At 39.5% G+C, this 55,904-nt stretch carries 70 protein-coding genes and 1 tRNA gene (1 of these 71 only partly in view); 45 read left to right on the top strand and 26 right to left on the bottom strand.

The window, feature by feature from the left end; genetic code table 11:
• Positions 1 to 47 precede the first annotated feature (47 nt).
• Genes rseP through V4519_02230 form a run of 5 tightly spaced genes read right to left on the bottom strand, consistent with a single transcriptional unit; the run spans position 48 to position 3,794 of the window.
• Complete coding sequence (gene rseP / locus V4519_02250) at positions 48 to 1,145, bottom strand: RIP metalloprotease RseP (protein ID MES2436807.1); 1,098 nt, start codon at positions 1,143 to 1,145, stop codon at positions 48 to 50.
• A 23-nt stretch (positions 1,146 to 1,168) separates the two neighbouring features.
• Positions 1,169 to 1,720: a ribosome recycling factor gene (frr, locus tag V4519_02245; protein MES2436806.1), complete on the bottom strand. Its 552-nt coding sequence runs from the start codon at positions 1,718 to 1,720 to the stop codon at positions 1,169 to 1,171.
• A gap of 41 nt (positions 1,721 to 1,761) precedes the next feature.
• Positions 1,762 to 2,394, bottom strand: a complete 633-nt coding sequence (locus V4519_02240; protein MES2436805.1) for a hypothetical protein — start codon at positions 2,392 to 2,394, stop codon at positions 1,762 to 1,764.
• Positions 2,395 to 3,402, bottom strand: coding sequence for a rod shape-determining protein (locus V4519_02235; GenBank protein MES2436804.1), 1,008 nt, complete (start codon positions 3,400 to 3,402; stop codon positions 2,395 to 2,397).
• 47 nt (positions 3,403 to 3,449) lie between these two features.
• Entirely contained in the window at positions 3,450 to 3,794 is a 345-nt protein-coding gene (locus V4519_02230) for a hypothetical protein (protein ID MES2436803.1), read from the bottom strand.
• 94 nt (positions 3,795 to 3,888) lie between these two features.
• Here V4519_02230 and V4519_02225 point away from each other — a divergent pair, with 94 nt between their 5' ends.
• From V4519_02225 to fmt, 4 genes are all read left to right on the top strand, one after another.
• A complete protein-coding gene (locus tag V4519_02225; protein ID MES2436802.1) occupies positions 3,889 to 5,448 on the top strand; it encodes a UDP-N-acetylglucosamine 1-carboxyvinyltransferase in 1,560 nt (519 codons plus the stop codon).
• A 69-nt stretch (positions 5,449 to 5,517) separates the two neighbouring features.
• Positions 5,518 to 7,413 (top strand): primosomal protein N', encoded by a 1,896-nt coding sequence (priA, locus tag V4519_02220; protein MES2436801.1) that lies wholly within the window; start codon positions 5,518 to 5,520, stop codon positions 7,411 to 7,413.
• A 7-nt stretch (positions 7,414 to 7,420) separates the two neighbouring features.
• A complete protein-coding gene (def, locus tag V4519_02215) occupies positions 7,421 to 7,963 on the top strand; it encodes a peptide deformylase (GenBank protein MES2436800.1) in 543 nt (180 codons plus the stop codon).
• Complete coding sequence (fmt, locus tag V4519_02210; protein ID MES2436799.1) at positions 7,953 to 8,816, top strand: methionyl-tRNA formyltransferase; 864 nt, start codon at positions 7,953 to 7,955, stop codon at positions 8,814 to 8,816. Before def ends, fmt begins: the two co-directional genes overlap by 11 nt.
• A gap of 13 nt (positions 8,817 to 8,829) precedes the next feature.
• Here the strand turns inward: fmt and V4519_02205 are convergent, their stop codons facing one another.
• Positions 8,830 to 9,240, bottom strand: coding sequence for an HPF/RaiA family ribosome-associated protein (locus V4519_02205; protein ID MES2436798.1), 411 nt, complete (start codon positions 9,238 to 9,240; stop codon positions 8,830 to 8,832).
• A 178-nt stretch (positions 9,241 to 9,418) separates the two neighbouring features.
• On the opposite strand from V4519_02205, the gene V4519_02200 reads away from it, so the two are divergent.
• The 6 genes from V4519_02200 (at position 9,419) to V4519_02175 (ending at position 11,991) form a co-directional block, all read left to right on the top strand.
• Positions 9,419 to 9,490 (top strand) — tRNA-Asn (locus V4519_02200).
• A gap of 79 nt (positions 9,491 to 9,569) precedes the next feature.
• Positions 9,570 to 10,115, top strand: a complete 546-nt coding sequence (locus V4519_02195; GenBank protein ID MES2436797.1) for a hypothetical protein — start codon at positions 9,570 to 9,572, stop codon at positions 10,113 to 10,115.
• 129 nt (positions 10,116 to 10,244) lie between these two features.
• A complete protein-coding gene (mscL, locus tag V4519_02190; GenBank protein ID MES2436796.1) occupies positions 10,245 to 10,646 on the top strand; it encodes a large conductance mechanosensitive channel protein MscL in 402 nt (133 codons plus the stop codon).
• 76 nt (positions 10,647 to 10,722) lie between these two features.
• The gene (locus V4519_02185) at positions 10,723 to 11,151 is read left to right on the top strand and encodes a VOC family protein (protein MES2436795.1); all 429 of its coding nucleotides are present in this window, start codon (positions 10,723 to 10,725) and stop codon (positions 11,149 to 11,151) included.
• 5 nt (positions 11,152 to 11,156) lie between these two features.
• Complete coding sequence (locus V4519_02180) at positions 11,157 to 11,339, top strand: hypothetical protein (GenBank protein ID MES2436794.1); 183 nt, start codon at positions 11,157 to 11,159, stop codon at positions 11,337 to 11,339.
• A 172-nt stretch (positions 11,340 to 11,511) separates the two neighbouring features.
• The gene (locus tag V4519_02175; protein MES2436793.1) at positions 11,512 to 11,991 is read left to right on the top strand and encodes a hypothetical protein; all 480 of its coding nucleotides are present in this window, start codon (positions 11,512 to 11,514) and stop codon (positions 11,989 to 11,991) included.
• Between the two features lie 48 nt (positions 11,992 to 12,039).
• On the opposite strand, the gene V4519_02170 is transcribed toward V4519_02175, so the two are convergent.
• Entirely contained in the window at positions 12,040 to 12,606 is a 567-nt protein-coding gene (locus V4519_02170) for a dihydrofolate reductase family protein (GenBank protein ID MES2436792.1), read from the bottom strand.
• Between the two features lie 76 nt (positions 12,607 to 12,682).
• Here V4519_02170 and V4519_02165 point away from each other — a divergent pair, with 76 nt between their 5' ends.
• Positions 12,683 to 13,111 (top strand): hypothetical protein, encoded by a 429-nt coding sequence (locus tag V4519_02165; GenBank protein ID MES2436791.1) that lies wholly within the window; start codon positions 12,683 to 12,685, stop codon positions 13,109 to 13,111.
• On the opposite strand, the gene V4519_02160 is transcribed toward V4519_02165, so the two are convergent.
• Complete coding sequence (locus V4519_02160; protein ID MES2436790.1) at positions 13,108 to 13,479, bottom strand: DUF2200 domain-containing protein; 372 nt, start codon at positions 13,477 to 13,479, stop codon at positions 13,108 to 13,110. The genes V4519_02165 and V4519_02160 overlap by 4 nt on opposite strands.
• A gap of 7 nt (positions 13,480 to 13,486) precedes the next feature.
• On the bottom strand, positions 13,487 to 13,798 hold the full coding sequence (locus tag V4519_02155) for a YdeI/OmpD-associated family protein (protein MES2436789.1): 312 nt from the start codon (positions 13,796 to 13,798) through the stop codon (positions 13,487 to 13,489).
• Between the two features lie 111 nt (positions 13,799 to 13,909).
• Here V4519_02155 and V4519_02150 point away from each other — a divergent pair, with 111 nt between their 5' ends.
• The 17 genes from V4519_02150 (at position 13,910) to V4519_02070 (ending at position 25,574) form a co-directional block, all read left to right on the top strand.
• Positions 13,910 to 14,176, top strand: a complete 267-nt coding sequence (locus V4519_02150) for a hypothetical protein (GenBank protein ID MES2436788.1) — start codon at positions 13,910 to 13,912, stop codon at positions 14,174 to 14,176.
• A gap of 67 nt (positions 14,177 to 14,243) precedes the next feature.
• A complete protein-coding gene (locus V4519_02145; GenBank protein ID MES2436787.1) occupies positions 14,244 to 14,726 on the top strand; it encodes a DinB family protein in 483 nt (160 codons plus the stop codon).
• A gap of 23 nt (positions 14,727 to 14,749) precedes the next feature.
• Positions 14,750 to 15,166: a VOC family protein gene (locus V4519_02140; protein ID MES2436786.1), complete on the top strand. Its 417-nt coding sequence runs from the start codon at positions 14,750 to 14,752 to the stop codon at positions 15,164 to 15,166.
• Between the two features lie 8 nt (positions 15,167 to 15,174).
• Positions 15,175 to 15,597 carry a DUF1801 domain-containing protein gene (locus tag V4519_02135; protein ID MES2436785.1) on the top strand — a complete coding sequence of 141 codons (423 nt, stop codon included), beginning with the start codon at positions 15,175 to 15,177 and terminating at the stop codon, positions 15,595 to 15,597.
• Between the two features lie 69 nt (positions 15,598 to 15,666).
• Positions 15,667 to 17,091 carry a glycosyltransferase family 2 protein gene (locus V4519_02130; GenBank protein ID MES2436784.1) on the top strand — a complete coding sequence of 475 codons (1,425 nt, stop codon included), beginning with the start codon at positions 15,667 to 15,669 and terminating at the stop codon, positions 17,089 to 17,091.
• Between the two features lie 4 nt (positions 17,092 to 17,095).
• The gene (locus V4519_02125; protein ID MES2436783.1) at positions 17,096 to 18,235 is read left to right on the top strand and encodes a cellulase family glycosylhydrolase; all 1,140 of its coding nucleotides are present in this window, start codon (positions 17,096 to 17,098) and stop codon (positions 18,233 to 18,235) included.
• Between the two features lie 65 nt (positions 18,236 to 18,300).
• Positions 18,301 to 19,482 (top strand): ATP-binding protein, encoded by a 1,182-nt coding sequence (locus V4519_02120; GenBank protein MES2436782.1) that lies wholly within the window; start codon positions 18,301 to 18,303, stop codon positions 19,480 to 19,482.
• A 4-nt stretch (positions 19,483 to 19,486) separates the two neighbouring features.
• On the top strand, positions 19,487 to 20,098 hold the full coding sequence (locus V4519_02115) for a hypothetical protein (protein MES2436781.1): 612 nt from the start codon (positions 19,487 to 19,489) through the stop codon (positions 20,096 to 20,098).
• 20 nt (positions 20,099 to 20,118) lie between these two features.
• Entirely contained in the window at positions 20,119 to 20,601 is a 483-nt protein-coding gene (locus V4519_02110) for a VIT1/CCC1 transporter family protein (GenBank protein MES2436780.1), read from the top strand.
• Between the two features lie 110 nt (positions 20,602 to 20,711).
• Positions 20,712 to 21,353: a PEP-CTERM sorting domain-containing protein gene (locus V4519_02105; protein MES2436779.1), complete on the top strand. Its 642-nt coding sequence runs from the start codon at positions 20,712 to 20,714 to the stop codon at positions 21,351 to 21,353.
• 412 nt (positions 21,354 to 21,765) lie between these two features.
• On the top strand, positions 21,766 to 22,149 hold the full coding sequence (locus tag V4519_02100; GenBank protein ID MES2436778.1) for a DUF1761 domain-containing protein: 384 nt from the start codon (positions 21,766 to 21,768) through the stop codon (positions 22,147 to 22,149).
• Positions 22,150 to 22,156: 7 nt separating this feature from the next.
• Entirely contained in the window at positions 22,157 to 22,345 is a 189-nt protein-coding gene (locus V4519_02095) for a DNA-directed RNA polymerase subunit alpha C-terminal domain-containing protein (GenBank protein ID MES2436777.1), read from the top strand.
• A 131-nt stretch (positions 22,346 to 22,476) separates the two neighbouring features.
• Positions 22,477 to 22,926, top strand: coding sequence for a hypothetical protein (locus V4519_02090; GenBank protein ID MES2436776.1), 450 nt, complete (start codon positions 22,477 to 22,479; stop codon positions 22,924 to 22,926).
• A 137-nt stretch (positions 22,927 to 23,063) separates the two neighbouring features.
• Positions 23,064 to 23,867 (top strand): MBL fold metallo-hydrolase, encoded by an 804-nt coding sequence (locus V4519_02085; protein MES2436775.1) that lies wholly within the window; start codon positions 23,064 to 23,066, stop codon positions 23,865 to 23,867.
• A gap of 65 nt (positions 23,868 to 23,932) precedes the next feature.
• Positions 23,933 to 24,697: a hypothetical protein gene (locus tag V4519_02080; GenBank protein MES2436774.1), complete on the top strand. Its 765-nt coding sequence runs from the start codon at positions 23,933 to 23,935 to the stop codon at positions 24,695 to 24,697.
• Between the two features lie 54 nt (positions 24,698 to 24,751).
• Positions 24,752 to 25,093: a metalloregulator ArsR/SmtB family transcription factor gene (locus V4519_02075; protein MES2436773.1), complete on the top strand. Its 342-nt coding sequence runs from the start codon at positions 24,752 to 24,754 to the stop codon at positions 25,091 to 25,093.
• Positions 25,086 to 25,574: an SRPBCC family protein gene (locus V4519_02070; protein ID MES2436772.1), complete on the top strand. Its 489-nt coding sequence runs from the start codon at positions 25,086 to 25,088 to the stop codon at positions 25,572 to 25,574. The genes V4519_02075 and V4519_02070 overlap by 8 nt, the downstream gene beginning before the upstream one ends.
• Here V4519_02070 and V4519_02065 read toward each other — a convergent pair.
• Positions 25,564 to 25,809, bottom strand: a complete 246-nt coding sequence (locus tag V4519_02065; protein MES2436771.1) for a DUF202 domain-containing protein — start codon at positions 25,807 to 25,809, stop codon at positions 25,564 to 25,566. The genes V4519_02070 and V4519_02065 overlap by 11 nt on opposite strands.
• An 81-nt stretch (positions 25,810 to 25,890) precedes the next feature.
• Between V4519_02065 and V4519_02060 the strand changes: the two genes are divergently transcribed.
• Positions 25,891 to 26,379, top strand: a complete 489-nt coding sequence (locus tag V4519_02060; protein ID MES2436770.1) for a hypothetical protein — start codon at positions 25,891 to 25,893, stop codon at positions 26,377 to 26,379.
• A gap of 62 nt (positions 26,380 to 26,441) precedes the next feature.
• Here V4519_02060 and V4519_02055 read toward each other — a convergent pair whose 3' ends face one another.
• Positions 26,442 to 26,912: a DUF305 domain-containing protein gene (locus V4519_02055; GenBank protein ID MES2436769.1), complete on the bottom strand. Its 471-nt coding sequence runs from the start codon at positions 26,910 to 26,912 to the stop codon at positions 26,442 to 26,444.
• Positions 26,913 to 27,011: 99 nt separating this feature from the next.
• On the opposite strand from V4519_02055, the gene V4519_02050 reads away from it, so the two are divergent.
• Positions 27,012 to 27,491: a hypothetical protein gene (locus tag V4519_02050; GenBank protein ID MES2436768.1), complete on the top strand. Its 480-nt coding sequence runs from the start codon at positions 27,012 to 27,014 to the stop codon at positions 27,489 to 27,491.
• Positions 27,492 to 27,499: 8 nt separating this feature from the next.
• Here V4519_02050 and V4519_02045 read toward each other — a convergent pair whose 3' ends face one another.
• Together V4519_02045 and V4519_02040 are read right to left on the bottom strand one after the other, a co-directional pair.
• Positions 27,500 to 30,145: a hypothetical protein gene (locus V4519_02045; protein MES2436767.1), complete on the bottom strand. Its 2,646-nt coding sequence runs from the start codon at positions 30,143 to 30,145 to the stop codon at positions 27,500 to 27,502.
• 91 nt (positions 30,146 to 30,236) lie between these two features.
• On the bottom strand, positions 30,237 to 30,818 hold the full coding sequence (locus V4519_02040) for an NAD(P)H-dependent oxidoreductase (GenBank protein ID MES2436766.1): 582 nt from the start codon (positions 30,816 to 30,818) through the stop codon (positions 30,237 to 30,239).
• 97 nt (positions 30,819 to 30,915) lie between these two features.
• Here V4519_02040 and V4519_02035 point away from each other — a divergent pair, with 97 nt between their 5' ends.
• From V4519_02035 to V4519_02020, 4 genes are all read left to right on the top strand, one after another.
• Positions 30,916 to 31,248: a helix-turn-helix domain-containing protein gene (locus tag V4519_02035; GenBank protein MES2436765.1), complete on the top strand. Its 333-nt coding sequence runs from the start codon at positions 30,916 to 30,918 to the stop codon at positions 31,246 to 31,248.
• Position 31,249: 1 nt separating this feature from the next.
• A complete protein-coding gene (locus V4519_02030) occupies positions 31,250 to 31,654 on the top strand; it encodes a hypothetical protein (GenBank protein ID MES2436764.1) in 405 nt (134 codons plus the stop codon).
• Positions 31,655 to 31,785: 131 nt separating this feature from the next.
• Positions 31,786 to 33,558 carry a UvrD-helicase domain-containing protein gene (locus tag V4519_02025; protein MES2436763.1) on the top strand — a complete coding sequence of 591 codons (1,773 nt, stop codon included), beginning with the start codon at positions 31,786 to 31,788 and terminating at the stop codon, positions 33,556 to 33,558.
• A gap of 81 nt (positions 33,559 to 33,639) precedes the next feature.
• Positions 33,640 to 34,017: a hypothetical protein gene (locus V4519_02020; GenBank protein MES2436762.1), complete on the top strand. Its 378-nt coding sequence runs from the start codon at positions 33,640 to 33,642 to the stop codon at positions 34,015 to 34,017.
• Positions 34,018 to 34,032: 15 nt separating this feature from the next.
• Here the strand turns inward: V4519_02020 and V4519_02015 are convergent, their stop codons facing one another.
• Entirely contained in the window at positions 34,033 to 34,449 is a 417-nt protein-coding gene (locus tag V4519_02015; protein MES2436761.1) for a transcriptional repressor, read from the bottom strand.
• A gap of 140 nt (positions 34,450 to 34,589) precedes the next feature.
• On the opposite strand from V4519_02015, the gene V4519_02010 reads away from it, so the two are divergent.
• The 3 genes from V4519_02010 to V4519_02000 are packed head-to-tail and all read left to right on the top strand — an operon-like array spanning position 34,590 to position 37,976.
• A complete protein-coding gene (locus tag V4519_02010) occupies positions 34,590 to 36,257 on the top strand; it encodes a PAS domain S-box protein (GenBank protein MES2436760.1) in 1,668 nt (555 codons plus the stop codon).
• 47 nt (positions 36,258 to 36,304) lie between these two features.
• On the top strand, positions 36,305 to 37,117 hold the full coding sequence (locus tag V4519_02005) for a neutral zinc metallopeptidase (GenBank protein MES2436759.1): 813 nt from the start codon (positions 36,305 to 36,307) through the stop codon (positions 37,115 to 37,117).
• Between the two features lie 49 nt (positions 37,118 to 37,166).
• Positions 37,167 to 37,976 carry a ZIP family metal transporter gene (locus tag V4519_02000; protein ID MES2436758.1) on the top strand — a complete coding sequence of 270 codons (810 nt, stop codon included), beginning with the start codon at positions 37,167 to 37,169 and terminating at the stop codon, positions 37,974 to 37,976.
• Here V4519_02000 and V4519_01995 read toward each other — a convergent pair.
• The 5 genes from V4519_01995 to V4519_01975 form a co-directional block, all read right to left on the bottom strand.
• Positions 37,957 to 38,481, bottom strand: coding sequence for a thermonuclease family protein (locus tag V4519_01995; GenBank protein ID MES2436757.1), 525 nt, complete (start codon positions 38,479 to 38,481; stop codon positions 37,957 to 37,959). The genes V4519_02000 and V4519_01995 overlap by 20 nt on opposite strands.
• A gap of 103 nt (positions 38,482 to 38,584) precedes the next feature.
• Positions 38,585 to 39,457 carry a CHRD domain-containing protein gene (locus V4519_01990; protein MES2436756.1) on the bottom strand — a complete coding sequence of 291 codons (873 nt, stop codon included), beginning with the start codon at positions 39,455 to 39,457 and terminating at the stop codon, positions 38,585 to 38,587.
• 182 nt (positions 39,458 to 39,639) lie between these two features.
• Entirely contained in the window at positions 39,640 to 39,792 is a 153-nt protein-coding gene (locus V4519_01985) for a DUF5679 domain-containing protein (GenBank protein MES2436755.1), read from the bottom strand.
• Between the two features lie 34 nt (positions 39,793 to 39,826).
• Positions 39,827 to 40,972 (bottom strand): YibE/F family protein, encoded by a 1,146-nt coding sequence (locus tag V4519_01980; protein ID MES2436754.1) that lies wholly within the window; start codon positions 40,970 to 40,972, stop codon positions 39,827 to 39,829.
• 18 nt (positions 40,973 to 40,990) lie between these two features.
• Positions 40,991 to 41,179 carry a DUF2905 family protein gene (locus tag V4519_01975; GenBank protein MES2436753.1) on the bottom strand — a complete coding sequence of 63 codons (189 nt, stop codon included), beginning with the start codon at positions 41,177 to 41,179 and terminating at the stop codon, positions 40,991 to 40,993.
• A 172-nt stretch (positions 41,180 to 41,351) separates the two neighbouring features.
• On the opposite strand from V4519_01975, the gene V4519_01970 reads away from it, so the two are divergent.
• The 6 genes from V4519_01970 (at position 41,352) to V4519_01945 (ending at position 44,430) form a co-directional block, all read left to right on the top strand.
• Positions 41,352 to 41,477, top strand: coding sequence for a hypothetical protein (locus V4519_01970; protein ID MES2436752.1), 126 nt, complete (start codon positions 41,352 to 41,354; stop codon positions 41,475 to 41,477).
• A gap of 84 nt (positions 41,478 to 41,561) precedes the next feature.
• Positions 41,562 to 43,196: an ATP-binding protein gene (locus V4519_01965; GenBank protein MES2436751.1), complete on the top strand. Its 1,635-nt coding sequence runs from the start codon at positions 41,562 to 41,564 to the stop codon at positions 43,194 to 43,196.
• Positions 43,189 to 43,551: a response regulator gene (locus tag V4519_01960; protein MES2436750.1), complete on the top strand. Its 363-nt coding sequence runs from the start codon at positions 43,189 to 43,191 to the stop codon at positions 43,549 to 43,551. The genes V4519_01965 and V4519_01960 overlap by 8 nt, the downstream gene beginning before the upstream one ends.
• Positions 43,544 to 43,762, top strand: coding sequence for a histidine kinase dimerization/phospho-acceptor domain-containing protein (locus tag V4519_01955; protein MES2436749.1), 219 nt, complete (start codon positions 43,544 to 43,546; stop codon positions 43,760 to 43,762). Before V4519_01960 ends, V4519_01955 begins: the two co-directional genes overlap by 8 nt.
• 59 nt (positions 43,763 to 43,821) lie before the next feature.
• Positions 43,822 to 44,061 carry a hypothetical protein gene (locus V4519_01950; GenBank protein ID MES2436748.1) on the top strand — a complete coding sequence of 80 codons (240 nt, stop codon included), beginning with the start codon at positions 43,822 to 43,824 and terminating at the stop codon, positions 44,059 to 44,061.
• Positions 44,062 to 44,430, top strand: a complete 369-nt coding sequence (locus tag V4519_01945; GenBank protein ID MES2436747.1) for a response regulator — start codon at positions 44,062 to 44,064, stop codon at positions 44,428 to 44,430. It abuts the gene before it with no gap.
• Between the two features lie 12 nt (positions 44,431 to 44,442).
• On the opposite strand, the gene V4519_01940 is transcribed toward V4519_01945, so the two are convergent.
• From V4519_01940 to V4519_01925, 4 genes are all read right to left on the bottom strand, one after another.
• Entirely contained in the window at positions 44,443 to 45,252 is an 810-nt protein-coding gene (locus V4519_01940) for a glucose 1-dehydrogenase (GenBank protein MES2436746.1), read from the bottom strand.
• A 197-nt stretch (positions 45,253 to 45,449) separates the two neighbouring features.
• Positions 45,450 to 46,382 carry a calcium-binding protein gene (locus tag V4519_01935; GenBank protein MES2436745.1) on the bottom strand — a complete coding sequence of 311 codons (933 nt, stop codon included), beginning with the start codon at positions 46,380 to 46,382 and terminating at the stop codon, positions 45,450 to 45,452.
• A gap of 263 nt (positions 46,383 to 46,645) precedes the next feature.
• Positions 46,646 to 47,623, bottom strand: coding sequence for a hypothetical protein (locus tag V4519_01930; GenBank protein ID MES2436744.1), 978 nt, complete (start codon positions 47,621 to 47,623; stop codon positions 46,646 to 46,648).
• 229 nt (positions 47,624 to 47,852) lie between these two features.
• Entirely contained in the window at positions 47,853 to 48,653 is an 801-nt protein-coding gene (locus tag V4519_01925) for a calcium-binding protein (protein MES2436743.1), read from the bottom strand.
• Positions 48,654 to 48,798: 145 nt separating this feature from the next.
• Between V4519_01925 and mutS the strand changes: the two genes are divergently transcribed.
• Complete coding sequence (mutS, locus tag V4519_01920; GenBank protein MES2436742.1) at positions 48,799 to 51,291, top strand: DNA mismatch repair protein MutS; 2,493 nt, start codon at positions 48,799 to 48,801, stop codon at positions 51,289 to 51,291.
• 43 nt (positions 51,292 to 51,334) lie between these two features.
• Positions 51,335 to 53,014 (top strand): DNA mismatch repair endonuclease MutL, encoded by a 1,680-nt coding sequence (mutL, locus tag V4519_01915; GenBank protein MES2436741.1) that lies wholly within the window; start codon positions 51,335 to 51,337, stop codon positions 53,012 to 53,014.
• A gap of 18 nt (positions 53,015 to 53,032) precedes the next feature.
• Here the strand turns inward: mutL and V4519_01910 are convergent, their stop codons facing one another.
• The 3 genes from V4519_01910 to V4519_01900 all read right to left on the bottom strand — a co-directional run.
• The gene (locus tag V4519_01910; protein MES2436740.1) at positions 53,033 to 54,649 is read right to left on the bottom strand and encodes an alpha-amylase family glycosyl hydrolase; all 1,617 of its coding nucleotides are present in this window, start codon (positions 54,647 to 54,649) and stop codon (positions 53,033 to 53,035) included.
• Positions 54,650 to 54,663: 14 nt separating this feature from the next.
• Positions 54,664 to 55,422 (bottom strand): glycosyltransferase, encoded by a 759-nt coding sequence (locus V4519_01905; GenBank protein ID MES2436739.1) that lies wholly within the window; start codon positions 55,420 to 55,422, stop codon positions 54,664 to 54,666.
• Between the two features lie 62 nt (positions 55,423 to 55,484).
• Positions 55,485 to 55,904, bottom strand: partial view of a hypothetical protein gene (locus V4519_01900; protein MES2436738.1) — the end only. 741 nt of this gene lie beyond the right edge of the window; only the last 420 of its 1,161 coding nucleotides appear in the window; its start codon lies beyond the right edge, outside the window; it ends in the stop codon at positions 55,485 to 55,487.

The raw sequence follows: 55,904 nt of genomic DNA, 5'->3' as shown, positions 1-55,904 counted from the left end.
TGTATCAGATGAGCACGCTCACTACTACTGTTAACTGTGGACAACTTTTATTTAAAGAGGTTTAGTATGTCGTTGAATGTAACAACAAGCATAAGTAAGAGCAATAATGCGAATCCAGCTGCATTCACTGCATTAGCAAATTTTGGACTAATTGCAGATCCCTTTATTTTTTCAATAATTACAAAGAGAATTCTTCCTCCATCAAGTGCTGGAAACGGAATAAGATTGATAACAGCAAGATTTACAGAAATAATAGCTGTGAAAGATAAAAGGTATACAATTCCTAGTCGTGTAGCATCACCAACCATACCCGCAATACCTACAGGACCAGTAACAGTAGCAAAATCAGCTCTACCTGTTACCGCTTGGAACAAAAACTGAGCTAACCCTACAGCAGTAGCCTGAATAATATATGCAGTATACTTTGCACCTTCAATGAAAGCTTGGAAAAAATTGAGCTTCAAGATTCCTACTTCACCAAGTTGTACTCCTATAGCAGCTCTATCAGCCACAATTCCTTCTTTAGGAGTAACTTGCACAGAAATAGCCTCTGATCCACGAGTAACATCAAAAGTTACCGGCTGATCCTTTTTTGTCGCAACAAAACTTTGAATTTGCTCTACAGATAGCTTGCCCTGAGTGCTTTCTGCACCCGCAGTAAGTTTCACTACTTTATCTCCTGCTTTAAGTCCTCCTAATTCAGCAGGTGAACCTTGAGGTACTGCAAGAATAGTTGCTTGTGAATTTTCTGTAGCAACCTGTGATGAGTATCCTTGTTGAGCAGGCATACCAATCATAAATCCAATAGAAATTAATAACCACGCAAATATAATATTGAATGTAACTCCAGCAGCAAGAACCATAACCTGAAGATATTTTGGCTTATTGAAAAAACTTCGAGCTTTATCTGGTCCACCAATAGATTCTTCATCAGGATTTTCACCAAAAATTTTCACAAAGCCTCCAAATGGAATTGCATTAAGTGTGTATGTTGTCTCACCACGCTTAAATCCAAATAGTTTTGGTGGAAATCCAATACCAAATTCATCAACACGAATGCCAGATGCCTTTGCAGCAAGAAAATGTCCTAGTTCATGAACAAATACTAGTACTGCGAGAACAATTAAAAATATAATGACAGTCATGTGATTTTATGTAGATTGAGTTACTAACTTATAATTTCCTTTTCCTTTCGAGCATGTAATTCATCAACAAGCTTATTTGCCTCTTGAATTGCTTTTTCCATAGTATCCTTAAATCTAAATTTTTCATCCTCTCCCATACCACCTTCTTTTTCCTTTGCCTGAATATCGTTCCAAATTTCATCACGTACCTTTCGAATGGAAACTTTTGCTTGTTCTGCTTTCTCCTTTGCTGTTTTAACTACCGCCAAACGTCGTTCACCAGTAAGTTCAGGAAATGAAACACGGATTCCTTTATCATCCACTGCTACAGCTACCCCAAGATTTGCTGCAACAATTGCCTTTTCAGCGTCTCTAATCTGGCTTGTATCCCACAATGAAACTCTAAGTGTTCTCGGATCTTCATTTGATACTGAGCCAAGTTGATTTAATGGAGTGGGAGTTCCATATGCATCTACGCGTACATTATCAAGAATTGAAGAAGAAGCTCGCCCTGTGCGAATCTGTGACTGCTCTTTCTTAAGCCATTCTTCTACATCTTTTAATTTCTTTTTAAGCGGTGAAAAATCGTAATTCATAGTGTGTGTATTGTATCAGATTCTTAAACTTATTCTACTTTTTATATAATTAAAGCTATATGCTCGAGAATCATCTTTATTGATGGTGATCTATCATTAAGATATGATCTACATTGTAATAGCTCTTGCATCACAAATGGCTTCTGTGAATCTCTCATTACATACATAAGTCCATCCACAATCTGCATAGCAAGAGCTTTATCTTTTTCTTCAGCAATAGCGGCAGCTTTTTTCATTCGGTCACCTACAGAAAGTTTTTTATACTCTTGCGCAAGCTGCTTTGCATTCTCATACGAATTTTGTCCAGAAATTATTTGAACTCGTGAACGAAGAGTCGGTAATACAACTTCTATAGACGGAAGTATTAAAAAGAAGTGAGTACCTGGTGTTGGTTCTTCAAATGCCTTTAACAACGCATTTTGAGCTTCAATGCTCATGCCTCTTGCCTCGATAATGAATATTTTTCGATCTCCACCGATGGCCTTCTTAGACTGGGTCTCTCGCAATGCACGCGCAGCATCAATAGTTAGTGATTCATGAATCTCATGCCAAAAGTCAGGATTACCTGCTATTGGAAATTTGAGAGTGTTTTCAAGAAACTCAAAAAGACTTGGACGAATCTCCTCAGCATTACCTTCTACTATATATGCATGTGAAAGCGGTAGCTGGAACATTTATCGCTTAGATATAATACTCTTCTTGTAAGTATCAAGATGTTCGAGTGCAATACCAGTTCCTTTTGCAACACAAAAGAGTGCATCGTCAGCAAGAGTGGCTTTAACACCAGTTCTTCGGAATACAAGTTCTGGGAGATTTCTCAATTGTGATGATCCACCCGTCATAATAATTCCCTGGTCAATAATATCTGAAGCAAGTTCTGGTGGAGTATCCTGCAATACAGTCTTAATAGCATTAATCATCTCCCGAAGTTCTTTTGCCAAACACTTTACGATTTCATTAGTTTTAATTTCAACAGATCGTGGAAGGCCAGTTACAAAATCACGCCCCTTGATAGTCATTGAGAGTTCCTCTTCAAGCGGAATAGCCGATCCAATCTGAATTTTGATATCCTCAGCGGTTTTATCTCCAATAGAAAGGTTAAATGTCTTCTTTATATAGTCTATGATTGCAGTATCCACTTTATTTCCAGCAACTTTGACTGATGTACACGACACAATACCACCAAGAGATATCACAGCAACGTCTGTTGTACCTCCTCCAATATCAACAATCATGCGACCTACAGGTTCTTGAATAGAAATACCAGCTCCGATAGCAGCAAGAATAGGCTCTTTCACTACATAAGCATTTTTTGCTCCAGCCTTAATTGCAGCTTCAATAACAGCGCGTCGTTCTGTAGATGTAACTCCGGCTGGCACTGAAACCATTACTTCAGGCTTAAAAAAACTCCACTTACCTAATGCTTTATTAATATAGTATCTAAGCATTGCTTCAGTAACTCGGTAATCAGCAATAACACCGTCTTTCATTGGTCGATACGCAATAATATTGTCTGGAGTTCGGCCAATCATTTGTTTTGCATCGGCTCCTACTGCCAAAATCCGATTATCTTGCTCAGAAATAGCAACTACTGATGGTTCATTTAACACAATCCCTTTACCCGGTAAAAACACCAATGTATTTGCGGTACCTAAATCAATCCCGAGCTTTTTAGAAAACATAGACATAGGTCAATAATATAGATTTCTGATGAATTTACAAATCAAACTTATCTAAGCTTATTTCTTCTTACTCTTTCGGCAATTTCTAACGCCAAGGCTTTATAAAAACCTGGTTTCATATTCCAATCTAATGACGTTGAATTGTTAAGTATCTCGACAATTTGTTTTGTAGAATAGGTTCCAGCGAGTTTTATCTGTTCTACTATTATGTTTGGATGAATATGTCGAGTCTGTAATATTATAGGACTGCATCTATGAACCATAACATCTGTTACTTCTTCAAATGTAGACATGGGATACTCTCCTGGTTCAATTTTCTTGTCTTTAGAAGTATCTTCTTGTTTGTTCCCTTCATCATCATACGAAGCTCCTTCAAATTTCATAGGTGGCATATGTATACAGAATACTATAGTTATGGAAATCGGTATATTTGCGCCATATAGCATATATGCTATAATGTTGAGCATTAGAACTAACCACAAATTCATGGCTGAAGAAACCCAAAATCAGACAGTAGCTACCGAACCCACATCTGCTGATAAGAACCTTTTACAAATTGGAAAACTTATTTCTGCATTGCGACAAGAACGGTCTATTACCCAACATGAATTTGCTCAAAAATTAGGGACTACTCAAAGTGCTATCGCGCGCATCGAACGAGGTGAACAAAACCTATCTACCGAAATGTTGGCTAAGATTAGCGATGCGCTCAATCGTGATATCGTCCATGTATCTAAGGGTGCATTGAACGTAAAAATTGAAGGAGGTCACAAGCTTTCAGGTGAAATTATTACAAAGACTTCAAAGAACGGAGCCATGGGTATCCTTGCCGCTTCCCTTTTAAATAAAAACAAAACCACTCTTAAGAACGTTCCTAAGATCGAAGAAGTGCAGCGTATGATAGAAGTATTTGAGTCTATTGGAGTATCTATTAAATGGAATGGAAACGATCTTGAAATCAAACCACCAGAAAAGATTGATCTTAAGAACATGGATAAAGTGGCAGCTGAAAAGACTCGTTCTATTGTGATGCTCATTGGTTCACTTATTCACCAATTTAAGAAGTTTAATCTCCCTCAGCCTGGAGGATGTAAGCTTGGTTCACGTACAGTAAAACCACATCTCTATGCTTTAGAAAATTATGGAGTTGAAATCGAAGCAAAAGAAAATCATTATCTTGTAAAAGCACCTGTGCTTAAGCCTGTTGAAATGGTGCTCTATGAATCTGGAGATACCGTAACTGAAAATGCTGTTATTGCCGCTGCACTTATTCCTGGTACATCTGTTATTAAATTTGCATCTGCAAATTACATGGTGCAGGAAGTGTGTTACTTCTTAGAAGCCTGTGGCGTTAAGATCGAAGGAATTGGAACAACAACTCTTACCATTCATGGTATCGAAAAGATCGACAAACCTGTTACCTACTACCTTTCAGAAGATCCTATCGACGCAATGTTTTTCCTAGCTACTGCTATCGTTACAAACTCTTCTCTCACTATTAAACGAGCCCCAATAGATTTTCTAGAATTAGAACTTCTCAAATTGGAGAAGATGGGATTCAAGTACAAGCTTTCAAAAAAATACAAAGCTCTCAACGGCTATACTAATTTAGTAGATATTAAAACATCACCATCAAAGCTTACTGCTCTTGAAGAAAAAATTGAATGCCGTCCGTTTCCAGGACTCAACATGGACAATCTTCCCTTCTTTGCAATCATTGCCTCACAAGCCAAAGGAACTACTCTTCTTCACGACTGGCCATATGAAAAACGTGCTATTTATACAAAAGACATAGATAAACTCGGAGCAAATACAAATCTTGTAGACCCACACCGACTCTATATCACTGGTCCTACAAAGCTAAAGCCTGCAGAAGTAATTTGCCCTCCAGCGCTCCGCCCAGCTGCAATTCTCTTGATTGGAATGCTAGCAGCTCCTGGTACTTCTATCCTCCGAAACATTTACTCGATCAATAGAGGGTATGAAGATATTGTTACCAGACTCAATTCTATAGGAGCAAAGATTTCTATCTTAAGAGAGTTTTAATTACAAAATAAAACCCACATAAGATCAATTATTATTTCTTACGTATTTAAGCTAAAATACGCTTAATATATGTACATCGTAAACGTAGTTCCCATAGCGCGCGGCATAGGCGCAGAAATGCTCTCCTACTTCACTACGTCTGAAATCAAACCGGGCTCAATAGTAAAAGTGCCTATACGAAGCCGTGAAGTACCAGCTCTTGTTATTGGCATGAAATCAGCAGCTGAAGCAAAAACTGATTTAAAAAATTCTACCTATACACTTAAAAAGATTGGTAAGCTCAATGTCCTTCCCCTCTTCCTCCCAGGCTTTATAAAAGCAGCTCAAGATGCTGCAGAATATTTTGCAGGATCTACAGGTAGTGTGCTTGCACTTGTCACACCAAAAGTAATTTTGGAACAAGCAGAAAAAGTTGTCCCACAAAAAGATATTCCCGATAGTGTACCTGATCAAAACGAACGACACGAACCTTATACTATTCAAGCAGATGAAGAAGAACGATTGGCTCACTACAAAAGTTTGATCCGCGAGCAATTTGCTAAGAAAAAGTCGGTGCTGTTTTGTTTGCCCACTATTCAAGATACAAAGCGCATCTTTAGTACCCTTCCAAAAGGTATCGAGCAATATACCTATGTTCTAAACTCTTCACTTTCTAAAAAAGAGATCTTAAATACTTGGAATAAGATTATAGAAGAACCACACCCAGTTTTAATTATTACAACAGGATCATTTCTTGGAATTCCTCGGACTGATATTGGTACTATTATTTTGGAACGAGAAAGTTCAAACGGATACAAAGCTCAAATACGTCCGTATGTAGACACACGAAGATTTGCAGAATTCTTAGCACTTCGGATTGGTGCCAAACTTATCTTTGGAGATCATCTATTGCGTGTTGAAACATTATGGCGAACAAAGCAAGGTGATCTTGCCGAGCTTGCTCCCCTTAAATTTAGATCTATTTCTACATCAAAAGAAGTTGTTGTAGATATGAAGCGATACAAGACACTCGATCGCCCAGATTTTCGAATTATTGGCGAAGAGCTTGATGCATTGATCCAGCAAAGCAAAGATCATAATGAGAATTTGTTTTTGTTTGCTGCACGTCGAGGCCTAGCTCCCATGACTGTGTGTGGTGATTGTGGAACTACTGTTTTGTGTACTAAGTGTACTGCGCCTGTAGTTCTTCATCGTGGTGAAGAAAACTTTTTCTTATGTCATCGATGTGGTGAACGAAGAAGTGCAGAAGAACGATGTAAAAACTGTGATAGTTGGAAACTCACAACTCTAGGTATTGGCATCGAGCTTATTGAAAATACTATTCAAAACATGTTCCCTGACATGAAGATTTTTAGAATGGATAAAGATAGCATTACTACGCACAAGCAAGCATTGGCTGTGGTTAATGAATTTTACAACTCACCTGGCAGTATTTTGATTGGTACTGAAATGGCCCTTACCTATCTTGAGAAACCAGTAGAAAACTCTGGTGTTGCAGCTATAGATTCCCTTTTCTCTATTCCTGATTTTCGTATCAACGAAAAAATCATGAATATTCTTTTGAAGATTAGATCTATTACTCAAAAGATTTATGTAGTGCAGACTCGATCACGCAACCAGCGTATTTTTGATTATGCCACAAAGGGCAATCTTATGGATTTTTATCGTGAAGAAATCGAAGAGCGAAAAAAGCTTAGCTACCCACCATTTAGTAATCTCATAAAAATCACCATTAAAGGAACCCGGGAACAAGTAACGAGTGATATGGACTTTGTAGAAAAGCTTTTGGAAGATTACAATCCACTTGTATTCCCTGCATTTATTGAAACCGTAAACAAAAAGACCGTAATGCACGCACTTCTCAAGCTTGATCAAGGCACATGGGTCAATAAAGACTTACTTGAGCGGCTTCTCTCTCTTCCACCTCATATTTCTGTAAATGTTGATCCGGAGAGTCTTCTATAATATAGTCATGTCTATGGTACCCATTGTTCAAAAAGGAGATCCTGTACTTCGTGGCATAGCTCAAGATGTACCGGTCTCAGAAATCATATCTCCAAAAATTAAAGATGTTATTAAACGCATGCAGATTGCCATGCATGGCGAAGATGATGCAGTCGCTATTGCAGCACCTCAAATCGGTGAACCTGTGCGTATTTTTCTCGTATCAGGAAAAGTATTTGTTCCCAATTATCCAGATATAGAACCAGACACCCATATTCCCGTTGATCTAGTATGCATCAATCCAAAAATTCTCAAGCTCTCAAAGCGAAAAAAGAAAATGGCTGAAGGATGCCTTTCAGTGCGATGGCTGTATGGAAATGTACAACGATCGATTCAAGCAACTATTGAATACTACAATGAGAAAGGTGAAAAATTTGAACGCGGAGCAGCAGGCCTTTTAGCACAAATCTTTCAACATGAAATAGATCATCTTGATGGAATTCTTTTTATAGACAAAGCAGAAGATATAGAAGATCAGCCACCTCAAACACACCAATCAGATGAACAATAAACCTAAAATAGTTTTTTTTGGCACACCTCGATATGCAGTGATGGTATTAGAAGAAATGCATGCATCAGGAATGACTCCCGACCTCATTGTTACTATGCCTGATAAACCAGCAGGTAGAGATTTGGTTATTACTCCGCCTCCAGTAAAAGTATGGGCGGAATTACATTCTGTACCAGTTCTCCAGCCAGAAAAATTAAAAGACCCTGCGTTTCTCGATGCATATAAAAATGGCAATTTTGATATTGGTGTAGTAGTCGCGTATGGAAAAATAATTCCGCAAGAAGTAATTGATAGCCCGAAGCATGGCATTTTAAATATTCATGGTTCTCTCCTTCCAAAGCTTCGAGGCGCATCACCTATCGAAACTGCAATCTTGCAAGATGTAAAACGCACAGGAGTGACTATTATGCTCCTTGATGCCGAAATGGATCATGGACCAATTTTAGCTCAAGAGGAAGTGATTATGGAGCCGTGGCCACCATTGGCAAAACAACTTGGAGAAGCAATTGTTACTGCTGGAGCAAAACTTTTAGTAAAGACTATTCCAAAATGGATTGCAGGAGAAGTTACACCTCTTGAACAAGATCATTCAAAAGCAACCTACACTCGAAAAATAGAAAAAGCAGATGGCGAGCTTTCTCTCACGCACAATCCCTATGAAGAATTCTTAAAGTTCCAAGCATTCCACCAATGGCCGGGCACTTTTTTCTTCGCTCAAAAAGGAGATAAAAAGATTCGTGTAGTCATCAAAAAAGCTCACTATGATTTTGAACATAATGAGCTCTTTATTGATCGTGTAGTTCCTGAAGGTAAAAAAGAAATGGATTACGATACATTTATCCTTTCTCTCTAGTTTTACTTAGATTTTACTGAACGTCTTCGTATTTATCATCTACTTCATCGGCTACAGCTTCTCCATCTTCTCGTGACATTTGTTTGAGCTCTGCTCCGCCATGTCGCTTATCATCTCTGTCCTTTTCTTGCTTTGCTTTGATTTCTCGAGCGAGCTGATCTTTCATTTCATCAATAGCAGCATTAAGATCTTCATTCTCACTCACTACTCGGCCATTCATACCATCAACACGGTAATTTATTTCTGCACGATACATGCTTTCTGTTGTTTTGTGATGATTTGTTGTCTTTGCAAGTTCTACCTGAGCGAAAGCATTATCTGCATCAAAATCAACAATATGTTTCAATGATTCAAGCTTTTTTGTAAGATACCCGTCGATTTCTGTTGTTAACTCCAAATTCGTAGCTTTGATATTGATACTCATATATATAGTTAAATTATACCAATTATTACACCTACCCTTATAGTATATCAGACGTACGATCAGTCTGTTTTATACGCACCCAAAATCTATATAAAGTCCAATATTTACATTTTCTGTTTTTTTGCTATGATGCTAAAAGTTCGTTCCCCGAGCGCAAGCTCGAGAGAACGAAGCATATTCCTCTGTAGCTCAGCGGTAGAGCAGTCGCCTGTTAAGCGATTGGTCGCAGGTTCGATCCCTGCCGGAGGAGCATCGAAAAAATCACCTTGTTTTACAGGGTGATTTTTTGTTACCAGCTAGATGTTTTGAACCTTTGGTATACTATAAAAATGAATAGCTCAAACATATTCCTTATCATCGGTCCAAATGGCGTAGGCAAAACTACTCTTATTCCCCTGCTTCAGTCAAAGCTTTCTCACAATTTTGAAATTCATGACTTCGACGAACGAGGCGTTCCTGATAATGTCGATAGAATATGGAGACAATCAGAGACTTTATATTGGTTAGAACTAAGCAAAAGTAATTTGCTAAAAAGAATATCTACTATTATTTGTGGTTTCATGAAGCCAGCAGAAATAATTGAAGCTTCTAATAAGCTTGAGATACGTCCTGTAGTTTGTTTTTTAGACATCAACAAAGAAAACCTCGAGAAAAGATTATTAGGTAGGTATCAAACAGAAGAAAGTATCAAAAATCTTGAAAGAGTTACAAATAAGTCAGTAGAAAAATTTATCCAAGATAATGTCTATGTTACTTCCCTTCTGAAAAAAGATAGTGAACAAAATGATTTTGTAATTATAGATACAAGTAATCGATCCCCTGAAGAAGTTTCTCAAGACCTTATTAACTGGATTAGCAAAGTTACCTCACATTAAATAGGTTCGAATTGCTTCCAACCATGTGAGCACTTAAAATCACCCTATTTATCAAGGTGATTTTTTGTTACCCCGACAGTGTTCAGGACTTTTGTTATACTATAACTAGTTTTAAATAATTATTATTTTATGATAAAAGATTTCAAGCAGTTTCTACTCAGAGGCAACGTTGTTGACTTGGCAGTCGGTGTTGTTATCGGAGCGGCTTTTGGAACGGTTGTCACTGCATTAGTAACAGATCTCCTCACTCCACTTATAGGTGCAATCGCAAAAGTACCAGATTTTGCGGGGCTTTCATTTACTGTGAATGGTAGTCAGTTTATGTATGGTCATTTCATTAACGCCCTTGTATCATTTGTTCTTGTCGCAGCAGCAATCTTTTTCTTTGTCATTAAACCGATGAATTATCTAATTGCAAAATCACGAAAGGAAGCCCCAGCAGACCCAACTACCAAAAAGTGCAAAGAATGTCTTAGCGAAATCCCGCTTGAGGCAAAACGTTGTTCATATTGCACACAGGTTATTGCATAACACACATAATTACCTGCAAAAAAATCACCTTGTGAGCAAGGTGATTTTTTATTGCCGTCTATGATATGATCCCCCTATGGCAACAATAAACCCTTGGATTAACTTCAACGGCAACGCTGAAGAAGCGCTTACATTTTATAAATCAGTATTCGGTGGTGAGTTTTCAAAGATTGTTCGTTTTAAAGATATTGCAACTGCAGAAGTACAAATGCCAGAAGCCGAAGCAGAGAAGGTAATGTATATTGCTCTCCCCATTGGTAATGGCAGTGTTTTGATAGCAAACGATGTGCCTTCATTTATGGGCGCTGTAAATGAAAACGAAAATCGAAGTAAAATTTTAATTACTACTGACACTAAGGAAGAAGCAGAAAAAATATTTAATGGCCTTTCAGTTGGTGGCACTGTTGAAGGACCTATGGGTGATAGTCCTTGGGGATCATATGCCGGAATGTTTCGAGATAAATACGGTATTGAATGGTTAATTGAATTTACTCCAAGTAAATAAAATATATGAAAACAAGATCTAAAGTGCATGCTATTGCAGCTCTATTACTTATCGGAGCACTTATTTTCCTTGGAATAATCTGGTGGATAAACGGTCGTGAAGATACGTGGCTTTACATAACTTGTGTAGTAATTATGTTACCTTCATTTATCACAATATTCTTTAAGAAAGAAAATAAAGATCAATAATTTATATTAGTCAGCATCCTATATAAAAAGAATATAGTACTATGTATTAATAAAAGTAACTCTCATCATTTTATTGACAGAGTGTAAGATGTGTAGTATACAGTGCAAGGAGTTAAAGGTTGCTACTTCGGCCACCTTACTCGTTTTAGTTCATTACGGAAGGAAGCATCGTATGCTGCGATCCATCGCCCTCTTCGGGATCCTGCTCGCGTTCATGCCGAGCCAGCTCATGGCCGCCGACGCCACCACCAAGCCGGCAGAGCAGGCCAACCTCCAGGAACTCAAGGCGCAGTTCCTCAAGGAGCGAGCCGCCGGCAACACCGACCTGCTCAAGCAGTCGGAGAACGAGAGCCGGACGGTCGGCGTCCTGCTCAAGGACGTGGAGAGGTTCCCCAACCTGAGCGCCGACGAGGGACTCTCGATCATCTTCAACCGGGACCGCCTGGAGAAGTGCGCGACGCTCCGCACCGTCGCGCGCCGGCTCATGGCCAAGAACGCCAACGAGCCAGCGAACAAGGAGGACACGGTCACCCTCGAAGCGGTGATCAGCCAGCTCCGGCTCGAGATGATGAAGCAGATCGAGTTCCAGGCCTGGTACCTCAAGAGGAGCTTGGACGAACTGTCCGCCAAGCTCGCCACCCCGGCAAACTAAGAGAACAGTCCATAGACGTCCCAAGGTTCCCCCTTGAGGACGTCTTTTTTATTTATTAGTTTTCACGACTTTAAACGTAATACTCGTTCTTTGAGAAGTTGTCTCAAGCACCTTAACTCTTTCAAGCTTTATTTTATCTGTATTTATATTTTCAAATAGTCGTATTCCTTTTCCAAGCAATACAGGCATCATATCTACAACCAATTCATCACAAAGCCCAGCATTTAAAAGCTGCTGAATAGTGTTTGCACCAATTACCTGCACATCTTTATCCCCTGCTGTTTTTTTCGCCTGAGAAACTGCGCTCTCAATTCCATCTGTTACAAAGATAAAGCTCAATTTGCCATTTCCTTGCGGATATTTTTCAGGAACAGTATGAACCAAAACAAAAATAGGAGTTTGGAATTCATAATCACTAGTAGCCCACTCAAACGGATCTGCCATTTCATATGTGTGCTTTCCCATAATAACAGCACCGGTTGTAGCTATGGTTTCTTTAAAAGATGGTACATCATGCATTTCTTTAAAATCTGTATAGAGCTCTCCTACCCCGCCATCCTTATTATTAATATATCCGTCCACAGACATGGACATTCCAGCGATTATTTTTCCCATAGAAAAAGTATAGCATTCACTTCCACTAATGTAGAGCAACTAGCATTTTATTTGATTTATTGGGATACTTATAGATATGAAAATTCACTTTGTATGCACAAACAACACATTTAGGAGTAGAATGGCTGAGGCGTATTTTAACTCGCTCAAAATAAAAGACTGGGTAGCAACATCAAGCGGCATTGATGCGGTAAATAATATAGAAGGAGCGATAGCTTGGGATACCAAAGATACATTGCAGAATCACAATATACTTGAGTATACAAATAAAGATTGGACCCAAACTACCAAAGAGCTGATCGAGGATAGTGATCTCGTAATATTTATGGAACCAACTCACGCCACATACTGTGAACAAACGTTACATGCAAAAATTCCCAAGCATGAAATATGGAATGTAATTGATACTGATATTAATAAAGATAAAACTATTGTCGTTTTAGAATCTGAATCTACATTTCAAGCAGTGAAGAAACAGGTAGATGCACTTATTACAAGAATTTAATTTTGCACTTTTCGCAAAATTTTCTCCATCGCCTTCCCTTTTGCCAATTCATCTATAAGTTTATCGAGGTATCGAATTTCTCGCATAAGAGGCTCTTTGATTTCTTCTATCTGTACTCCACAAATTTTACCTGTAATGAGAGACCTTGATGGATTCATATGTGGAGCTTCATCAAAAAAAGTTTCAAACGTTACCGTTTTCTCTATTTGTGAATCCAATTTTTTCTGTGTGTATCCCGTAAGCCATCGTACTATTTCATCAACTTCAGTTTTGGTGCGTCCTTTTCTTTCTACTTTAGTAATATAAAGACGATACACACTTGAAAACGTCATTGTATAAATCCGGTGTTGTTTTGTAGCTTCTTTCATAATTTATTTATTTCTTTTTCGCTTTTTTAGTAAGTATAAATTTTTGAGAAGCACTCATGGCTTTATCTTTGCGGTGGATGCAGCCTATCCAACAACAAGGTCGACGCTTGCCTTCTATAAGTTCTTCAACAGTTCTTTTTACATGATCATCCCTTGTTTCCTGAGTCTTCACAGATATAGTCCAGCAAATCCATTCATTACGGGCCAATGGAGTAATATCCTCCCAGGATACAAGAGCCTTCGGAGATGAGCCTAAAGCCTTTCGCAAATCGTCTGGTAATGGATGAGCTGTACCACTAGAAATTTCTATCTTTGACATATTCCTATCTTAGCAAATAGTGGTTGACTTTTATAGTCAGTAGCGCATTATAATCTCAGACCCCAACCAAACCTCGCCGCATGGGAGCGTCTTATGAATACGCGACCTGAGATGCTTGATCGTGAACTCTACAATCGCGGTCGGATTTACGCCTGCAGTGATGGAAGGTCCATGACGGCCTTCTACGATCACACGGAGTATCCCGACGAATTCAGCGATGATACTCCGCCGGCAGATAGGTACACCTTCCTCCACGAGGTGGGTGGCGACACGACCCAAAAGGTGTTCGACGCCGCCCACAAGTTCGCAGACGACCGGGGCAATACCCTCTCCACGTGGAACGCGCGTGGTGGAGGCCCTGATCCCGGAGGAACCTAGTCGACTTGCTTGAGGCAAGATTCGACTTTTTTTATATTTTAACTATTAGTGCTAAAGTACAGGGCATATGACAAATAAACAATTTTTTCTCGAAGTCCTAAAAGAAGAAGCACCGAAATTCAGAAAAGCTATTGAGGCATTGCCTGAAGATAAGCATGATTATAAAGTGCATGAACGGGCTCGAAGTGCAGGAAACTTAGCAGGTCAGCTTGCTATCCAATGGAAAGCCTTGGCAACAATTGCTACTACCGGAATCCCAAGCTTCAATCCTCATGAAATGGATGGACTCACAAAAGCCGACATGCTTTCAAAATTTGATGAAGGTATGCCTGAATTAATGAAAGCTGTTGAATCGATTACTGATGAAGTATGGGAGACTGGAAAAGCTGGTTGGAATGAAACTATGCATGACACTCGATATCATATGTCATGGATGTTCCTCTTTGATGCAATCCATCACCGAGGTCAGCTTCTCACGTTCCTCCGAGCAATGGGAGCAAAGGTTCCATCTATTTACGGACCATCAGCAGATGATGAACCAACACAATAATATTATTTTTAATTTTTAACATTATGCAAAGTAAACTAAACCCTTATATCAACTTTGATGGTAATGCCAAAGAAGCAATGCAGTTTTATCAAACAGTGTTTGGTGGAAAATTGGATCTCAGCACCTTTAAAGATGGTGGCATGCCACACAGTCCTGCAGATGCAGATAAGATTATGCATGCAATGCTCGTGGCCGATAACGGTATGACATTAATGGCATCTGATACTCCTCCAGGTGTTCCTTTTATTGCAGGTGGAAATATTTCTATTTCTCTTAGTGGAGATAATCAAGAAGAACTCCAGGGCTACTGGAATAAACTTGCAGAAGGAGGAAATATTGCAATGCCGTTAGAGAAAGCACCATGGGGAGACATGTTTGGGCTTCTCAATGATAAATATGATATTAGCTGGATGGTAAATATTGCTGGACCAAAAGCATAAATAAAAACATGGCCGAATTAAAAACAAAAGCAACAAAAGAAAGTGTTGAGAAGTTTTTAAAATCCATTGAACCTGATCAAAAGCAGAAAGATGCATTTGTGCTACTTGAGATGTTTGAAAAAGTGACAGGTGAAAAAGCGGTAATGTGGGGACCAAGTATTGTTGGCTTTGGGATGTATCACTACAAGTCAGAACGAAGTACTCAGGAGGGCGACTGGCCACTTGTAGGATTCTCGCCTCGCAAACAAAACCTCACACTTTATATTATTAATGGTAATCAAAATAACCCCGATCTTAAAAAGCTGGGCAAGCACAAAACCAGTGCCGGGTGTTTATATATAAATAAACTTGAGGATGTAGATGAGAAAGTACTCCTAAGTCTCATCAAAAAGTCATTCCAGTATATGAAAAAGAAGTATCCTATTTCCTAACAAAGATTAATTGACAATGTAACAAATATATGTTAGTTTCCAATCTCTACATTATTGTTATAAAAGTCAATGAAGCTCTCTGCATCTCCCCGTTCAAAAGTAACTCTCTCCGATATTATCGGTGATTTTTACTATACTGAAATTGAACCAATAAGGGATTGGAAATTATGGAAAATTTCTGGTCACAGATTGCGAACTAGTATCTACATCATTCTAGGTATCGTAATTTTGTATTATATTCAAGATTATCTGTGGCCAATTACTCAGACTCCTCATACACTACTTGAAAAGCTTTGGTCTTTAGGAGCATATTTATGGTTGGCAGCTGCAATCCCTGCTGTAATGGGATTCATTGGATTACTTCGTTTTGAACATTCTCATAGTTTAAATACAGTACTACCCATTAAGACATTAGTTTCATTCCGTATCGTATCTAGAGGTACAAATACAGAAGCACTTACTCAAACCATACGAAACTGTCAAAAAGAAATGATACGAAATCAATTCTTCCCTTTTATTATTGAAGTAGTTATTGATATAAAAAATCCAGAGCTTCCAAAAGAAAACTCTCATTTATCATATATTGTCGTACCTCAGACATACAAAACCTCACAGGGTTCTTTATATAAAGCACGTGCACTTCATTATGCGCTTGAAAATTCCAAGCTACCAAATGACGCATGGATAGTTCATCTTGATGAAGAAAGTCATCTTACAAGTTCAAGTATCAAAGGTATTTGTGAAATGATTAGCGAAGAAGAAACTGCAAAAACATATCGAATAGGACAAGGAACTATTCTTTATCACCGAAAATGGAAAGAACATCCTATTTTAACGCTTGCAGACAGTATTCGAACCGGAGACGATTTGGGACGATTTCATTTTCAGCACCTTTTAGGTATTACAATTTTTGGATTGCATGGCTCATTTATAGTTGTTAGAAATGATGTAGAAAAATCGATTGGTTTTGATTTTGGTCCAAAAGGATCAATTACTGAAGATGCCTATTGGTCACTCCTTGCTATGCAACAAGGATATAGATCTCGATGGGTAAATGGATATATTGAAGAGCAATCAACACATTCTGTTGGTGATTTTATTCGTCAGCGACGTCGGTGGTTTGAAGGGCTACTTAAAGTTACTCTCTATGCCCCAATCGATTTCAAATGGAGACTTTTGCTTGGTTTCAATACAATCGTATGGGCCATTGCACCTTTCGCGGCTCTCTATACTATTGCCTATTTTTTCTTGGGATTTTCTATCCCATCATGGCTACATTTCTTTGCTAATTTCTCATTTATTTCTTTCATTGTTTTCTATGTTATTGGACTCAAAGTTAACCTAGATGAGCACGGCATACATAATGTAGTAAAAAGAATTGGTTGGTATATAGCACAAATAATTTTAATTCCCTTTTTTGCAATTATTGAAAGCATTGGGGTCTTAGGAGTAATATTTTCACCTTCAAATGGATTCCATATTGTTAAAAAATAAAACTATGACTCACTATCACCGATTGATCATTGCTTATAGTGTCTTACTAGGAATAATTTTACTTATTTGCATGCTTAGCATGGTAGAGCACACAACACATTATTCAAGTTCAAATGCTTTGGTACGAAGCTCCACAAATTCACCATATACAAACGATAACCTTGGTATTAATCTTCCATGGCTCGATTTGCATAATGGAGTTGAAGAATATAATTGGCTTAATGAGAAATACAATTCAAAGCTCATAGATAAAGATCTTGCAGAAATCCAAGCGATGGGAATTACAAAAATTCGTACATTTTGTCAGATGGAATCACTATTCAATTTTAAAGATGGTAAATTTGAACTACATAAAAAGTATGCAAAAAATCTTGATGACTTTTTAACAAAAGCTGAGAAGCATAACATTTCTGTTATATGTGTAATGGGAGCTGGTAATTATGAAGGTGAACCAAAAAGTCTAGATGGAAACTTCCGATGGGAACTTATAAAAACTCCTGCTGGAATCAAAGTTTATACTGATGCATATTCTACATATATAAAGCGTTTTAGTTCTCATAAAAATATTATTATGTGGGAAACACATAATGAACCTTATGGATCAGCTACATGGTCAGAAGCAGCCAAAGTAGCACAAGTCACTGAAGATCAAATTCATGAATATCTTTTTCAATCATATAAAACAATAAAGCCTCTCGTAGGTTCTACCTATGTAGGATTTTCTGATCTTGAAGAACGTGAACAACCTAAATACCAATTATTTTCAGATGAAGCAAAAAGAACTCGTCTTGTAGATGATTCTACAGATGTATATAGCTTACATATTTATAGAAATTCTGCTGACCAAGTATTTGATTTTAGCGGGGTCAAAAATAAACCTAAGTGGGTAGTTGAGTATGGAGGATATAATTATTATGATCCCCAAGCGATTGAGCATCCTATTGCTGGAAATTCTGAACTCTATAACACAGAAGCAAACTATACTTCTACTGTAGATATTTCAAACAAATTGGTAAATACTGGGTTCACATTACTTATGCCATGGGCATTTTCTTCTAATAGTGGAATGGTAGTTCACAATCCTGATGGAACTCATACGTTACTTAAGCTTCCACTATGGATGAAAGAACAAATAAAAATCTAGCTCTCAACTCACTCGACAAACATGTCATATAATGATACTGTTCCAATGTCAAATTACCTATTTTTTTGAAAAACAAAAAGAACATCAAGGCTCACGAGAAAGCCAATGAAGCCATCGAACTCCTCAAGGATATTAAGGATATTAAAGATATAAAAAATCTAACTGTTGAAGATGTGGTAGTCATGTTTGCCTACGCTGAAGCAATTGTTGAAACAGTTCGTGAACCTCTCGTCATCTTAAATGAAGACTTATGCATTAAGACAGCTAATAAGGCTTTCTTTGAGATGTTTGAAGTAAAAAAGTCTGAAACCTATAATAAAAAGATATTTGATCTTGGTAACGGACAATGGGACATTCCCCCACTTAAAAAGCTCCTTTTAGAAATCCTCCCAAAAGATTCTGTTTTTAATGATTATGAAGTAACTCACCATTTTGAGGATATTGGCACCCGAACCATGATGCTCAATGCTCGACGTATAGTACTTGAGGGACATCAAACTGAGCTCATTTTACTTGCCATTGAGGATGTGACTGAGCAACGCAGAATTGAAAAAGAGAAAGATGATTTTATTGCAATGGCATCGCATGAACTAAAAACCCCTCTTACAAGTATCAAAATGTTTATTCAGCTTTTGCAAAAGCGCCATAAAAAAGATAAAGATATCAATTCCCTTTTTATTTCAAATAAAATTGATTCTCAAATTGATAGATTAAGTAGCATGATGAGTTCTTTCCTCAATGTGTATTCGATTCAATCTGGAACAATGGCAATGCATCGAAATCATTTCTTATTGGATAAGGCAGTTCATGAAGAGGTTGAGACATTCCAATACTCTACAGATACGCATAAAATAACTGTGTCAGGTTCAACAGGCATTAAGATTTTTGCTGATAAAGAACGTATTAGTCAGGTACTTATAAACTTATTAACCAATGCTATTAAGTATTCTCCAGATAGTAAAAAGATAGCTATTAAGATAAGCAAAAACAAAACAGATATTATCATTAGTGTTCAAGATTTTGGCATGGGTATAGCGAGGGATCAGCAAGAAAAGATCTTTGAACGATTCTATAGAACTAATGGTAAAAAAGAGCGAGAAATTAAAGGTCTTGGACTTGGACTCTATATCACCTCTGAAATTATAAAGTCTCATGGAGGTAAAATTTGGTTGGAAAGCAAAGTTGGTACGGGCACAACGTTCTTTTTCTCGTTGCCTATTCATAAAACCCCAAAAAAGCTAAAATAGGTTAATGTTTAATCTGAGTAAACTTGAGCTTAAAAAACTACGATCTCTAAACTCTCCAATTAAGATTCAAGATTTTTTGGATACTCTTCCCTTCAACTTTGAGCCAAATGGTGAAACCAATATGTCTCCTCGAAGAGTCATACGCGAGAAAAAAGCTCATTGTATGGAAGCTGCTCTTTTTGCTGCAGCAGTATTGTGGATCAACGGACAAGAACCAATTATTATAAATCTAAAAGCCCATCCCTATGATGACGATCACAGTGTTGCACTCTACAAAATAAATGGCTTATGGGGAGCTATTTCAAAATCAAATCACTCTACTGTACGATTTCGTGATCCGGTTTACAAAACAGTTCGCGAACTTATGATGTCATATTTTCATGAATATTTTCATTATGAAACTGGTGAGAAAGTATTACAAAGCTATACCCGTCCTGTAAATCTCAAAAAATTTGGTACTGAATGGATCACTACAGAAGTAGAGTTATTTGATCTTGCAGCACATATAGACAAGTCTCCTCATGTTCCTTTTTATCCCAAAATAAATAAAAAGTTTATTCGCCGAGCAGATGCCTTGGAGCTTAAAGCTGGAACAATAGTTGAGTGGGAAAAGTAATCCGTATATACTAGTACAACATGAAAAAATATTTACCTGACTTTATCTTTGGAAGTATTGATGGCCTCGTAACAACATTTGCTGTTGTATCTGGAGTTATTGGAGCATCACTATCACCTGCTGTTATTTTAATTTTAGGATTTGCAAATCTTTTTGCCGACGGATTTTCTATGGCAGCCTCAAATTATTTATCCTCAAAATCTGAAGAAGATCTAGGTCACAACAGTGCAGAGAAAAAACCAATTACAGCTGCATTTATAACATTTGTATCTTTTGTAGTTATTGGATTTGTACCACTTTTCTCATTCATAGTTCCTACGGGAATAGACACATTTCTTATGTCATGTATTCTCACTGGCCTTGCATTTATCTTCGTGGGATATGTAAAAGGAAAAGTTACAAATACAAATAGAGCTTGGGCTGCGTGTGCAACACTCATGATTGGAACAGTAGCTGCAGTAATTGCTTATTTTGTTGGATATTTTCTCTCAAATCTTATTTAAATTAAATATTGACTTTTTACCTAAATATGATATAATACACACAGACTCAGCTATTGTGAAAGGCATAGTGCCCCAAGCAATGTAGCAGTGAAATCGTGAAGGGATTCTCAATGAAGTCCGCTCTCGCATTCATCGTGGCCATTCTCTCCCTGAGCTCGGCCACGCAGGCTTCGCTCATCACCCTCAACCCCTTGAGCGCGTCCGGGATCAAGTCCGATTCCCAGACGGTCATGACGATCGACTCTGGAATCATCTCGCAGCAGTACTCGATCGATCCCTCAACAGGATCGCTCGCGGCTCGACTCATAACGAGTGCGACGATCGATCTCGTGGAAATCACATACCAACAAAAGGAGTACTACACGTACTCGGTGGATGTGAAGATGACCGGTCGAGACATCCGCTCGATGCGAAGCGCAAGCACGCAGACCCTGCCGTTCAGCGAAACCCATGGTACACCGGCAACGTTTGCCGGTGCCATCGATCTCGATCACATCAACGATTCGATGGGCCAACTCGATGTGGGCATGGTGCAGTTTACTCTGTCATCAGGCCTCGTCGACAATGCCATCGGAAGTCTGAGCAAAAGCTCGAACGGCACACTCACCGCGGTCTACCACTTCGACCTCCGCGGTCCAGCTTCCCACGTCGAGATCAAGACCTTCGTGCTGACCCAAGCGCCTGAGCCAGGATCCGTTGCACTAACAGGACTCGCTGGCATAGGACTTCTCGCTCGTCGCCGTCGTCGATGACCTTCACAAGTACCTCACACACCCCGCCACAAAGCGGCCGATGGAAACCCTCCGTCAGCTGTATCGTCGGCGGGTTTTCCATTTATATTTTTAATACAATATTCATGTTATCCGTTGTATAAATGCCAAATAGCTGTACCATTATGGATAGGTAGAGTGAAAGGAGCCAACCATGCCCGTGAAACTCTATTGTCCCAATCCGCGCTGCGTCAAAACCCAGTCTGTAGACGAACATACGCGCGGCAAGCAGATGTGGTGTATCTATTGCGGCAAAGAATACCGCGTCCCGCAAACACCACGCAATCCCCCAACGCATATACCGACCAAGTAAACTTCCTGGCTGTATGCGTTTTTTTTATGCTAGATTATTCTAACTCTGCTATACTTTAAATATCATTTAATAAATATTTTTATGGAATCACTTCTAACTAATATAAATTGGTTGTCAGTTATTATAGGGGCTTTTATTGCTTTCTCACTTGGATCATTATGGTTTTCACCAAAAATGTTTGGAAACAAATGGCGTGCAGGCATGGGTACACCAGCTGTTCCCGGCCGACCTCTTGGATTAATTCTTTTGTCACAAGGATTAGGAACTATTTTATTTGCATGGGTTTTGAATCTCGCCCTTGTTCTTTCCCTACCATTTGCCATTCTCATTGTGTGTATGGTCGCAGTATTCATTAAAGCAACAAGTCTTTTCTCAGGTAAAAGTAAGTATGCAATTATTACTGATACTACGTATGTACTCGCACAAGCAGCAATTATTATTGCTGCATATTTTGTATTTATGTAATTAGCTTATGAAAGAAATTAGTCAAATAAAACTTTCTGCACCAGCACAAAGAGCATTACTTAATGCTGGTATAGATTCCCTCAAAAAACTCTCAAGATATTCTGAAAAAGAAATCTTAGCTCTTCACGGCATGGGACCAGGTTCACTTCCACTCTTGCGAGCTGCACTTAAAAAAGAAGGCTTGAGATTTTCCTGATTTTTTGGTATTGTACCGTTCGGTTCAGTTCCCGCAGATGAACAAGGAGCACGGCTGCTCCTTTTCGTTTGCATGCAGAAGGACTACGTTTCATGCTTCCGTATGTTGAATGTCTCGAAAATCGTACTGTGATGTCGGTTGGCCTCGGTGGAGGCGCGACATCGATTCTCGACTCGGTGGCACAGGCTGCTTACACCTACAACCTTAGAGCGGTGACCACAACCTCGGTAACGCGGGTACAACCACCGCTCTACCTGCAGCGGCAGATCGTCGCCCGTAATACGCTTACGGGTGCGGCGACGGTGAAGTTCACCTACACCATCAACCCAAGTGGTCCTCGGGCCACACATACTCGGCTGGTGATCCGCCAACAGCAAACCACTGGCACTATGCGCCAAGTGGCACTTGCCACGTTCAAGGTCTACTCGACCGACACCACGGTTAGCAAGAGCATTAGCGGTTTCCAAAGAGGTGGCGTCTACAGCGTGACCGGCCAGGGAGTTCGCATAACCGTGAGCTCCACTGGTAGCACATCAACGACGATCTCAGCAGAGTCCACTGCGGTGTGGATCAAGCCGTAAGTGCACCATCAGTTCTTGTCGTAGATTTCATGACACCCGTGTTTCGACACGGTTTTTTTATACTTAAAAATACAGATTCTTAGTTCTCACACGTCTTAGTATTGTTGACCTATTACTAGTTGGTATAATGAACTTATATGAAAAGAATCATACCCATAATTTTAGTAATTATTATAATAATCGCCTTGTTTTCACTTTTAAATAGAACTACAACAACAGATGGGACTCAACCGTTAGCAACCTCAACCAATCAGACAGGAAATACACAGCAACAAAATGTTCCTGTAACAGTGATTCCGCTTTCACATGCAACCGGAGTTCTCACTTGGGCAAATAAAAATATCTTTTTGGATCCAACGGGTGGCGCAGCAAACTTTCAAGGAATTCAACCACCAAATATCATTCTTGTAACTGATATCCATGGAGATCACTTAAGTACCAGTACATTAAATACTATCGTTGGCAGCTCTACACTTATCGCACCAAAAGCAGTAGTTGATTTGCTTCCTGCAAATCTTAAATCACGAGCAGTTGTAATGAACAATGGTCAGACACGAACAGAACAAGGTTTCACTATTACCGCAGTACCTATGTATAACTATCCTGAAGCAACAGATAGCAGACATACAAAAGGCCGAGGCAATGGATACATAATTGAGCGAGATGGCTACCGAGTGTATGTTGCTGGTGATACCGGACCAACTCCAGAAATGAAAGCACTCACTGATATTGATATGGCATTTGTTCCTATGAATCTTCCATTCACTATGGGTGTTGAAGATGCAGCTCAAGCAGTGCTCGCATTCAAACCAAAGATCGTATATCCCTACCACTACCGCGGACAAGATGGATTAGCAGATGTGGCTAAATTTAAAACACTTGTAAATACTGGAGACTCAAATATTGAAGTAGTACTTGCAAATTGGTACCCACAGCAATAGTATAGCGACAGAACGATCGTCGTTCTTCTGTACTACGACCACAACACCACGTAGGAGCGCGTCACATGGAAACCACCATTCTCGGACTGCAGAACCATTTCAACCGGATGTACAACCGTCGTGTTCAACACACCGGAGGTTCGTTCCCGGAACGTGCAGGCCATATGATCTACCGCGTCGGCAAGATCGCTGATGCGGAGCGGAAAAGCGAGCGCCTGCCCGGACGACTTGCGAGAAGTGTCAGCTACTTCTACAACGTAGTCAATTTCTTCAATGGTCGCGTCGACCTTGAGCGCGGGATGATGTACAAGTTCCCGCCGTATGGCTGCTTGTACTGCACGCACATGCCCTGCGACTGCAATGATGCAACCCGTCCCGACCCAAAGGATTACAAGCTGCATGATGAGCAGCGCGGCTGGACGTTGAGACGGTGGCAAGAGCACCTCAAGACCGTCTACGGCTGGCGACACCTTCAGGGCGACAAGTTCTGGAAGATCTACGGCAGGCTCGTAAGCGAAGTCGGTGAACTGAGCATCATCCAGTCGAGAGGCCCACATACACCTCTTCGTGGTGGTATGGCAGATCACCAGTCTGAGCTCGAAGCTGCAGATGTACTCAGCTGGCTACTCACGCTCGCATACGTGCGTGGTATCGATCTCGAGCAGGAGGTGTTTGATCGCTACCAAACCTGCCCGGGCTGCAATGAGCTCGTATGCGACTGTGACCTCGTGTTCATTGCTCCAGATGGCCAATCCTACAGCACAGTTGGTGTGCCCGGGCTGTACGAAAACCTCAAGATCACCGTTGCCGGCATGAATCAGATCCTCTGACCATGTCGGTTTTTTATTTGACATAAAAACTCATATAGTATATTATTCAACTAAATGGTTGAATATAAATTAGACATTGATCGTATCTTTTATTCCCTCGCGGATCCCACCCGTCGAGATATATTAAAGCGCGTAGCCAAGAAAGAACTATCTGTGAATGAACTCGCAGAACGATATGATCTCACACTTGCTGCAGTCTCTAAACATATTCAAGTATTAGCAAAAGCACATTTAATAGAAAAGCGACGTGAAGGTACGCATCAATATATTGCTCTCTCCCCTCCTGCGATGAAGTTTGCATATGAATATATAGAGGAGTATAGAAAGATATGGGAGGAAAAATTTGAGCGCTTAGATGAGGTATTAGAAAAATTAAAGAAAAAACATTATGGCTAATAAAACAACAATAGTAGCAGAACCAGGACAACTAAGTATAATAATCACTCGAGAATTTGATGCACCACGAGATTTAGTATTTAGAGCATATACAGAAGCTGATTTGTACAAACAATGGGTAGGTCCTCGAGGTATGAGTATGGAAATTGAAAAATTTGAAGCAAAAAATGGAGGTTCATGGAGATATATTTCAAAAGATCCTCAGGGTAATGCTTATGCATTTAACGGTGTCACCCACTACATGAAAACCCCAGAATTGCTTGTGGGAACATTTGAATTTGAAGGTCTTCCAGAACGAGGTCATGTTGCATTAGAAACAGCTCGATTTGAAAGTCTTCCTGGAAACAGAACTCGAGTTGTTGGGACATCCGTGTTTTCAACACAAACTGATCGCGATGGAATGATTCAGTCTGGAATGGAGCACGGAGTTGTAGAAGGACATGAGCGACTAGATGAAGTACTTGCTGGGCTTACGAAGTAGTAATCGAATTAATTCGTTTTCTTCCCTGAATAAATCTATAGGTACCCAAAACAAATACGCCAACTCCAAGTAGTAACACAGCAAATCCTAAATAGATCACCCATTCATCTTCAAAAAACTTAAACATTGCAACAGCAAGTACAGCCACTGATGCTGCTGTTCGCATATAAGAGAGTAGTGTACGTTCGTTTGAAAGGTACGCTTCAACTTTTGTTAGTTTTGTTGTGTCTGACATATATCTAGAGACGAAAATGCTGAGGCTTTATGACACCCTAGTATGATCTTGAAAAAGTAATATTTTTGCTATACTACAACTATGATTCATCGACTAAACCGGTTCCGAAAATGGCTTCTACATAAAACCCCTGAATTACGTCACCTCTCACTTAGCGATGCATTACTTGCAAAAATCGTTCTTGATATTACCCGCAAAGCCACCTTACGAACTTTTACATCAGTACCTATACATTCTATTATTCTCATTCACCCGATAAATAGAAAATCAGCACTAGATAAAATTGATCTTAGAGTGAAGGCACTTTCTGATATAAAAGATACTATGGTTTTGAATGATGAGACTATATCAAATGATCAGCTCATAGAAATAATGCCCTCTGTAAGCCCAATTCAAATTATTCCCTACAAAGATGGCTATATGTCATTTGAAGGTAATGGCAGACTTATGGCGTTACAGAAAATATTTTCAGATACAAGTACAAAGCTAGATGTAGAATTATTTTCTCTTCCATCAGATTCCTATATTTATAAAGATATTGAAAAACTACAAAAAATGTACTCTGTTTAACAAGATGTTGTAGGAGTTGAGAAGTAAAAAACCACCATAGGGTGGTTTTTTACTTTAGATTTTTATTTGTTATACCAAGCTTTTAGCCATGCTTTCATATCTGCAATTTCTTTCTTCTGAGCAGTAATTATATCTTGAGAAAGCTTTTTGATTTCAGGATGCTTTGCATTCGTTAATGCAGCTTCTGCCATTTCTACTGCCCCTTCATGATGCACAATCATTTCTTCTAAGAACGCTTGATCAAATGCATCCCCTGTTTTTCCTTCGAGATTTGCATTCATATGATCCATCATTCCTTGCATGCCAGGAGTATCACGTGGTGGTACAGCTCCTGCATTTGGCATCATTGTTCCATCAGGCATCATGTGCATTCCATTCATGTTCTGAGAATACATTCCTTTCATCTTCATATGACGATTCATCATTCCTCCTCCCATACACATCATCATGAGACAACAAATAATACATCCAATAATGATTCCCCCTATAATAGACCCGCCAATTATAAACGCTGTTTTATTATTCTTTATCATATATACATAAGTATAGCATTATGTGTTAATTGACAAACTACTTCATAGTGGTAATTTACGCTGAGCGTCATGTTCCGAGTCTTTGTGGAGTCTGTGGAGATGAAACATCAAATCATGGCCATCGCAGCGGGATTGCTCTTCGGCATCTGGCCATTGTTCATGAACAAGAGCAATCTATCTGGATTTGTAACGTGTGTGGTTGTGAGCTGTATTCAGCTTACGCTCTTGATCACTCCGGCACTGATGGATACAAGTTCGCTCTACCGTGCCAACTGGACAATGACCATCATTGCTGCAGTGATCGCAACCGGAGGCGTGGTGATCTTCAACACATTGCTATCCGAAGCTATGCCTGCAAAAGTGGGTATTCTTTTTGTAGTGATGCTCGTCGCCCAAACATGCCCACCGGCGATCTATTCGATCATCGTCAACCGCGGAATCACATGGATGCAAGCAGTGGGATTTTCTGCAGCGATAGTTGCTGCAATTTTCCTCTGCTACCCAAGTAGTTCCCCACAACAAAATCAGACAAAGGCAAATCCTTTGTCTGATAATGCACCCAAGGATCAAGTTCCTTGAGGTGTTTTTTATTTGAAATACATTAAGCTCCGCACCTGATTGTTGATTGCAGTTGCAGTAAACTGAGATCGCCAATTTGTTTTAGATTGACTACGTGCTTCTAAAATAAATGAATCATAATTTGAACTGAGATTTGGACTCACTTCAATAGGAGCATTAAATGGTCCATCTGGAGTAGTATATGCAGAACTTACTTTAACTAGACCTGAAAGATGATTTCCTCGTAATACAATATTACTTGCTGAGTATCGGCCAAGTCCAACAAGTCCAAGACTATTAATTGTAAAGGCAGTAGGATATTGATACACAATATTATCTCGTATCATAAGATTATGAATACCTATTGCATCTGCTGCATATTCACCAGATCCAGGCTCAAGAATAATAGCAGCACGATTTGTCGACAGTGTATTAAACGCAATAATATTTTTTTCTACAACAGCCTCAGCAATGTTTGCCATTACCAATGCTTGACCTCGTTTACCATTTACTGGACCAGATACATTTGGTCCTCCCGCATCTACAATACGAGTACCAATCATCACATTATTCTTAACGGTTCCTCGAACACCGCCTAAATGTTGTGGTCCTCCTCCATTTACATATCCAAAAGAAAGGTGAATTGGATTATTGTAGAAGAAGTTGTTTTCTACTATTCCTCCAGCACGAGCTTGAAGAGCATCACTTGCTGCATTTGAGAATATATTATTTCGCACAACTGAGTTCCAGTTTCTACCTGTAATATAAACTGCATGTCCGAAGATTGTACCTCCTGTTCCGTTTGCCCGCCGTCCGTTGTTATCAAATATATTATCTTCTACAAGTATGCCGTTAATACCATAAAAATATGTTCCTTCAGGGTGTTCTAGATTCCCTTGCGCATCAACAGTACTAAATACATCAACGACAACATTACGTCGAATAGCAACATTCTTTATGAGATTAGGTGAATTCTGTTGTGTTACTTGAGAATATGGCTGGGCAACTGAGATAGTAATTCCCTTTGCAAACTTTTCTATGTAGCAATCTTCAATAAGAATATTTTCACCACCAACAGAAGTACCTTCAAGTCGTATTGCATCATCCTTAAAATTCCCGACGAAATGGATTCCAACAATAGCAATATGTTTTGTACCATGACCTAGAGTGACTCCGTTGGTATTTGAAGATACTTTTGGTCTACTTCCTGTGCCATATGAACTAATTACCAATCTGTCTGATGCAGATCTACCTGAGATTGGATTGTAGAGTGATGTAATATAGTTTGTAATTTCTCCACTCCAACTATCTCCTCGTTTTAGAAGTATCTGATCTGGATAACCACTTCGTATCATAGTCATAGCTTTTGATACCGACTGTACCGGTGCGCCAAGTGATCCATCGTTACTATCACTTCCTAGTGATGATGATACATATACAATTTTAGAATCAAATTTAGGTGTTATATCCGTATACCCAACAACAGGTGTTGTGTCTGGTGGGGTTATATCTGGAGGAGTGGGAGGTGTAGGCGGAGTTGGTGGTGTGGGTGGAGTGGGAGGCACAACTACTTCAGTTACCGCTACAGATACAGTCTTTGAAACATTACCTCCTGCACCAGTACACGTTAACGTAAATGTTTTTGCTTGAGTAATTCCTGAGAATGTAATGGTTCCAGATGGACCTTGAGTATTTGTCCAATCACCTGAGGCTACACATGACGTAGTGTTTGTAGATGTCCACGACAATGTAATATTCCCTCCTGAAGTAATACTCGTAGGAGCTGCAAGTGACATAGTTGGTACAACAACTACTGGGGCTGGATTGATTACAGAAAATCGAATTGTTTTAGGAACTCCCGCAACGAGTGATCCATTTACTCGCTTAAATGGAGTTACCACTACTGTATGTGAACCTAATGTTGGATTCCATGCATAGGGCCAGTTTGAAGTATTATCTCCAGCCATAAAATACGGTGCACCAGTTTCATATCCAAATTTTAATTTTCCATCCAAATCAAATTGAACAATAGAAGTATCAGCAGATGGATTAGCCTTAATTGTAAGATTTTTAGTTGTAAGTTTAGTTAAATCAATTACGGTGCCATCAGTAATGGGAGTAAAAAATTTAGTTGGTGCATTATAGTCAGTGTTGTAGAGTTCAAGACTTTGAATTGTAGCTTGTTGAACTTGATTGATTACAGAAAATTCTACAGTAAGAGGACTTCCCGCTGTACCTGTTCCTCCCTTACCAGTATATGGAGTAACTTTAAGGGTATGTGATCCTTCGGTAAGATTCCAACTATAGAAATCTCTACTCGTTGAACTTCCTCCAATAGCATATGGTGGGATATCTTGAAGCTTGTATCCTGAATATTGGTCATATGAGAACCTAACGCTGCCCACAGTAGCAGGATTAGTAATTACCTCAATATTTAAGTTCTTTGTAGGTAATGTAGCAAGATTTATTACTGAGTTATTAGTAATTGAAGTAATTGCCTGATCATTATCAGCATTTATCAGCATAAATTGAGTAACCCGCTGAGTTGTGTTGGATATGCTGGATTGACTAACCGCAGCAGGTAGACGATTGTTTTTTTCAATCATCATACCAACGACAACAACACTACCAATAAGTAGTGCTGCTATAAGTAAATATATATGTAACTTTTTCATCAAATAAGCGAAGTATAAGACCACATGATAATGTGACTTAAGTATATCGCACTATTCAGGCTCATCCAATGTACAGCTGTGTATAGGAAAGCTATATTGATAGCTTTGCACGAGATGCCTTCATCTCAGTTGACCAGAATGTAATATCATTTAGCATCCCTTCAGCTTGTTTTACATGCCGTTCATTAAATTGATACTCACCTTTCTCATTAAGATTTTCATAATATGCGGGAAGTAAAATTTGTTCTCGCAGATCATACATCTTTAGTTCCCCAGCAATTCCACGTAAATGTTCTACCGATCGAGCCCCTCCTGCAAGTGAACCATAGCTAATATAGCTTACTGGTTTAAAACTCCATTCATGATACACAAAGTCTAAAGCATTTTTTAGCGCCGCAGGTACTGAATGATTGTATTCAGGGGCAACAATAATAAATCCATCGGCTTCGCTAATCTTTGCTGCCCATTTTCGAGTATGCTCATGTTCATATTTCCCGCCAGCCATTGATGGTGGAACGGCTTCATCGAGTAATGGCAAGTTAATTTCTGCTAAGTCCAAAAGTTCTACTTCAATATCTTTTCGTTCTTTTGCGAGATTATAAATCCACTGCGCTGGCTGTGTGTTAAACCGTCCTGGCCGTGTCGATCCGGCAATTATTTTTATCTTGATCATAATGTCTGAATATGTTATTATTGCTTTATATAGTAAAGTAGTTTAAATAATAAAGCACTTTAAGTTTTAAAGCAAACTTAAACCCAACTACACCACAATGCAAAACTCCAAGCAACCTGAACCAAACAACGAACCAGCATGTATCAAAGCCTTTGAAGTCTTTGGTGATGGCTGGCGTTTGAAGATTGTTGATGCTCTACGCAATGGCGAACTTCGATTTAAAGAACTTCAAGAATTATTGGGAATCAATTCTGCTACCCTCACAACAAAGCTCAAGACTCTTGAAGAAATGGGAATGATTATCCGCAACGAAGAAACAATTAATAAACTCTCAGTCACCTACTGTCTTAGTAAGCTTGGCAAAGAAAGTCTTCCTGTTGTTGATAGTATGTTCAATTTTGGAAAGAAGCTTTTAAAAAAGCAGGCATAGTATGCAAGAAATAATTAACACTACATCTGAAATTCTAAGCTCTCAAGAATTTCTAGAGTCTGTAAATAAAAACCGAGCACCAGATCAACATCGATCAAGCGGCTTTTTATGTGTACTTAAAAATAATCCAGAATCAAAAGATCAATCTCCTCTTATACTTCAAGCAGTAGGATTAGTTCCACAAAATAAAAAAGAACGCTGGATGAATATGAGTCAGGAGAAAGCATTTAGACTTCTAAATTCTCCCACGCATATTATGACAAGCTTTGAAACACGCAATCCAGAAAAAGATCAGACAGGTGGAGCTATTCGAGCTGGTGACTATATTCTTTCTTTTTCTGGACTCACCGAAGCTGGTGATGAACAGCTCATGCGGCTCGTTGCAGAAAAGTGCAAACTTGCGTAATTCTTAAATAAGCAGTACTATAAAACCTTCATATGTTTGGGAATTATAAACCACATAAACACCTCTCGTTGAGCAGGCCATTTGGAAAGAACCGCGACTAGCGGTTTTTTGTTTATGTAAAAATCACAATCATGAGTAAAGAAACCTTACTACACAAGCTTAAAAACCACATCGAGTTTATTAGAACTAAAATTGTAGATGCTCGAAAAGCAGCATTTGATAGAAGCAGTTTACCCATGTCTGCAATCAAAGGATTGGCTCGAGAAGATCAAGTTACCTACTGGGCACTTAAAGCTCAGTTTGAAAAACGGGTTGAAGAACTCGATCATCTTTATAACTCTCCTTACTTCATAAAAGTAAATCTCACCCTCAAAGATTCAGGTGAAAAAGTGGAATACCGATTTGCAAAATTTCATTTGAGTGACGAAAAAATATATTCATGGGTTGCGCCAGTAGCATCTATCAGATTTGAAGAACCAGGACCTGTTTTCTATACACTTCCAGACGGTACAAAAAAACATGCATTACTCGAAGATAAAGAACAGTATATGATTGTAGATGGTAATGTAATATTTTTTGCGAAAGAATCTTTAGGTACACCTCGTGAACTTATTCACCAAGAACATTTCTCAAACAGAAAATCAGGATTCATGCTTCCTGAAATTGTGGCCCAAATGGAAAAAGCTCAGGATCAAGTTATCAGAGCTCATCACAAGGGACCTTTAGTTATTGCAGGACCTGCGGGATCAGGAAAAACAACACTCGCCTTTCACCGAGTAGCATATCTCGTACAAGCACCAGACACATCTCAACTTTATCCTGAACGTTCTATTATTATTCTAGTGCAAGATAACGGCACAAAAGATTACTTTTCACATCTTCTTCCTGAGCTAGGTATTAAAGGCGTGCATATTACTACATTCTCAGAATGGGCTTTTACTGTTTTAGATCTAGATTCTCAAGAGTATTCATATGCTATTAGATTTGGATCCACAGAACAACAACGTGATGCATATGAATTTGAAAAGCTTCAGATCTTGAGATCAAAACCCGAGCTCGCATTCAATGCAAAACCATTTACGACACTCAATCAAATCTACTCAGAAAAACTATCGGTCGAAGCTCTGAAGTTATTTGCTCAACAAAAGAAAGAAAAGAAACTAGATCGCTTTGACCTCACCTTACTTTTACAATGCTTAAAGGGAAAGCACAAAGATAAGAAACTAGCATTCAGAAAAGAAAAAACTGTAGCTGAATATTCTTTCGCATTAGTAGATGAATTCCAAAACTATTTACCAGAACAGCTTAGTCTTTTTAAAAGCACTCTAGCAAAAGAGACCCAGTCTATAGTGTATGTGGGAGACATGGCCCAGCAAATTCAGCTTGGGACAATACGTTCATGGGAACAGATCGGTGAAGCTATTCCAGATGAGAAACAAGTACTATTAAAGAAAGTATATAGAAATACTAAAAATATTCTGAATTATATTCAGAAATTGGGATATGACATTTCTATTCCAGAACAAATTAAATCAGGCCCAGATGTGAGTGAGTTAGTTATGCAAAGCAATGCAGAAGAAATAGATTATATTAAAAGCTTGATAGAAAAGTATCCAGAACAAAGCATTGGTATTCTTGCTCAAAACCCAGAATATCTCTCCCCTTTTATTTCTGAATTTAAAAGCAATTCTAACGTGCACATTCTTACGATGCGAGAATCACAAGGAGTCGAGTTTGATATTGTCTGTATTGTTGGAATTGATGATTCTATTACTACTCATAATCAAAATGAAGAGTTAACCCGTATCAAAAAAGATTTACTCTATGTTGCCCTTACCCGTGCAATAACAGAATTACATGTTTTAGGAAAAATAAATTTAAGTAAAACTATCCAATTAAAATAATCCTTGCGTTTTATATAGTGCTGAGTACTATTGTAATCATACTCGTACAAAAGAAAGGAACTCGTCATACCCGACAATCCAGTGATTACAGGAAAGATCGTCATCGTGGAAACACCCGATGGTCAAGCCCCAGTAATAATCCGGATCCAATGGGTGGGTGTGGAGATGCCATGCATCGCCTTCGACCGGATTGGCTTCGGCGTTTCGGGAGTAGTCGATGGCAAGTCCTTGGGTCCCAAACCAGGGTACATCGTCCGTCAGGTCGATGCGATCAATGCTTTAGAACAGTCCGCTCCTGAAGCAGCAAAGTGGTGGAGGGACCGAAGATTCCCTCAGTCGGAAACAGCCCTGTTCAACTTCGACGTACACTGCGCCGAAGTGACATCGCCAGTACCAGATCTCGAGTTTGTCACAATCACACTCGTGACCGAAGAGATGCAGGGCGACCCAAACCGCTAGCCGATGGCTAGTTTTTTATTTGCTGCATTTTGTACAACTTCCAAACAATTCAAGTGAGTGATCTGAAATAGTTTTAAACTTTTTAGAGGTATTCAATACTTCTTTTGAAATCTTTTCAACAGAACACATATCAAAACCTTCAATAGTTCCACAAATAGTACACACAATATGATGGTGGTGCTGAGCACTATTAAGTTCATAATAGGCAGATCCTTTTCGAAGATCTACTCTTTTTAAAATACCTGTTTCTTCAAACGAATTTAGCGTTCTATAAACCGTTACCTGATCTATCTTTGTATCTTTCACACTATCAAAAATCTCCTCTGCATTTACTGGTTTACATTCTTTTGAGAACACCTCAAGAATAGCCACTCGAGCTGGAGTAACTTTAAACTTCTTATTCTTTAAAATAGTACTGAAATCATGCTTCATATATGCACACTACCACAATGCAACTAATTTGCAATTAATAATACAAAGAGCTTTATCAGTTCAATGTTGGAGAATTTTTGACTTCAAGGTAAAGTAGAGTCATATAGCAATCCTGATGGCAGTACTACATATATAATTGAATGGAAATAATGAAAGATCCCGGACTAGAACATTACAAGAAAAATGTTCAAAAACAATTAAAAAAGCTTCGCCCCCTCTTTGCAAAAGCGGCAATTGGTGATTTTTCTACTAAAATCACTCTTCCTGATAATGATGATGAATTCACAGAATTGTATACAGGTATTCAATTGATGACAGAAGTAATTCATGAAAAGATTGCAACAATTGAATCTGTAAACAATGAACTTCAGCTAGCCCAAACAACAGCTAAGCTTGGTAACTGGCAATGGGATGTTTTAGCCAACACTATTATATGGTCACCTCAATTATTTAAGATATTTGATCTCCCCGTCTCAAAACACAATCCAACTTTTGATGAGTATATATCTCTCATTCATCCCGAAGATCAAGCAGAAATAAAAAAAATAATTGAAACGGCATTTAAAGCAAAAAAGCCATATCTTCTCTATCACCGTGTATTTCGAAAAAATGGTTCTATTAGATATGTGCGAGGCATAGGCAGAGTTATAAAAGACAGAAAAGGCAGAGTTGTTAAGATGATTGGAACAGCTCAAGACATTACTGATGAAAAAAAGATTCAGGTTGATCTTGAAAATCGAACGATAGAACTTGAAGAAGCATATTTTGCTCAGAAGAGACTCGCGGCAATTGTTGAATCATCAAGCGATGCAATTACGAGTAAAGATTTGAACGGAGTAATTACGAGCTGGAATCGTGGAGCAGAAAAAATGTATGGCTATAAAGACTCAGAAATTATAGGTAAGCATGTTACTTTTTTAATCCCCCCATCACTTCATAAGGATGAGGAATATATAATTAGCTGCATAAAAAAGGGTCAACGTATCCAACACTATGAAACACGTCGTTTTCATAAATCTGGAAAAGAAATTTTTGTATCTCTTACAGTATCACCCATTAAAGATACTAAGGGTAATATTATTGGAGCATCTGCTATTGGTCGTGATATTACAGAAAAGAAATTGGCAGACCAACAAAAAGAAGATTTCGTTGCTCTTGTAAGTCACGAGCTTAAGACTCCAGTAACTTCACTTAAAATGTTTTCTCATGTTTTGAATCAACATTTTAAAGACAAAAATGATGCAAAAGGTCATATGTTTGCCACTCGAATAGAAGAACAACTTGATAGACTTACCAAACTTATAGTTGATCTTTTGGATATTACTCGAGTCCAAAAAGGTAAATTAGAATACAAAAAGTCTCAGTTCTCTCTTAAGAATTTATTGACTGATGTAGTGACAGATGTACAAGCGACAACAGCTACTCATAAAATCACTGTCAGAACTGCTGATTCTTCAAAAGTATTTGCCGACAAAGATAGAGTGCGCCAGGTAATAATTAATTTTCTAACCAATGGGATTAAGTATTCTCCGCATGCAAACAAAATCATTGTTGAGATTAAGAAAAAAAACAAAGAATTGATTGTAGGTGTTCAAGATTTTGGTATTGGAATTGATAAAGATCATCAAGATAAAATCTTTACACGGTTCTATCAAATAAATACTCCTGAATTAAAAACATATCCAGGACTTGGCTTAGGTCTCTACATTTGTAATGAAATTATAGTGAATCAAGGAGGAAGATTATGGGTTAAAAGTATTAAAGGAAAAGGCTCAACGTTCTACTTCACTCTACCGCTCGCAGAATAATTAGCCCGTGTGTAATTCTTAGACAAAAAATCTGTCTATATATCTATATGGCATTATGGGATAAAGTATCATCACGTGGGAATGTTCAAGATAGACGCGCAATGGGGCCAGCGGCTATTGGAGGAGGTTTAGGAATTACGGGCCTAATTATTGGAATAATTTTTACATTACTTAATGGAGGTGATGTAACTGACGTTATAACACAAATAGATCCAAACCAGCTTCAGCAACAGCAAACATACAACGCTCAGGATTTTGAAGGAGCGGATAGTTATGAAGTATTTGCATCAACAGTATTGGGTTCAAACAATGATATGTGGAAACGAATATTTGCCGAAAACAATCGTACATATCAAGAACCAACACTGGTACTTTTCAGAGGATCAACACAATCAGAGTGTGGTGGTGCAGATGCACGAGTAGGACCACATTACTGTCCTTTGGATGGCACTATTTATTTAGACGAAACTTTTTTTGAAGAACTTAGTTCTCGACTTGGAGCTCAAGGTGGAGATGTAGCTGAAGCATATGTTATCTCTCATGAAGTCGGTCATCATGTACAAAATATATTAGGGAGTTTAAATGAACGTGAATCAAATGCTGAATCTGTTGCAACAGAACTTCAAGCAGACTGTTATGCAGGAATGTGGGCTCATTCAATAAAAGACTTAGGAATATTCTCACCGGGTGAAATAAATGAAGCACTTGATGCAGCAGCTGCGGTTGGAGATGATCGTATACAAAAGGCAACAACAGGCAGAACCAATCCAGAAAGTTGGACACACGGTTCATCAGAACAACGGGTCACTTCATTTAATCGAGGTTTTGAATCTGGATCACTATCTCAGTGCTCAGTCTAAATGCAATTTACTTGCATTAATTTATGAATTGGAATATACTCGAGTTTATATGATAATTCCAGTTGCACTCTCGGTTGTAGCTATTATGTGTGGATCTCTCATTGGAGGAATTTTTCTTTCTGCACGATTACACAATTGGCTCCAACATAATTTGCGATTCCTTATCACCTTCTCAATGGGTGTGTTTCTTGTAATTATTTATCAACTTGTTGAAGAAGTACTTCATGAATCTTCATCAGTAAGTACAGTATTTTTGTGGATGATAGCTGGAATTTTAGTTGTTGAGATTGCAAGTAGATTAATTCCTGATACTCACCACCATCACGACACACTTGAACACGATCATGAGCACACACATATCGATGCTCGACGATTACAAATTGGTGATGCACTTCATAATATTGGCGACGGCATTCTCCTTACTACTGCATTTTTAGTTAGTACCTATGTAGGTATAACTACTGCTCTAGCAATTTTGATCCATGAACTTGCTCAAGAAACATCAGAATTTTTTATTCTTAAAGAGGCAGGATACACTTCCCGACAAGCTCTTATTCGTAACTTCTTTATTTCTGGAACTATAATTATTGGTGTTGTTCTCACATTCTTTGTATCAGCTGTTGAACAATTCCAGTTGCCATTGCTAGGCCTTGCTGCAGGAAGTTTCATTTATGTAGTACTACGAGATCTCCTTCCCCACACTATTGATTCAGTACGAAAACATGATCATCTTAGTATCCATATAGTTTCTTTAATTTTAGGTATTGCACTCATGTTTACCATCGGTACATTTGTAAACCATGGACATGAAGAACCAGGAGAATCACATTATATGGCAACTAGTTTTGAGAACAAGTAGCACCCCATAATCCCAATTTATTTTGTTGGGCATATCGCTGAGCAGCTTTGAAATCTTCTTGATACTGATACGGAACATCGTAGGTATACTCATATGCATATCCTTGCTCAATCATGAGTTTATTAAAATTTGTTCCATCTTCTAAATATACATATCGCAACAACCTATCATATTTATCTCGCTCGTCTTGAGTGGGATCAGCGACAATTTTTACATTTTGATTAGCAAGCAATTCTTTTGCTTTGTTTGATGCTTCCCTACCAAAGCATTCTACTGGCTTTCGTGGGTCCACAGTTTCAGGAGTGTTAATGCCTATCAATCGTAATGTTTGCTTTGTTCCGTCTATTTCTACTTTAATAGTATCTCCATCTACCACTTGAACCACATTGTACACACTTGCAGGAAGAGTTTGTGGAGAAGCGGTAGGGCTTATAGCTTCCCTAGCCAAAAGAGTAATAAATGCAGCTATGAAAGCAAAAAAAGTAATGAGTGCAGATTTCTTCATAATAATTTTATAGAAACTTTAGCTACATTTTATCATATATACACATAATAAAACCTCAGAAGTTTTCTGAGGTTTTATTGTTTCAAACAGTTATTGGAATAGACTACATTGATGTTGTTGTGGCAGTAGACGTTGCATGCATCATTGGTGAATGCATCATAAGAGAATTGTGCATTGCATTATAATGATCGAGCATCTTTTGATGTGCACTGAGCATCCAAGTATGAGCCTCTGTCATCATTGCATGATGATCAGCATCAACGTGCTTGTATGAATCATGCATATGCATATAGCCCTTGTGCATCATCATATATCCTTCGTACATTTTGTCTGGATTACTCATCCAAGAATAACCTTCTTTCATCATAGAGTATCCATCTTTATACATTTTCATATGATCATCATGAGAATATACTGGACTTGCCTTTCCATCTTGAAGCATTAATTGACCTCTCACTTCGCCGCTGGGATGTAATTCAGTATGAACATTTACATACATCTGTCCTTCCCGCATTGCCTGTACTAGATGTGATGCGGTGCGAATATTTGGACTACATGCTGCTGATGCTGCTGTTATTTGAGATTCAGTAATCATTCCTTCAGACATCATATGTGTCGTTGATCCCATTGGATTTGCTAATGGAACAACAACAGGCCCATTTTGTCCCATAGGTGCGCAATGAAGATGAGCTCCTGTAACTGGAGATGAAAGATTGTGTACTCCTAGCTTATAGTGAATCGTTCGCTCATCTCCTGACACATGAAATTCACTAGTACCCATTCCCTGAGTAGTTACAGGTGGCACTTCCATTCCTCCAGAAAGATTTGCACTAAACGTATGTTTATAATCACCTACCATAATTGAATGAGTCTGCATTGTTGTTGAACCATGCATTGAAGTATCAGCTGTTGCTACAGCTGTTCCAGCAGCAAGCAAAGTAACAACAAGCATTCCTGATAATAATTTTTTAGTCATAATTTAAAATTCTATTTTTAAAATCTATAAACAATCATGTTTACGATAATACTTAAGACGCTTAAGTATCTCTATCTTTCGAAAAAATGTGTGACAGGACACAATTAGTTTAGAGTCAATCTGGGCAATAAAAAACACCCTCGAGATTTTCGGGGTGCTTTTTATTTTTACTATCTCAATGTTTATTTTGCCTTACCTAAGATCTTAAACATTTTAGTGCCACACTTTGAACATACTCCCTGTAATGCTCGTCGGCCACCTTTCATTTCTACCTCCTTCTCATCTTTCATATCCCGCTTTTCTTTGCACTTCATGCAATATGCTATTGATGCCATGTAATTTGTTTAATAAGTACTTTACTAGTATACACTAATGCACGTGATTATGAGAATGGCTGTGACCGTGTGCATGGTGAGGCTTTTGTCCTCTTGTCTTCTCGAGGAGCACAACAGCTAAGCCAGTTACTATCGGAACTGTGAGTATGAGTCCGATACTACCTATAATTGTTCGAATAACTTCTGTCGCAAAAATTTCATAATTTAAAATCATGGATACAGATGTACTTCCTGAAGAGAACAATAGTAGTAACGGTAGCGACGCGCCTGTATATGCAAGAGCAAGTGTGTTTACCAATGCTCCAACGTGTTCTTTCCCTACACGAATTGCAATTTTGTATATTTCCAATCTTTTTAAATGTGGTGCGGTGCCATATAATTCTCTCACAACGGTCGCCTGTGTAATTGCGATATCATCAAGAACTCCAAGCACTCCAATAATGATTGCACCCAATAAGAGTCCCTGCATATTTAATGTACCCCTCGTTGTGAGATTTAGAAACACTGACTCATCTGAAGCAAAGCCAGATAGGCTTGCAGCACTCACAGCAAGAGATGCAAGAATTCCAGTTACAACAATTGCTATTACAGTACCTAGAAATGCAGCTGTAGATTCCTTGTTAAATCCATGTGTAAAATAAATTGCTAAAAACAAAATACATGTAGCAATGAGAGTACTCATAAGTACGGGGTTGTATCCTTTTAATAGCGCAGGCAATAAAACATATAAAATAATAAGTAAACTACCAGCAAGACTAATTAAAGAGCGGATCCCCTGTCTGCCGCCAAATGAGATTATCACAGCAACAAAAAGTGCGATAAGAAAATAGATGGTTGGCCTTCGCTCAATGTCGCGTACAGAATATAATTCTGTTCCATCTGCTTTCTTCAGATAATTCATAAAGAAAGCATCCCCTTTTTCTAATTTTAGGAAATCATTTTCTATAGTTATAATCTGGCCTTTTCTTTCCCCTTCCAAAACTTCTACTTGTAGAGTTTGGTAGGTAGACTGTGTATCAGTACCTGGAACGAGTCGTGTTTCCTGGTTTGTAACCTCAAGTACTTTTGCTTTCCATACACCCTGCACATCTGAAGACTCTTCTTGAGCATGAATCTGAACTACACCAAACAAACTCATACAAAGAGCAGCAACACCAATGATGAGCAATTTTTTATACATACGTTCTATAGTAGACGACTATCGGCGTAAAATCCAGAAAATAAATGATAGCACGATGCTCATGAGCATCATTGTTGTGATTGGAAAATAGAAGGCATAGCCCGGACGTGCCACAGCCATATCACTTGTGATACGTGACAAATTGCCTACAAATATAAGCATAAAAGACAGAATTGCTATTCCAGATAAAAGAATTATGTTCGCCATGTGCTATCTATGACGCAGAAACCGCTTATTTTTTACAGAGTATAGTTTAGACTTATGCTCAACAAGATTTTGTGTTGTCTAATTATGAAAACAGCTCAACATTAAAGTAAGGAGTTATAAACTAGCCCGTCATTAAAAGCGTGTTCATTAGTAACATAATTTAAATAATTTTATGGCATCAAATCGAGATTCTAACTCAAATTCAAAAGGAGGTTCTAAAGACGAACAAAAAGCATCACATAGTGGAGGAACACAAGCTCCAACAGAAGAACAAGATTCTGAAGAAGAATCTGAATAAATTTCAAAAACTCCCCAAGTGGGGAGTTTTTATTTACTTGTATCAGCCCATACTGTATTATGCCAATGTCTAAAGACTACGTATATGTCCTCATCACATTTGGAACAAAACCACATAGATCAAGATGAATTTATTCAAAAAGCCGGAAAAATTGGTACTTTTGAATGGGATCTTGTAAAAGGAATATCAACATGGTCAAAGGGTTTTGAAGCCCTCTATGGCTTTCCAAATGGCGGTTTTAAAGGAAAAAATAGCGTCGAATGGTCAAAACTACTTCACCCTGAGGATAAGAAGAAAGTTGCTGATGCAACAGCATATGGATTGAAACACGAAAATGAACTTAATATTGAATTCAGAGTGATCTGGCCTGATAAAAGTGTTCACCATCTGATGACTCGAGCAAAAATAGTTCGCAATGCAAAGAAAAAAGCAATTCGGGTTATTGGAGTTAATATCGATATTACAGAACGAAAACAAGTGGAATCAAATCTTTCATACTTAGCTCAAGTGAGTAAAGTATTATCTTCATCACTTGATTACAATAAAACACTCAAAGCTGTTGCGGATCTTGGTGTACCTGAGATTGCCGATTGGTGTGCAGTAGATATGCTTACTGCCGATAATCAAATACATAGATTGGCTGTAGCCCACATAGACCCCAAAAAAGTAAAATGGGCTATTGAACTCAACAAAAAAGATCCACCTGATATTAATGATGAGACTAATGGACTTACTAAAGTACTTACTAAGGGTGAAACACAATTTTATCCAGTTATTACTGATGAAATGCTTGTCGCTTCTGCACGAGATGAAGAACACCTTAAACTTGCTCGCAAGCTTCAGCTATCGTCGGTGATGATGCTTCCAATTATCATTCAAGATAAGCCTGTTGGTGCAATCAGTTTTATTTATTCAGAATCGGGGCGAAAATATACACAAGCAGATCTCACTGTTGCACAAGAAGTTGCAGCTCGGGCGGCACTCGCTATTCACAATGCACGTTTGTTTACAGAATCTCAAAAAGCAGTTTCAGTTCGTGATGAGTTTATTAGTGTTGCAAGTCATGAATTGAAAACCCCAGTCACCTCTTTAAAAATGTACACGCAGGTTATTCTAGAGCAGATGAAACGAAAAGGTGAAGATCAAATGATCATTCCACTTAAAAAGATGGAAACCCAAATTAATAAACTCACGCTGCTTATTGATGATCTTCTCAATATTTCAAAATTACAGTTGGGTAAGCTGGAATTTCATGAGGAATTTTTTGATTTACAAGAAGTTGTTGTAGATACAATCGAAAGTGTTCAGGCAAGTTCAATTCAACACAAGATTACAATCAAAGGCACTCTCACAAAGAAAGTATGGGGTGACAAATATCGTATTGCACAAGTAATTACAAATTTACTAACGAATGCGATAAAATACTCACCAGAGGCACATAAAGTAGTTGTTCATGTTGGTGAAACAAAACATAATGCAGAAATTACTGTTCAAGACTACGGTATAGGCATCACAAAAGAACAGCAAAAGAAAATCTTTACACGTTTTTATAGAGTGTCGGGTCCGGAAGCACGTACATTTCCTGGACTCGGAATTGGACTCTATATATCTTCCGAAATAGTTCGAAGACATCATGGCAAAATAGATGTTAAAAGTATTAAGGGAAAGGGATCAAAGTTTTGCTTTACTATGCCTTTCACAAAACAAACACATGAGTAAAAAGATCCTGGTAATTGAAGATGATCACAGCATCATGGAAGCCATGCGTTTTACTCTTGAGTATTCTGGATATGAAGTTGTGGCAGCAGAACACCCAGAAGAGATTGAGGCAATTGAAAAAAACAAAAAAGCTCTTCCTGATCTCATACTCCTCGACATCCTCCTTTCTGGTAAGGACGGCCGCGAAATATGTAAAAAGCTTAAAAGTCAGAAAGCCACACAGCAAATTCCAATTATTATGATGTCGGCTCATCCAGGAGCTGAACAATCGGTTAAGGATGCAGGTGCTGATGATTTTATAGCAAAGCCATTCAATCTAGATTCACTACTAATAACAATCAAAAAACATGTCTGATTCTTCAGCAAAAAAATTGTTCTCTCACCTATCACATGAGCTACGAACTCCCCTTGCCTCATCAAAGCTTTTTTTGGATATGCTCATTGGTGGAATGGCAGGAGATCTTACCCCTCAGCAAAAAGAAATTTTAGAAGATATTGATAAGTCCCAAGCTAAAATGCTTGAAATGCTTGAGGAATTTAGAGCTGAAGTACAAAAACTTGATTAGAAGATTTATTGTTAAGACCCCTTCATTTAATCTTCATACCTAGCATCTATACTGAATATATGAGAAATACACAAGAAAAATTCCTTCGATTCTATGAAGATACTGCAGATAGTGTTTTCTCTACGTTTTTTGAGAAAACAGACAGTCGAAGTAAATCAATCGAACTAACAAAAGACTTTTTCCGAAAGTCATGGGAGAAAGCAGCTCGTGGAGAAAAACTGAGTCTTATTGACATTAAGGATACTTCCAGCGAAAATAGAAGTATACAGGGTTTTAAATATAATCAATACGGATATTAAATGAATAAGAAAATTCTTGTGGTTGATGATGATCTTCCTATTACCAAAGGAATCGAGATGGTGTTGAAAAATGCAGGATACGAAACCAAATATACTCTTAAAGGAGAAGAGACTATCGAACTTGTAAACACATTTAAGCCTGATCTCATTCTCATGGATGTTATGCTTGCTGGTTTAGACGGCCGTGAAATTGCTAAAGAACTTAAATCAAAAGATGAAACCAAAGCTATTCCAATTATTATGATTTCGGCAAATCATAATATGGAAAAAGGCATTGAAGCCTATGGCGTCAACACCTTTGTTTCCAAACCTTTTAGCAGTCGACACCTTCTCGATGTCGTAGAAAAAAGTCTTACACCTACTGCATAATAATTAACTCTTTTACTTCTTCTCAAGCCCTGTATCGGGGCTTGTTGTCGTTCCGGCCAAAATTCCTCCATCTACATTGAGTTCTGATCCAGTTGTGTAAGATGATTCATCAGAAGCCAAGAATAAAACAGCAGCAGCTACTTCCTCTGGAGTACCAAATCGCTGCATTGGAATATCTTTAGCAAACTTTTTAAGATTTTCTGTATACGCTTCCCCTTCACCCAACATATTTTTCCACATTGCAGTGAGGATAGATGCAGGATGGACTGAGTTACATCGAATAGGATATCCTTGCTGTGCACAATAGAGCGCTACAGATTTTGTATGATTTCGTACAGCAGCTTTTGTTGAAGCATATGCAGCAGCTCCTGGCACGCCTACTATTCCTGATCGTGATGACATATTTACAATAGAACCTCCCTTTTCTTTCATAAGCTTAATAGCATATTTGCACCCAAGAAACACACTGTCGAGATTTATTTTATGAATCACCTGCCAATCAGTAAGTGATGCATTTTCAGGATCTTGAGCTCCCTTACCAATGATACCGGCATTGTTTACTAAAATATTGAGATGCCCGTAATTTTTAGTTATGTAGCTCGCTGCATCTTGCCATGCACCTTCATTACTCACATCAAGAGACATAAAAACCCCACGTAATTCCTCTGCAGTTTTAGTTCCTAGTTCTGCATTAATGTCGGCAACTATTACTGTAGCACCTTCTGCTGCAAGCTTGGTTGCAATAGCTTTTCCAATTCCATCAGCAGCACCTGTGACAAGGGCGATCTTCCCTTCCACTCTTCCTGTTTTTGTAGAATCCATACTTTATAAAACTAATTATTGAAATAAAAACACACGTAGAAATAACTATACTATAAACCCATGATTTTATGAAAATTGAAAGCAGCGACCCGGTTTTACCCAAAGTCGCTGCTTTATGTGACATCCTGTCACGTTGTTGTACATACAAATCCTCTTTCCCAAGGGTCACTTTGACCGAGCCTCATGCTCAGTACTGCTCAAACGCCGGGCGCATTCGGGACGAGCCGGTAGACCTCGAAGCGGCCCTTGATCGTCATGTCCTTGAAGTTGGTGTCCTTCGCGTAGTAGATCGAGTCGCGGCCGCTGGTGTCATCCAACACCTCACGGCCCTGGTACCTGAAGGTCAGGTCGAGGTAGTAGACGTCGTTGCCGCTGTTGCCGCGCAGGTAGTCGTCGCCGACACCGCCGTTGAGGGAGTCGTCCCCCTGGTTGCCCCACAGCCGGTCGTTGCCCGACCCGCCGAAGAGCTGATCGTTGCCGGTGTTACCCTGCAGGTAGTCGTTGCCGCTGCCGCCGTTGATGACGTCGAAGCCCTGACTGCCCTGCAGGTTGTCGTTGCCACTGCCACCGGAGATGAAAACCGGGCTGCTGCCCTCGGCGAGGGCAGCCATGCCACCGCAGATGATCCCGTCGTTGCCGGCACCACCGTTGAGCATCACCGAGGTGTCGACGGCGGCCCCGATCAGGTCGTTGCCATCTCCGCTGTCCACGCTGATCAGCGCTCCACCGAACACCGACGTCTGCCCGTTGAGGAAGATCTCGTTGTTGGTGCCGTCGCCTTGGATCAGGACCCCGAAGATCGGGGTGTCGACCGAGGCCGACCATGTGGTGACAACGGGGTTCAAGTACCCGTGCGAGACGGTGAGCGTCGCCATGCCATCCGCGTTGTTGGACGCGGTGACCACGGTGTAGCTCTTCGAGAACCCGACGTCACCCGTGACTTCAACGACGACGTCGCCGTTGGCGTTGACGTCATGGATCGTCGCCGACATGTACTGCAGGCTCTCGAGCGTTTCGACGACCGGACGAACCGGCGGCGCCTGACGCTTGGGAGCCGAACCACGCTTGGGGGCGCGGCTGGTGAGACCCATCGAGCACACGAGGTGCTGCTTGATCTGGGAGAGAAACATAGAACACTCCTGCTAGATTCTAGATTGAGGTACTACCGCAGTACTACCTTAATCTTTCCTATCGGACGAAGCGCCACACAACGTGGCGCCTTTCTAAAAAGAAAATACCATATAATATGATTTATGGCAAGTAATTTATATTCAAAATCATCCAAAAATGTAAACGGCGACCTCATAGAGATCGCCGTCGTGCTTGTGAGCCGTGTGACTCGCACTAGTTTAAGGTACTTGGTATGTCCGTTGTCGTTCTAGCCGGGGCTTGTTCAGCCCTTGCTGTTGCCGTCGAACTTGTACGACGTCTTGATCTCGACGCTCGAGAAGATGCCGGGGTACTTCACCAACGTCTCGCCACGCGAGATGTCGATGTACTGCACGGCCGAGTCGGTACCGGCGCCGCCGTTGGCGTTGTCCGGGTCCTTCACCTCGTACGCGTTGTACAGGAACGTGTCGTTCCCGAGCCCGGCGAACATCGTGTCCTTGCCGCGGCCACCGGAGATGAAGTCATCGCCGGTACCGCCGTAGACCGTGTCGTTGCCGTCGCCGGCGTAGATCACGGAACCGAAGTTGTCCTTCGGGTTGGCGAAGATGCTGTGGGCCGCGTAGACCTTGTCGTCACCGCTGCCGGCGTCGACGTAGTCGTCCACGACCACCGCGACGTCGTTGCCGCTGCCGAGAAGGATGTTGTGACGGGCCTTGTTGGGGTCGTCGAGCTCCTTCACGTAGTCGGCGTCGTTGCCGGTGTCGACGGTCACGCTCTGGTCCGCCTGGTTGAGGAGGACCTTGTCGAGACCGGCGCCCGTGTTGATCAACCCGGCGTAGTACCCGAAGGCACCTCCGGTCACGATGCTCACCTCCACCACGTCGTTGCCGGCGCCGGTGTTCACGGTGAACCACTCGCTGCTGTTGGCCCCCGTGTAGGAGAACAACATGCCGTTGACGACGAAGTCGGCCTTCAGCACCGGGAACGAGACGAGTCCCATGTCGGTGTTGACGGTCTTGGTGACCACTCGCCCGAACACCTTGACGGTGTCGGACTTGCTGGTGCCGTTGACGTTGATCGACCCGTTGAACAGGTCGACGCTGATCGACGGCATCTCGATCGGGGCCGGCGCGACCGCGAAGAGGGTCCGCCCTTCCATCTTCTCGATCACGACGGGCCGGATGGCCTGTGCGATCGGGTTGTTGGCGGGGGTGAGGGCCTTCTTGACGGAAGCGACGATGAGGCTGAGGATGTTGGACATTTCGAGTCTCCGAGAGTGAAATCAGACTGAGAATGGCAAACTTGCCAAATCTCTGGGAACATAGACCTCCGCACACGCGGGGTCATTCGTTGTGTATAATAGCATATATTAGATTAAAAGTCAAGCATATGGTGTAGTATAAATAGTTACTATAGACAATAAAAAACAGCATCTCCCCTCATGAGGATATGCTGTGTTGATGTACATTAATGTTCTATTGACCTTGTTATTAGCCAAACGTGAAGTAGATGTCCTCCACGGTACGAGTGTCGAGATAGTCGAGGATCGACGGATCGATCACATCGTAGACCACGACAAGATCGATCCCAGGACCTCCACGGAAGAGCCCACTAACGGTCGGGCCCGTGGTGAGGTAGTTCGCAGTTGTGAAGAGCTGGTCGTCGCCGGCCCCTCCCCACAACTCGTCGAAGCCACCTTCGCTGACCAGGATGTCGTTGCCACCCAGGCCATAGATCTTGTTCTTGCCAGTGCCACCGGTAAGGATGTCGTCCCCGGACGTACCGAGAATGACGTCGTTGCCCGAGCCACCGTTGAAGTTTACGACGCGACCGAAGCCGGTAGCAGGCTGGCCGATGCCAGTAACGAAGTCGTCACCTGCGCCAGCCTCGATGAGGCCTTCGCCGTCGAAGTAGCCACGGATCGTGTCGGCACTCCCCACCTCGTAGTTGTCGGGGTCGTCGCCGTAGATCAACGTCAACGTCTCGTTCCGAAGGAACCCCCGGGTGTTGAGCGTCATGTCGTCCTTGCCGAGCATCCCCTTCATGATGAAGGAGTGGAAGCGGGCAGGAACAGTGACCTTCTTGCCGTTGACCTCGAGCGTGCTTGCGTTCTTACCGCTCACGACCTTGGCGTCGATCACGTCGGGGCCTTTGGTCCCCGTGATCGTCACCGTACCGATCTCAACCTCGATCTTGATCCTGCCCACGTACGTTGTACCCAGGCCCGACACCTCAAAGGTACCAGAAAGATGGCTTCGATTCTCGAGACTCTCGATATACGTGCGTGCCATGAGTGACACTCCACACATTGTCCACTGTCATTAGGACTTAGAGCTGCAGTCCACCGCAACTCCTCCTGATCAGTACTATAGGACAGATTACTCCTTTTAGCAATGGCAGCAATCTTGATCATAATTTCATGTATACTATGAACATATGCGTGAGTTCTCTACTCCCATGATGCAACAGTACATGAATATTAAACAGCAATATCCAGATTGCTTGCTGTTTTTTAGACTTGGCGATTTTTATGAATTATTTTTAGATGATGCAATTGTTGGAGCAAAAGCTTTGGAAATAGTACTTACCCGACGACCTCGGGGAAAAGATGGAGATATTCCTATGGCAGGTGTTCCCTTTCATGCTGCTGATGGTTACATCGCCAAGCTCGTAAAAATGGGACACAAGGTTGCAATCTGTGAACAAGTGAGTGATCCAAGTTTGAAAGGTATAGTACAAAGAGATGTTGTAAGAATTGTTACTCCTGGGTCAATCTTGGATGAAAAAACATTGCGTGCAAAAGAACACAACTACACGATGAGCATTACTAAGAATGAATCAACAATAGCATTTGCCGTAGCAGATGTATCTACAGGAGATTTTCAAGTAACTGAAATCCCCTACTCTGAAAATTTTACTCATATCTTGAATAATGAGCTCGCGCGATTTATGCCATCAGAGTGTATTTTAAATTCTGAACTTTACAATGATGCAGAGTTACTTGGCCTCTTAACTTCTACAAAAAATAGTAATGTCTATCATTTCCCTGAATGGGATACTCATGCAGAACAAGCTGAAACAAAATTAAAAAAGCATTTTTCAATTAAGACACTGAGAAGCTTTGGCTTGCATGATAAACCAATGGCAGTACGTGTGGCAGGAGCATTACTTGGATATCTCTCACACACTCAAAAAGATAATATTGGGCATATTAATACACTTAAAACATACTCTCCTGATGAGCATGTTGTTCTCGATGCTTCTACTATTTCTAATCTTGAACTTTTTTCAACTATTAGAGACAACGAAGAGATTGGCTCTTTCGTACACTGCATTGATGAAACCCGAACAGCAATGGGAGGACGTCTCCTTCGCCGATGGATTCGTGAGCCTTTACGAAATAAAAAACACATAGAAGCTCGTCTCAACGCTGTTGAATGTGTATTGCATGAACGATCACTTCGAGAAAAAGTGCGTCTCGAACTTGCACGAATGTATGACATTGAACGAATAGTCTCACGCCTTTCTGTTGGCATTGGTACTCCACATGATTTAATAAACTTAAAATCAACACTTTTTTCTGCGTCACAAGTTTATGAGTTATTAAATTCTATAAGTTCCCCTTCTTCATTTATACAAGATAAATTAAAAACAATTCCAGAGATTATTCATGTTGCTAATTATATTGATGAACGGCTGGTGCCTGAACCCCCAATTGAATCTCGTGAAGGTGGACTTATGAAATCGGGAGTGAATCCAGAACTTGATGCCCTCCGCGACAGCATTCGTGATAGCCAAGTATGGATTGCAAATCTTGAGCAACGCGAGCGTGAGCGATCTGGTATTGGTTCACTTAAAGTTAGATTTAACAGTGTGTTTGGTTATTACATAGAAATCAGTAAATCAAATACGCATTTAGTACCCTCAGATTATATAAGAAAGCAGACTACCGTAAATGCCGAGCGATATATCACCCACGAACTTCAAACTTATGAAGACAAAGTTCTTCATGGCGAAGATTTAATTAATAAAAAAGAATACGCGCTCTTTTTGGAGATGCTCTATTTTATTTTAAGTCATACAAAAAGGATTCAAGAAGTTGCTCATGCTGTTGCCGAACTTGATTGCATTATTAGTTTTGCAACAACGGCAGAACATGAGCGCTACGTAAAACCTGAAATAACCTCTTCAGGAAATCCTGATTCACCTAGTGAGCTAAAAATAGAAGACGGTCGACATCCAGTTGTAGAACAATTGCGTGATACTTCTTTTGTTCCAAACAATACTAATTTAAATAATCAGGATCATCAGCTTCTAATGCTCACAGGCCCAAATATGGCTGGTAAGAGTGTGTACATGCGACAAGTTGCTCTCATTACTCTTATGGCACATATGGGGAGTTTTGTGCCAGCCAAGCGTGCATCCATTTCATTAGTTGATCGTATCTTTGTACGTTCTGGTGCTGCAGATAGTATCGGCCGAGGACTTTCTACATTTATGGTGGAGATGGTTGAGACTGCATATATCCTTCATCATGCCACTCAAGATAGCTTAATTATTATGGATGAAATTGGAAGAGGTACAAGCACTTATGACGGAATCAGTATTGCCTGGGCTGTTGCAGAATATTTGGTAACTCAGAATAATAAATCTGCAAAAACTCTTTTTGCAACACACTATCACGAGCTCCAACAACTGGAATCTCACTATCCTGAAAAGATAAAAAACTATCACATGGCAATTGAGGAATCAAATTCTAATCCGGTATTTTTATATAGATTAACAAGAGGAGGCGCGCATGGAAGTTATGCTATTGCAGTTGCAAAGCTTGCGGGGATTCCACAAAATGTTACATCTCGTGCTACTGAACTTTTGAAGACATTTGATGAAACAAATCAGGATAGTATTGTAATAAAAAAGCTAACTTAAATTTTATATAGCAACTTTTGTTATATTATAATGATTCTACTTCATGAAAACTATCAATCACCTTCCCCATCATATTGTTTCAAAGATTGCTGCTGGTGAAGTAGTTGATCGTCCTGCATCCGCTATTAAAGAACTAGTTGAAAATTCTCTTGATGCAGGTGCAACATATATTCAAATAATCTTAGAACAAGGCGGATTAAAAAAGATTGTTGTAAAAGATGATGGCAAAGGCATGAGCAAAGAAGATTTGGAAATATGTTTTCTGCCTCATACAACTAGTAAAATAACTACTGAAAAAGATTTGGATACTATTCAATCATTTGGTTTTCGAGGTGAAGCACTTTCAAGTATTGCTGCTGTGTCTCACATGACTATAAAAAGCAGAAAAACAGATGCTGAGCATGGATACATGGTTGAGCTAATTCCCTTTCAAGAGCCAACACTTAGCTCTGCTGGAATCCCAGTAGGAACTGAAATAGAAATTAAAGATTTATTCTCAACAATTCCAGCACGAAAAAAATTTGTGAAAGATAGCCGTACCGAGCTACGTCACATAGTAGATGCTATTACCACAATCGCTTTATCATTTCCTCGAGTTGGCTTCATCCTTGAGCACGATGGGAACGTTATTGTAAATGTTCCAAAAGAACAAAATCTACAAGAACGGATTCATGCATTATTAGGTGATGATATTGGAATGCAGATGATGCCAATTACTCATGAATCTCAGTATGGAAGACTAAATGGCTTCATTGGTAAACCCCAACTTGCAGGATCTTCACGAGCTCACCAATATCTATTTGTAAATAATAGAAGTATTACTCACCTTCCTATCTCACGCACAGTGACAGAAAGTTTTGGATCCCTCATTGAGCCACGAACCCATGCGGTGTTTGTAGTATCTCTTGAGCTTCCCTATGAAAGTGTTGATGTAAATGTTCATCCTCGAAAAGAAGAAGTTGCTTTTGCCTATCCAAAGAATATCTTAGAATTGTGCGAAGAAGCTGTTGTAACTACACTCAAAAATAATAATATAACCTATAAAAAAATAAGTAGTGATTTTATGAAAGAACGAGGCATGGATGGATCTACTGCCGACATGCTTAAAGATATGGTAACTCCATGGAATCTAAAGCCTGAAAATATGCAGGAGATTTCTCAGCTTCACAATTTATATTTAGTAGCGCCAACAGCTGATGGCATTTTACTTGTAGATCAACATGCAGCGCACGAACGTATTTTATTTGAGCAGTTTAAAGAAGCATTTAGAAATTCACATGCAACGGGAGCTGTGTTTGAATTACCTGAATCACTACTTATAAACCTTCCAGCTTCTGATTCTATAATTTTAGATGAGCATGCTGAGACACTCCAAAAGCTTGGTTTTGATATTAGTTTGTTTGGTGTAAATACATTTAAGCTTTGTGCAGTTCCTGACGTATTTAAAGATAGAAATTATAAAGAACTAATCTCTGAATTTATTAATGATATGCGTGAAGGGAGAAATTCAGGATCAAAGCTTGATAGAACAACAGAAAGGACATTAGCATTTATGGCGTGTCGAACTGCAGTAAAAGCAGGAGATCCCCTTGCACCTGACGAGCGCAAAAGATTACTTGAGAAATTATTGGCATGCCCAGCCGGATACACCTGTCCACACGGCCGTCCTACTCATATTGAAGTGAGCATGAACGAACTTGATAAAATGTTTAAGCGAAAGTAATTTTTTCCTCAATCATAATTACGAAATCTTTATGATGTATCCTTCGTATGGACGTAAGGTGAGTCCTTCCCCATCTAACTTTTGCTTTTTCTTTGTATCCATATACGTTGAACAAATAATTTCAGCTTTTGAGAAATCAAATGATTCAGTTACAGAATCTTTCGAAAAGTTAAGTATTGTCAATATCTTTTCATCTTTATATTCACGTATGTATGCATAAACTTTCTTTGATACTGTAGACAAAGACTTATAGCTGCCTTCGATTAATGCTTGAGAATTATTCCTAAAGTGTATAAGTTTACTGTAGAGACTAAACATTGAAGTTGAATCTTTTTGTTGTTTTTCTACATTGTTTTCTTTATATGTTCGAGAAAGAGGTAACCAAGGTTCGGCATATGAAAATCCAGCATACTTTTCTTCATTCCATTGCATTGGGGTTCGCTCAGGATCACGACTTGAATGCTTCTTACTTGTTTGAATTGAAAACGCATCTTTCAATTTATGCTGTGGAATTTTTACACTCTTAAGACCAAGCTCTTCACCATAGTAAATAAAGGGCATGCCTTTCACGGTAAGTAAAAGCATTGCAAGTGTTCGTGCCCGTTTAGAATCAACACGTGAGGCTAATCGTGGCTGATCGTGATTGCCCAATACATATGTTGGAATTTCATCTTCACCAAGCAATGCATCAAATGAATCAATAAACTTTTTGTATGCATGCGCACTCCATCTCATGTTGATGAGATTGAAATTGAATGGCGCATGAATTTTCTTTTGAGAATATTTGTACACATTTACAAGATCCTTCACGCCAAGATGAGCTTCACTCACTACAAATTTTTCTTCATGGTTATCAAGCGTGTCACACAAAAGTTCTACTACTTCTTTAAGCTCTGGTTGATCCTTACTGTATTTATGAAGATACTTTGAATACGGATGATCTTTTCCTTCTCGATAAGATTCATTTAATGGATTGTCTCTAAATTCGGCATCTTCGATGAAGTGACTGATTGCATCCACACGGAAGCCATCTACCCCTCGATGCATCCAAAAATCCAAAATTCGTTTCATTTCTTCTCGCACTTCAGGATTTCGCCAATTGAGATCAGGTTGATCTTTCAAAAAGTGATGGAGATAATACTGTCCTGTAAATTCATCATACGTCCATGCAGGACCACCGAAAACACTTATCCAATTGTTTGGAGGTGAACCATCAGGTTTTGGATTGCGCCATACATACCAATCGCGTTTGGGATTATTTTTTGAAGATCTGGATTCTGTAAACCATGGATGTTCCGACGATGTATGACTTGTTACAAAGTCCATAATAACTCTAATACCACGTCGATGAGCTTCGACAGTCATATCATAGAAATCTTCCATTGTTCCAAAACGAGAATCAATGGCGTAGAAGTCAGAAATATCATACCCATAATCTTTCATGGGTGATTTATAAATTGGCGAAAGCCAAATTGCTCCTACTCCAAGAGATTTTTCAGTACCGTCATTAAGATAGTCGAGTTTTTCAATAATTCCTTGGATATCTCCAATACCATCACCGTTTGAGTCCTTAAAACTCCAAGGATAAATTTGATAGACTACAGAATTTTTATACCAAGGTACTTTTTTCTCCATATGATGTATCTGTTTTAAACTTTTATTTGTGCCTTTGCAAGCTCAGCAGAATATTTTTCTCGGAAGAAATCAATTTGTTTCAAATGCTTTTCCTTTGTTATGCCATCTGAAAGATTTGAAGTATGGAACCGGTGTAGATGTGATATAAATGCTTCAAACTTTGGCATTTCGTCCAATAGTAGAACTCTAATAAAGAAGTCTAAATCTTCTCCCATCGACAAATTCTCATCAAACATACCTGCTTTAAAGAATATATCTTTAGTAAAGAACACACTGCTTTGTATAAAGTGTTCTCCTTTAAAAATAGCAGTAAGCATTTCATGAGTATCCTTAAAATTCCATGTGTAGTAATCATCTCCAACGATGTACTTGAGATCATTATCAACATGCAAAAATGAAGATACAAACCATTGTGTCTGAGGATGTTCTAATGCACAGATAGCAAAATTATGAAGCGTTCGCTGAAGGATTATGTCATCACTATCAATGAGAAAAATATAGTCCCCTGTACATGCCTCTATTGCTCTATTGCGGCCATATGAAGGTCCTTTGTTTTCTTCTCCTCGAATATATTTTACGTTTTTCCAAGGATTATCTTTAAATAATTCCTCAGTTCCATCAGTTGAGGCATCGTCGTATATAATATGCTCAAATTCAACAGAATCTAAAGGAGCCACAATCGACTTTTGCACACTCTCGATAGTTTGTTTTAGTAGATCTTTTCTATTGTATGTTGTAGAAATTACCGATATTTTCATTTCTTTCTTTTCCATTGTGTCTGATAATTACCGCGTTAATTCTCTACTGTTTCTACGACGTATAACGTCGATTTTATTTACAGTATTTTATTATTCTTTTCATATTGCCAATGGGTAATCCAAATAAGAGTTCGCAATTCACCAAAGCTTTTTTCAGCAATAATTTTTTCATCATCTGCATGACGCAATGATCGCAATGCAAGAAGCATGAGTGCAGCTCCTTTTTCTATTTCCGTTGGGTTCCAACAAATAGGAGATGTTGCAACAAGTTTTTCACTTGTAGCCCACCACCAAGCACAACTTGCCAATCCTTGATCTAGCAGATGCCGTGATGATATATAATTTTGATCCTGCGAATGATGTTCTATTGTTGTTAAAACAAAGCGAGCAAATGACCACATCATAGAATGAATCATATTGCTTGGATTGTTCCATAATGCGTACGGAACATTTGCAGATATTTCAGCAGGCAGTGATTCCCAGCTTCCCTCCTGAAC

This window comes from Patescibacteria group bacterium, from assembly GCA_040387855.1.
Taxonomy (GTDB): Bacteria; Patescibacteriota; Minisyncoccia; order Phycocordibacterales; family JAKAEA01; genus JAZKCY01.
Note: the sequence above shows the minus strand (reverse complement) of the source record. Positions and strands in the feature narration are given on the sequence as shown.

Bases quoted from the DNA above. Each gene is read 5' to 3' on its own strand.
- V4519_02000 (MES2436758.1), top strand. From the start codon at position 37,167: ATGATAATTCCAGTTGCACTCTCGGTTGTAGCTATTATGTGTGGATCT.
- V4519_02065 (MES2436771.1), bottom strand. From the start codon at position 25,809: ATGTCAGACACAACAAAACTAACAAAAGTTGAAGCGTACCTTTCAAAC.
- V4519_01960 (MES2436750.1), top strand. From the start codon at position 43,189: ATGAGTAAAAAGATCCTGGTAATTGAAGATGATCACAGCATCATGGAA.
- V4519_02100 (MES2436778.1), top strand. From the start codon at position 21,766: ATGGAATCACTTCTAACTAATATAAATTGGTTGTCAGTTATTATAGGG.
- rseP (MES2436807.1), bottom strand. From the start codon at position 1,145: ATGACTGTCATTATATTTTTAATTGTTCTCGCAGTACTAGTATTTGTT.
- V4519_01950 (MES2436748.1), top strand. From the start codon at position 43,822: ATGAGAAATACACAAGAAAAATTCCTTCGATTCTATGAAGATACTGCA.
- V4519_02195 (MES2436797.1), top strand. From the start codon at position 9,570: ATGAATAGCTCAAACATATTCCTTATCATCGGTCCAAATGGCGTAGGC.
- V4519_02070 (MES2436772.1), top strand. From the start codon at position 25,086: ATGGCTAATAAAACAACAATAGTAGCAGAACCAGGACAACTAAGTATA.
- V4519_01965 (MES2436751.1), top strand. From the start codon at position 41,562: ATGTCCTCATCACATTTGGAACAAAACCACATAGATCAAGATGAATTT.
- V4519_01985 (MES2436755.1), bottom strand. From the start codon at position 39,792: ATGGCATCAATAGCATATTGCATGAAGTGCAAAGAAAAGCGGGATATG.
- V4519_02050 (MES2436768.1), top strand. From the start codon at position 27,012: ATGAAACATCAAATCATGGCCATCGCAGCGGGATTGCTCTTCGGCATC.
- V4519_01905 (MES2436739.1), bottom strand. From the start codon at position 55,422: ATGGAAAAGAAAGAAATGAAAATATCGGTAATTTCTACAACATACAAT.
- V4519_01910 (MES2436740.1), bottom strand. From the start codon at position 54,649: ATGGAGAAAAAAGTACCTTGGTATAAAAATTCTGTAGTCTATCAAATT.
- V4519_02205 (MES2436798.1), bottom strand. From the start codon at position 9,240: ATGAGTATCAATATCAAAGCTACGAATTTGGAGTTAACAACAGAAATC.
- V4519_02090 (MES2436776.1), top strand. From the start codon at position 22,477: ATGTCGGTTGGCCTCGGTGGAGGCGCGACATCGATTCTCGACTCGGTG.
- V4519_02240 (MES2436805.1), bottom strand. From the start codon at position 2,394: ATGTTCCAGCTACCGCTTTCACATGCATATATAGTAGAAGGTAATGCT.
- V4519_01935 (MES2436745.1), bottom strand. From the start codon at position 46,382: ATGTTTCTCTCCCAGATCAAGCAGCACCTCGTGTGCTCGATGGGTCTC.
- V4519_01955 (MES2436749.1), top strand. From the start codon at position 43,544: ATGTCTGATTCTTCAGCAAAAAAATTGTTCTCTCACCTATCACATGAG.
- V4519_01980 (MES2436754.1), bottom strand. From the start codon at position 40,972: ATGTATAAAAAATTGCTCATCATTGGTGTTGCTGCTCTTTGTATGAGT.
- fmt (MES2436799.1), top strand. From the start codon at position 7,953: ATGAACAATAAACCTAAAATAGTTTTTTTTGGCACACCTCGATATGCA.
- V4519_02055 (MES2436769.1), bottom strand. From the start codon at position 26,912: ATGATAAAGAATAATAAAACAGCGTTTATAATTGGCGGGTCTATTATA.
- V4519_01995 (MES2436757.1), bottom strand. From the start codon at position 38,481: ATGAAGAAATCTGCACTCATTACTTTTTTTGCTTTCATAGCTGCATTT.
- V4519_02165 (MES2436791.1), top strand. From the start codon at position 12,683: ATGAAAATTCACTTTGTATGCACAAACAACACATTTAGGAGTAGAATG.
- mscL (MES2436796.1), top strand. From the start codon at position 10,245: ATGATAAAAGATTTCAAGCAGTTTCTACTCAGAGGCAACGTTGTTGAC.
- V4519_02095 (MES2436777.1), top strand. From the start codon at position 22,157: ATGAAAGAAATTAGTCAAATAAAACTTTCTGCACCAGCACAAAGAGCA.
- V4519_02140 (MES2436786.1), top strand. From the start codon at position 14,750: ATGCAAAGTAAACTAAACCCTTATATCAACTTTGATGGTAATGCCAAA.
- V4519_01930 (MES2436744.1), bottom strand. From the start codon at position 47,623: ATGTCCAACATCCTCAGCCTCATCGTCGCTTCCGTCAAGAAGGCCCTC.
- priA (MES2436801.1), top strand. From the start codon at position 5,518: ATGTACATCGTAAACGTAGTTCCCATAGCGCGCGGCATAGGCGCAGAA.
- V4519_02025 (MES2436763.1), top strand. From the start codon at position 31,786: ATGAGTAAAGAAACCTTACTACACAAGCTTAAAAACCACATCGAGTTT.
- V4519_02060 (MES2436770.1), top strand. From the start codon at position 25,891: ATGATTCATCGACTAAACCGGTTCCGAAAATGGCTTCTACATAAAACC.
- V4519_01925 (MES2436743.1), bottom strand. From the start codon at position 48,653: ATGGCACGCACGTATATCGAGAGTCTCGAGAATCGAAGCCATCTTTCT.
- mutS (MES2436742.1), top strand. From the start codon at position 48,799: ATGCGTGAGTTCTCTACTCCCATGATGCAACAGTACATGAATATTAAA.
- V4519_02235 (MES2436804.1), bottom strand. From the start codon at position 3,402: ATGTTTTCTAAAAAGCTCGGGATTGATTTAGGTACCGCAAATACATTG.
- V4519_02145 (MES2436787.1), top strand. From the start codon at position 14,244: ATGACAAATAAACAATTTTTTCTCGAAGTCCTAAAAGAAGAAGCACCG.
- V4519_02005 (MES2436759.1), top strand. From the start codon at position 36,305: ATGGCATTATGGGATAAAGTATCATCACGTGGGAATGTTCAAGATAGA.
- V4519_02170 (MES2436792.1), bottom strand. From the start codon at position 12,606: ATGGGAAAAATAATCGCTGGAATGTCCATGTCTGTGGACGGATATATT.
- V4519_01945 (MES2436747.1), top strand. From the start codon at position 44,062: ATGAATAAGAAAATTCTTGTGGTTGATGATGATCTTCCTATTACCAAA.
- V4519_02175 (MES2436793.1), top strand. From the start codon at position 11,512: ATGCTGCGATCCATCGCCCTCTTCGGGATCCTGCTCGCGTTCATGCCG.
- V4519_02040 (MES2436766.1), bottom strand. From the start codon at position 30,818: ATGATCAAGATAAAAATAATTGCCGGATCGACACGGCCAGGACGGTTT.
- V4519_02030 (MES2436764.1), top strand. From the start codon at position 31,250: ATGCAAGAAATAATTAACACTACATCTGAAATTCTAAGCTCTCAAGAA.
- V4519_02110 (MES2436780.1), top strand. From the start codon at position 20,119: ATGAAAAAATATTTACCTGACTTTATCTTTGGAAGTATTGATGGCCTC.
- V4519_02160 (MES2436790.1), bottom strand. From the start codon at position 13,479: ATGAAAGAAGCTACAAAACAACACCGGATTTATACAATGACGTTTTCA.
- V4519_02125 (MES2436783.1), top strand. From the start codon at position 17,096: ATGACTCACTATCACCGATTGATCATTGCTTATAGTGTCTTACTAGGA.
- V4519_02035 (MES2436765.1), top strand. From the start codon at position 30,916: ATGCAAAACTCCAAGCAACCTGAACCAAACAACGAACCAGCATGTATC.
- V4519_02155 (MES2436789.1), bottom strand. From the start codon at position 13,798: ATGTCAAAGATAGAAATTTCTAGTGGTACAGCTCATCCATTACCAGAC.
- def (MES2436800.1), top strand. From the start codon at position 7,421: ATGTCTATGGTACCCATTGTTCAAAAAGGAGATCCTGTACTTCGTGGC.
- V4519_02085 (MES2436775.1), top strand. From the start codon at position 23,064: ATGAAAAGAATCATACCCATAATTTTAGTAATTATTATAATAATCGCC.
- V4519_02230 (MES2436803.1), bottom strand. From the start codon at position 3,794: ATGCCACCTATGAAATTTGAAGGAGCTTCGTATGATGATGAAGGGAAC.
- mutL (MES2436741.1), top strand. From the start codon at position 51,335: ATGAAAACTATCAATCACCTTCCCCATCATATTGTTTCAAAGATTGCT.
- V4519_02185 (MES2436795.1), top strand. From the start codon at position 10,723: ATGGCAACAATAAACCCTTGGATTAACTTCAACGGCAACGCTGAAGAA.
- V4519_01940 (MES2436746.1), bottom strand. From the start codon at position 45,252: ATGGATTCTACAAAAACAGGAAGAGTGGAAGGGAAGATCGCCCTTGTC.
- V4519_01990 (MES2436756.1), bottom strand. From the start codon at position 39,457: ATGACTAAAAAATTATTATCAGGAATGCTTGTTGTTACTTTGCTTGCT.
- V4519_02225 (MES2436802.1), top strand. From the start codon at position 3,889: ATGGCTGAAGAAACCCAAAATCAGACAGTAGCTACCGAACCCACATCT.
- frr (MES2436806.1), bottom strand. From the start codon at position 1,720: ATGAATTACGATTTTTCACCGCTTAAAAAGAAATTAAAAGATGTAGAA.
- V4519_01970 (MES2436752.1), top strand. From the start codon at position 41,352: ATGGCATCAAATCGAGATTCTAACTCAAATTCAAAAGGAGGTTCTAAA.
- V4519_01975 (MES2436753.1), bottom strand. From the start codon at position 41,179: ATGGCGAACATAATTCTTTTATCTGGAATAGCAATTCTGTCTTTTATG.
- V4519_02080 (MES2436774.1), top strand. From the start codon at position 23,933: ATGGAAACCACCATTCTCGGACTGCAGAACCATTTCAACCGGATGTAC.
- V4519_02150 (MES2436788.1), top strand. From the start codon at position 13,910: ATGCTTGATCGTGAACTCTACAATCGCGGTCGGATTTACGCCTGCAGT.
- V4519_02045 (MES2436767.1), bottom strand. From the start codon at position 30,145: ATGAAAAAGTTACATATATATTTACTTATAGCAGCACTACTTATTGGT.
- V4519_02105 (MES2436779.1), top strand. From the start codon at position 20,712: ATGAAGTCCGCTCTCGCATTCATCGTGGCCATTCTCTCCCTGAGCTCG.
- V4519_02135 (MES2436785.1), top strand. From the start codon at position 15,175: ATGGCCGAATTAAAAACAAAAGCAACAAAAGAAAGTGTTGAGAAGTTT.
- V4519_02130 (MES2436784.1), top strand. From the start codon at position 15,667: ATGAAGCTCTCTGCATCTCCCCGTTCAAAAGTAACTCTCTCCGATATT.
- V4519_02115 (MES2436781.1), top strand. From the start codon at position 19,487: ATGTTTAATCTGAGTAAACTTGAGCTTAAAAAACTACGATCTCTAAAC.
- V4519_02015 (MES2436761.1), bottom strand. From the start codon at position 34,449: ATGAAGCATGATTTCAGTACTATTTTAAAGAATAAGAAGTTTAAAGTT.
- V4519_02075 (MES2436773.1), top strand. From the start codon at position 24,752: ATGGTTGAATATAAATTAGACATTGATCGTATCTTTTATTCCCTCGCG.
- V4519_02010 (MES2436760.1), top strand. From the start codon at position 34,590: ATGGAAATAATGAAAGATCCCGGACTAGAACATTACAAGAAAAATGTT.
- V4519_02180 (MES2436794.1), top strand. From the start codon at position 11,157: ATGAAAACAAGATCTAAAGTGCATGCTATTGCAGCTCTATTACTTATC.